This window comes from Methylobacillus caricis (assembly GCF_020532705.1).
In the GTDB taxonomy this organism is placed as follows: Bacteria; Pseudomonadota; Gammaproteobacteria; order Burkholderiales; family Methylophilaceae; genus Methylobacillus; species Methylobacillus caricis.
This window is the reverse complement of record NZ_JAJAVD010000001.1, coordinates 745,149-802,114: the sequence shown is the minus strand read 5'-3', so window position 1 is coordinate 802,114 and position 56,966 is coordinate 745,149. Positions and strand designations below refer to the sequence as shown.

The following is a 56,966-nucleotide window of genomic DNA, read 5'->3' as shown; positions in this document are numbered from 1 at the left end:
TTCTGTACTGCCAGCTCAGTCCCATGCGCCATCCCATGGAACATGGCAAACAAGGCAACCAGCCCGATCTGGAGCCCGCGAGACAAAGGCAGGCTGATCACCAGCAGCACGCCCAATGCCATCACGCTGGCAGCAATGGCAGTTTCCACGCCGCTGATGACATAGCCACCCATACCCGACACTGCCCCCGCTGCCATCACCAGGACAAAAGTCAGGGGCAACTGCCAGCGAGCGTTACCACCGATCTTGCCAGCCCACAACCCTACTGCCAGCATCACCAGCAAGTGGTCAAGACCGGTGAGGGGATGCATGAATCCGGCATAGGTACTTTGTACCTCGTGTCCGGGATGCGCCATGGCAAGAGAAGAAAATGCCAGCAGGCCCAAGGCTGAGAAATAGGAGGTTTTCATGGTGGTGATTCCTTTTGGGTTGTTCCAGATATTCAATATGATCGGCATTCAAGCAACTACCCTGCTGAATGCATTACAGCATAAGCCCCTGTTTTTCTATAAAACTGACAATCTCTTCCAGGCCCTGTCCGGTTTTCAGGTTGGTAAAAATGAAAGGCCGCTCTCCCCGCATCTTGCGCGCATCCCTGTCCATCACCTCCAAAGAGGCGCCAACCATGGGCGCCAGGTCGATCTTGTTGATCACCAGCAGGTCGGATTTGGTAATGCCCGGCCCGCCCTTGCGCGGAATCTTCTCGCCCGCCGCGACGTCGATCACATAGATCGTCAGGTCGGACAACTCCGGGCTAAATGTTGCCGCCAGGTTATCGCCACCGCTTTCGACAAACACGATGTCCAGCGGGTTGAAGCGCTCGCTCAATTGCGCCACCGCCTCGAGGTTCATCGAGGCATCCTCGCGGATCGCCGTGTGCGGGCAGCCGCCCGTCTCCACCCCGATGATGCGCTCGGGCGCCAATGCCTCATTGCGCGTGAGGAACTCGGCGTCCTCCCGCGTATAGATGTCGTTCGTCACCACCGCGATGTTGTACACATCGCGCAAGCGCTGGCACAAGGCCAATGTGAGCGCCGTCTTGCCCGACCCGACAGGGCCGCCGATACCGACACGTAAAGGTTCTTTAATCTGCATTACTTTGGTCCAATATCAAAAATTACTTCACCACAACAGTTCAACACTGTCACTCACTACAAGCAAAAGGCTGGCCACGCACCCAATCCTCCCCCTCTGGCTGCGCCGAGTAGCGCAAGTGACGGATGGATCAGGGCTTGCGTCTGTCTGAGCGCAGCGAGTTCAGCAAGCACCCATCCGGCACGAGCAACGCAGGTTGCCCGGAGCCAAGCTCCGGGACGCAGACAATCGGGGTCGCCTTTTGTTTGGTTCCTTTATTTTGGCGAAGCAAAATAAAGGAACTCGCTGGCAAGCGAAAGGCGACATCTCATTACCAACAATATTGCTGAGTCACCTAAGACCTGAACAACCGGCTGTATTGCGTCTCATGCCTACACCCCGCAATGGTCAACGCCGGACAAAAATTACTGATCATAAAATCCGGCATACGCATCGCCTCCTCCACCAATGCAGGAATCCTGTCCGCCACACCCAGCAATATCTTCTGTCCCGCCACCTGTCCCAGCGGCACCGCCTTCATCGCCGCGCTGGCCTGGTTCTCCAGCCACGACCAGGCATACGCCTGCAAGGCATCCTGTTCCTCTATATCCCATGCCTGGCTGATGCCGGCATACAATGCAGGGAATGAGGCCGTTGGCAAAGCCTCCATCATGACCGTCCAGGCATCAGGCAAATCATCAAATTCCAGCAACAAGCGCTTGAGCGAATACCCCATCTGCCTGCTCTCGGCCAAGGCCTCGGCGTTGTCGCGTCCGGCCAGGTAAAATGCATTCCATTCGTTCAATGCCTCGCCGTCGCCACGCTGCCACGCACGGTAAAACCGGCTCAGCACAGGCAGCTCGAAACTGCCCTGGTAAACCTGCAATACATCGCCTATCCAGGCCTGTGCGCTTGCCAGGTCATGCACTTCGCCGGACTCGATACCCCACTCCAGCCCCTGCGAATAGCTATAGGCCCCCACCGGCAGCATCGGGCTCGCCAATTGCAGCAGGCGTACCAGCGACTTGGACTTATTCATGCGTCCTCAAGCGCGCCGGCTGGCGGATCGAAGGCGCATGCCCGTCATCGTCGTGGTGTCGGTGTCCGCCGCCATATGCGCCGGCCTCTGGCTCGAACGGGGCCATCTGCCCTTCTACCTGTACGCCCAGCCCGAGCAGCATTTCCTGCAATACATGGTCCTGCTCCAGGCGCAGCCAGCCATCGCCGACTTCAAGCGGCACATGGCGGTTGCCCAGGTGGTATGCCGCCCGTGCCAGCTCGCGCGGCGTCGCTGCCGTCACCCGCAATACCGGCTCATCCGCCGCTATCACCTGCACCACGCGCCCGTCCTCGGCCTGCAGCAAATCGCCGCCGCGTAACACCGTGCCGCGCTCCAGCAGCAAGGCTGCCTCGGTGCCCGAAGCCAGCTCCACGCGCAAACGGCTCTTCTGCCTGCGGTCGAACGGCAGCACCAGTTGATCGTCCACCTGGCTGGCGCTTTCTATTTTCTTGCTGATTCCTAACATGCTCAGTCTTCAAACTCTCCAAAATGGTCACACCACAAGCGCTCAAGAAAGCGATTCTGACTAGGCGCTTTGCCGCAGACGTACACTTCAATACCCTCAACTCTTACTTGAGCGTGCAGACTGGCGTTCCTGGCAAGGCGCTTTAGCGCAGACAGTACGCTTAGTACGGCAAGCTAAAGCAACGCCGCCAGGGACGCTAGTCTGTGCGCATCAAAAAAGGAAGTAGCGTTGGGCTAGGGGGAGTATTTCCGCCGGCTCACAGCTCAGCACCATGCCATCGGCACGCACTTCATAAGTTTCCGGATCCACGTCGATCTCCGGCATCCAGCCGTTATGCACCATATCCGGCTTCCTGACGCCACGTGTCCCCTTGACCGCCACCAGTGGCTTCTTGAGGTTGAGCGCCGCGACTTCAGGGTTATTCAATGCTGCTTGCGAAACGAAAGTCACCGAAGTCTGCAATGCCCCGCCATATGAACCGAACATCGGGCGATAATGCACGGGCTGCGGCGTCGGAATCGAGGCATTGGCATCGCCCATCACGGCAGCCGCGATCATGCCGCCCTTGAGGATGGTGGAAGGCTTGACCCCGAAAAATGCCGGACGCCAGAGCACGAGGTCGGCCAGCTTGCCGATTTCAATCGAACCGACGACGTGGGCAATGCCATGCGTCAATGCAGGGTTGATCGTGTATTTGGCGATATAACGCTTGATGCGGAAATTGTCGTTGCGCTCGCTATCCTGTTCCAGCGGGCCGCGCTGCACCTTCATCTTGTGCGCGGTCTGCCAAGTACGGATCACCACCTCGCCCACGCGCCCCATGGCCTGCGAGTCCGAGGACATCATCGCAAATGCGCCCAGGTCGTGCAGGATGTCTTCCGCGGCGATAGTCTCGCGGCGTATACGGCTTTCGGCAAAAGCCACATCCTCTGCAATGGCAGGATCCAGGTGATGGCAGACCATGAGCATATCCAGGTGTTCATCAATGGTATTGATGGTAAATGGGCGGGTCGGATTGGTGGAAGACGGCAGAACATTGGCATAGCCTGCGGCCTTGATGATGTCGGGCGCATGCCCGCCGCCTGCACCTTCGGTATGGAAGGTGTGGATGGTCCTGCCCTTGAAGGCATCTATCGTGGTTTCGACAAAGCCGGACTCATTGAGCGTGTCGGAGTGGATGGCCACCTGTACGTCCATTTCCTCGGCAATGCTTAGGCAATTATCAATCGCTGCTGGCGTTGTGCCCCAGTCTTCATGCAACTTGAGGCCGACCACGCCTGCATTCACCTGCTCGCGCAACGGCTGCGGCAGGCTGGCGTTGCCCTTGCCGAGGAAGCCCAGGTTCATTGGGAAGGCATCCGCCGATTGCAGCATACGGTGGATATGCCATGGACCGGGCGTACAGGTAGTGGCAAAAGTGCCAGTCGCGGGACCAGTGCCGCCCCCTATCATGGTGGTGACGCCTGACATGAGCGCTTCTTCTATCTGCTGAGGGCAAATAAAGTGGATGTGCGTATCGATACCGCCAGCCGTCACAATCATGCCTTCACCGGCAATCACTTCAGTCCCGGCACCCACGGGGATATCCACCCCGGGTTGTATATCAGGGTTACCCGCCTTGCCAATGGCTGAAATATAGCCACCCTTGATGCCGATGTCGGCCTTGACGATGCCCCAGTGGTCAATGATCAGGGCATTGGTGATCACGGTATCAGCTACCTCGCTCGCCAGCCCTTGTCCTTGCCCCATGCCATCACGGATCACCTTGCCGCCGCCGAATTTCACTTCCTCACCATAGAGGGTGTAGTCTTTTTCCACCTCAGCCCAAAGCTCAGTGTCTGCCAGACGGATGCGATCTCCCACGGTGGGGCCGAACATTTCGGCATAGGCCTGCTTGTCTATCTTGACGCTCATTCCAATGCTCCCATCACCTTGCCAGCAAACCCATACACCCTGCGTAGCCCCGCCAGCGCCACCAGTTGCACCGTGCGGGTCTGGCCTGGCTCAAAACGCACAGCCGTGCCAGCCGCAATATCCAGCCGGAAACCATAGGCCATTTGCCGATCAAAGGACAAAGCCTCATTGGTTTCATAAAAATGATAATGCGAGCCCACTTGAATCGGCCGGTCACCTGTATTGGCCACTTCCAGCGTCACCGTCTCGCGCCCGTCGTTGAGCAGGATGTCGCCTGCGTCTATCTTCATTTCACCTGGGATCATGTTGGTTATTCCAATACGTATTCAGTTTGTAATGTCATTCCCATTAGCATTACTCGAGTGGTTCACAAGCCATTGATAGCAAGGCGCGCCGACGCAGACAGTACAGATGAGTACGGCAAGGAGGCGCAACGCAGCTAGCGATGGATTGTGGGCCACGTTTAAGGAATCGGTTGGTGGACGGTGACCAACTTAGTCCCATCCGGAAAAGTCGCCTCCACCTGTATCTCGGGAATCATCTCCGGCACGCCTTCCATCACATCATCGCGCGTCAGCAAGGTAGCGCCATATCCCATCAGCTCAGCCACGGTCTGGCCGTCGCGCGCGCCTTCCATAATGGCGGCGGAGATATAGGCAATCGATTCAGGATAATTGAGCTTGAGGCCACGCGCCTTGCGCCGCTCCGCCACTAGTGCCGCAGTAAAAATCAGCAGCTTGTCTTTTTCTCTTGGGGTTAATTCCATGGCTACATTCTTAAATGGGTTATCTCAATCTTGGACGAAAACTCAGGTGTTCCAGATACGCGGCCTGACTGCGGCACGCCCGGCATACCAAGGCCTCAGCAATTGCCATAGACGCTCGAAATACTGCTTGGCAGCCTCTGAAGAGTTGCCTATATACCGCGCTGAAAATATCTCAGGCAAGGCAGTAACGCCATATTGTGCCCCTTGGTCTGCCTCGACCATGCGACAAGCCTCCAGCACATCGGCTGGCATTGCCCCTGCAGCCACCACTAGGCTAGCACTCACAGGAAAACCTCGCAAACCGGCTACCGATTTTAAAACGCGACTTTCAGGATGCAGAAACATGCGTTCATTCCAGATCAGGCGCTGATCACGCCTGATGCTCAACCCTTGCTGCAACTCACCTTCAGTCCATGTTTCACCACGCGCCTGACGGCCAAAACACAGGATATCCCAACCACAGAACACCGCATTACCCTGCAATGCGATCTCCGCAGAAAACCCAACACTGGAACCATCAAACAGGATGTTCTCCTGTGGCAACCATTCCAGACTGGCACTCGGCTCCAAGTCGAACTTGAGCTGCTGGCTGGCCGCCTGGCCGTTGGCCTTGTACCACTTGCCTGCGCCAGGTGTTGTCAGCAAAGCATGTGCGCCCTGTTCCAGGCTGGTTTGCAGCAACAACTGATCACCGCCAGCTACACCGCCCGGCGGGTGGATAATGATGCCATGGCAGACTTCATCCCCTTCCGGGTAGAGCATTTTTTGCACGACCAATGGACCTTTATGTCGCTTGCCCACCAAGGTCGTTCTATCCTGCCGCAGCGAAAAATCCAGCGCCAGCGAGGCAAACCAGCGTTTGTCCAACCTTGTCATCGTGCTTGATTCAACATCATCCATGGGCAGCATCCTGCCATAAAAACACCTGCATCTAGCACTCAATCATGGATTATCTGGTTTTCCCCACCTTAAAAACAATCTAACGGCCAGTGAAATTGGTGCTGGCAAGGCGCGCGACACGCAGACAGTATATTAAGTGAGCGCAACGCCGCCAGCAGGCTCTTTTGTTTGTTTTTTATACGGACAAATAGCCTTTGATCTTGGCCGCATCCACCTCGCTACGCTTGTTTTCATGGATGAAATTACCCTTGTCGATCACGATAATACGATCGGCAATTTCCATGGTGAAGCTCAACACCTGTTCAGACACGATGATGGTGATTTCACGCATTTTGCGGATTTCATTCAGCACCTTGGCGATATCCTTGATGATGGACGGCTGGATACCTTCAGTCGGCTCATCCAGTAACAGCACCTTGGGATCGGTCACCAGTGCACGGGCAATCGCCAATTGCTGCTGCTGACCGCCCGAGAGGTTGCCGCCCTTGCGGTTGCGCATGTCGTAAAGCACCGGGAACAAGGCGTAGATATCTTCTGGAATCTGGCGCGACTTGGATTTCTCCAGGCCGGTCTCGATGTTTTCCTGCACGGTCATGGTCGGGAAGATCATACGCCCCTGCGGCACGTAGGCCAGGCCTTTCTGCACGCGCTGGAAAGTTTCGTTACCACCAAAATCCACCCCATCCACAGCCGCTTTCTTACTCTTGCTCGGCAGGATGCCCATCAGGGACTTGAACAGGGTGGTCTTGCCCATGCCGTTGCGGCCCATGATGGCAAGTGTTTCGTTTTTTTCCGCCTTGAAACTGATGCCGTGAATAACTTCACTCTGGCCGTAGCTCACTGTCAGGTCTTCAATCTCTATCATTTTGCTATCCTTTCTATGAGTGGTTCTGGGCTGGCGGTGCTTTTAAACACCGCACGTCTTAATGGCCCAGATAAACCTCAATGACCTTTTCGTTGGCTTGTACTTTATCCATGGCGCCTTCCGCCAGAATCTTGCCCTGGTGCAGCACGGTGACCTTGTGCGCAATCTTCTTGACGAACTCCATATCATGCTCGATCACGATCACGGAACGGTTCTGGCAGATACGGTTCAACAGTTCGGCCGTCTGGTCGCGCTCCTTCGCGCTCATGCCTGCTACAGGTTCGTCCAGCATCAACAGCTCGGGCTCCTGCATCAGCAGCATGCCGATTTCCAGCCATTGCTTCTGGCCGTGGCTCAACAATGCCGCCTCGGTATGCAGGATGTCCTCCATCATGATCTCCTTGGCAATCTTGTATACCTGCGCCATGACTTCATCGCTGCGCTTGAAGAACAGGCTGCCGAAGACGCCGCGCCCCTTGGGGTAGGAAACTTCAAGGTTCTGGTAGACCGAGAGGTTCTCGTAGATCGATGGCGTCTGGAACTTGCGTCCCACCCCGGCCCGCACGATTTCGTGTTCCGAGAGCTTGGTGAGCTCGCGGTTCTTGAACTTGATGGAGCCGGCCGTAGACTTGGTCTTGCCGCAGATCAGGTCCAGCACCGTCGTCTTGCCAGCCCCGTTAGGACCAATCACAACGCGAAGCTCGTTCTTGTCGATGTACATATTGAGCTTGTCCACCGCCTTGAAGCCATCGAACGAAACAGTCAGGTCTTCCACTGCCAGTACAAAATCGGTGTTACTCATGCTTTTACCCCCGCTTCCTTGGTTTCAACCGGTGCTGCTGGTATGGCTTCAGCTTTTTTGGCCTTTGGTGTTTCTTCAGACAACTTGCGCAGGAAAGGTACTTTCTTGGCGTATTTGTCGTAGATTCCAGCGATACCGTTAGGGAAGAACATCACCACTGCAATGAACAAGCCACCCATGAGGAACAGCCACAACTCAGGATAGGTCTCGGAGAACATGGTCTTGCCGAAATTGACCAACAAGGTGCCATATACCGCGCCGATCAGCGACATACGCCCGCCGACTGCCGCGAAGATCACCATCTCGATCGAAGGTACGATACCGATGAAGGTAGGCGACATGAAGCCAACCTGCAGGGTGAACATCGCACCGCCAATGGCCGAGATCATGGCAGCCAGGCAGAAGATGAATATCTTGAAGTTGGACACGTCGTAGCCAGAGAAGCGCACGCGCTCTTCCTTGTCGCGCATCGCCAGCAGCAGCATGCCGAACTTGCTGCTCAAGACATAACGAGAGAGCAGGATGCAGGCGATCAGCAGACCGGCATTGACGTAATACAGCACATACTTGGCGCTATCGCTGCGGATATCCCAGCCCAACAACGTCTTGAGGTCGGTAATGCCGTTCACGCCGCCGGTATAGCCTTGCTGGCCGACAATCAGAATGCTCAGGATCAGCGCGATCGCCTGGGTGATGATGGCGAAATATACCCCGCCCACCCTGCGCTTGAACATGGCATAGCCGATCAGGAAGGCGAAGATGGTCGGTACCACCAAGATCGCCAGAATCGTCAGGGGCAAGCTCTTGAACGGCTCCCAGAACCATGGGAGCGCGGTCAGCTGGTTCCAGTCCATGAAGTCCGGGATGCCGGGTGTGGATTGGATGGCGGTACTGACAGGGTCAGAGGCTTCCAGCTTGAGGAACATCGCCATGCCGTAGCCGCCAAGCCCGAAGAAGATGCCTTGGCCCAGGCTCAGGATGCCGCCGTTACCCCACAACAGCACCAGACTGACAGCGACAAAGGCGTAAGTGAGGTACTTGCCGATCAGGCCCAGGCGGAAAGGATCCAGGCCCAGCGGCAGCACGATCATGATAAAGGCGGCGAGGATGGCAAGGCCGATGGCCCCCTGCTTTCCGCCCAGTATTTTGCTTAATGTTTCATTCATGTCCGATTCCCCTTACTTACGTACTTTGGATGCAAACAGGCCTTCAGGACGCATCATGAGGATGCCGACGATCACCATCAGTGTCGCGACCTTGCCCATGGAGCTGGTCATGAAGAATTGCAGGATGGATTGCGCCTGGGCAATGCCGAATGCGGAGGCAATGGTACCCAATATGCTGGCTGCGCCACCGAACACGACGACCATGAAGCTGTCGACGATGTAGAGCGAACCCGTGGTCGGGCCAGTCGAGGCAATCGTGGTGAAAGCAGCACCAGCCACGCCGGCGATACCGCAGCCCAGCGCGAAAGTGACACGGTCAACCTTCTTGGTATTGATGCCAACAGCACCAGCCATCACACGGTTCTGCACCGTGGCACGCACACGCAGGCCCCAGCGGGAGCGGAACATGAATATATAGACACCGACAGTCACCACCAATGCAAGCGCCAGCACAAACACCCCGTTGATCGGGATATCGATGTCCGGCGTCGGCTGGAAAGAGCCCATGAGCCATTCTGGCAACACGGCGCTGACTTCCTTGGCGCCAAAGGTGGAACGGAAAATCTGCTGCATCACCAAGCTCAACCCCCAGGTGGCAAGCAAGGTATCAAGCGGCCGCTTGTAGAGATGCCGTATCAGGGCAAACTCGATGATATAGCCAATGATGAATGCGATGATGAATGCGATCACAATCGCAAACAGGAAGTAGTAGTTAACAATTCCGTAAGTTTCGGCAACCTTGGAAAGAAACACCGTGGTGTAGGCGCCTATGGCCATGAATTCGCCATGGGCCATATTGATCACGCCCATTTGCCCGAAGATGATCGCTAGGCCAAGTGCCATCAGGAGAAGAACGCTGAACAGGCTTAACCCCGAGAAAGCCTGCATGACAACGATATTGCCTATCTCTGCCATTGAATAATCAAACATAATCGGCCTCCAGCCTTTTTTCTTACTTACGAAGATGAATCCATGCTTCTATGAATCTTCTGTTACTCGCCACAACAACCCCTTGCGGGGCTGCTGTGGGATTTCACTTAATGAACTGCTAAACGCTTATTGATAACCCTTTGGGAATGGATCAGGCTTGATCAGGTCAGACTCGTAGACCACCTCAGCCTGGCCGTTAGCCAGCCATTTACCTACACGCAGCTTGCTTTCCAGGTGATGGTTAGGATCAACCTTCACATACCCTTCAGGCGCTGTTTTCAACTCGTAGCCAGGCAATGCTGCAGCTGCCTTATCTACATCAAAGCTCCCTGCGCGCTCAACCGCAGCTTTCCACAGCCATGGGCCGAGGTAGGCAGCTTGCGTCACGTCGCCAATGACAGACTTGGGTCCCCACATTTTCTTGAACTCGGCAACGAACTTCTCGTTGTTTGGGTTCTTCAATGATTGGAAGTACTTCATCGCAGAGTAGAAGCCTTCCAGGTTTTCACCGCCGATACCCAGCACTTCATCCTCGGTCACGGAAATGGTCAGCATGTTCTGCTTCTTGGAGTTGAGACCAGCTGCATTGAGTTGCTTGAACCAGGCCACGTTACTGCCACCTACCACTGCCGCATAAATCACATCAGGCTTCTTCAGCTTGATCTTGTTGATGACGGAACCAAACTGGGTATCACCAAGTGCGATGTACTCTTCACCCACTACCTTGCCGCCAAGCTTCTGCTCGATGTGCTTACGGGCAATCTTCATGGAAGTGCGTGGCCAGATATAGTCGGAACCAATCAGGTAGAAAGTTTTTGCCTTCTTTTCCTTGGCTATCCAGTCCAGGCCTGCAAGAATCTGCTGGGTCGCTTCCTGGCCGGTGTAAAACACGTTCTTGGATTGCTCCAAGCCTTCATAGAAAGTCGGGTAGAACAGCAGGCCATTTTCTTTCTCGAATACGGGCAATACCGCCTTGCGTGAAGCAGATGTCCAGCAGCCGAATACCGTGGCTACCTTGTCGTTCACCAGCAATTTCTTGGATTTTTCAGCGAAAGTCGGCCAGTCACTGGCGCCGTCTTCCTGGATGACCTCGATCTTGCGGCCCAGCACGCCACCCATGGCATTGATCTGGGCAATCGCCAGTTTCTCGGCCTGGATGGAACCGGTTTCACTGATCGCCATGGTGCCGGTGGATGAGTGCAGGATACCGACCTTGACTGTCGTGTCAGTCACTGCCAGCTTGGTGGTGTTGACCTTGGCAGTGGGGAAATCAGCCGCAAAAGCGCTGCCGGAAATCATGCCTGCGGCAAGCAAGGCTCCCATAAGGGCGCCGGTTTTCGTGATGAAATGGCGTCTAGTATTGTTACTCATCAGATTTCTCCTGAAATTAAAAACTGCAAAAAATTAAGGTATTCAAAAACTCTTGGGAATATGCATCATCATGTGAGAGCAAGGCGCGCCGACGAAGACAGTACAACCCAGTACGGCAAGGAGGCGCAACGCCGCTATCGCATGATGCTGTGCATTCTCAATGTCCCAACATCCAGGGACGGGCCGTTTTCTTCGTCTGCATCTGCAATAGGCTTCCTTTCTCTTTTGCATTGGCTCCCTGAGCGGAACTGGATTTGGCGCTGGACGAACTACACGTATGAGTCCCGGCACATCCGCAACTGGAGCGGCGGGTGGACCTGGGCTCATTGGCAGATTTCTCGTTGCGTTCGTGCGCGCTTCGCTGAGCCTTGCCAAGAATGGCCAGACGCGGCACAGAGAGAATGCGCTCGCTCAACTCCCCACAATCCGGACAGATTGTCGGTGAGCTCGACTCGCTCATTTTTCCCATGGCGGCAAACACACCGCATTCATCACATCTGTATTCATACATTGGCATGGCTAACTCCCCTTGCTTAAGAACCTGGTTTAAGAAGTCTTGGCTACATCAATCTCGCCGGTAACGACCTTGATCGGTCCATTCGCATTTGGCTTCAGGTCGAAATCAAAGATCTCTGTCGGCAACCACAAGGTGGCGCAGGCATTCGGGATATCGACAATGCCGCTGATATGCCCTTCCACCGGTGCCGTACCCAGAATGGATACGGCTTGCTCGCCGCTGTACCCAAACTTCTTGAGGTACTCAATGGCATTCAGGCAAGCCTGGCGATAAGCCACATGTACATCGAGGTAATGCTGCTTGCCTTGTTCATCTACAGAGATGCCTTCAAAGATCAGGTAATCACGGTAGTTAGGGGTCAATGGACTAGGCTGGAACAATGGGTTCTTGATGCCGTACTTCTTGACACCATCCTTGATCAACGCCACCTTGATATCCAGGTAGCCCGCCATCTCGATCGCGCCGCAGAAAGTGATTTCACCGTCTCCTTGCGAGAAGTGCAGGTCGCCCATGGAAAGACCGCCGTCCTTGACATAGACCGGGAAGAAAATACGGGAGCCCTTGGTCAGGTTCTTGATATCGCAGTTACCGCCATGGTCACGTGGGGGTACGGTACGGGCGCCTTCCTTGGCAGCAGCTGTTGCTGCATCACCCTGCAGGCGGCCCATTACTGCAGCTTTCTCATTGGGCGGCAGGGCCAACGCAGGAACACGGTCAGGATCCGTGGCAATCAGGTCTGCTTCACGCTTGTTCCACTTTTCCAGCAAGTCGCGGGAAGGCAGGCAGCCAATCAAACCTGGGTGCATGATGCCGGCGAATTTCACATTGGGTACATGGCGGGAAGTAGTATAGATGCCATGGAAATCCCAGATGGTCTTGGATGCCTCAGGATAATGGTCGGTCAGGAAACCGCCGCCATTGTTCTTGTCGAACAGGCCATTGAAGCCCCACTGCTGATCCTGCATGGTGCCTACATCCAGGATATCCACCACCATCAGATCACCCGGCTCTGCCCCTTCAACCCCGATAGGGCCGCTCAGGTAATGCACCTGCAATAAATCCACATCCCGGATATCGTTGGCGCTATCGTTATTGCCGATCTGTCCACCAGTCCAGTCCATACACTCGACACGGAACTCATCGCCAGGCTTCACCATCGCCACCATCGGCAGATCAGGGTGCCAGCGATTATGAATCTGACCATCCTGCTCCCAGGCAGGCTTTTCAAAATCCAGCTTAATCAAGGTTTTCATCTATATGTCTCCTTACCCTTAAACACAACTTTCAACAGCCGCCACCGCCAGGTGACGGCTGTCACCCAACTAGAATTGCAACTGCAAGCCAACGGTGAATCTGTCGATATCGCTGATGCCCTGCGTCTTGGTCTTGGTGTAAACGGTGCTGATACGCGCATTGTGGCCATCGATGATGTAGTTCAGGCCAATGTCATATTCCTTCTGGTCGGCGCCGATGTTGCCGTCGACGTCAAACTTCTGGTAGCGAGCGTAAGGCTGGAACTTGCCCCAGCCCACGGTATCGCCGAACATCCAGGAAGCCACGCCCAGGTAAGCCTTGCCCGGCACTGCACCAGCAAAGCTGCCGCCACCGGCCACCACGGCTGCAGCATCGGCTGCCACGGCGGAATCACTGAAGTTGTACTTGTAGGCGGCACCCTCGAGGTTCAGCACACCGGCAGAGAATTTCTTCTCGAAAACGGCATCGATGTTGTAAGCCTTGTAGTCATCGCTGGCACCGGCGACACCCACTGCATCCTTCTGGAACATACCGACGAGGGCAACGGAGAGGACATCCTTGCCGTAGTAGACGCTGCTGGTGTAGTAGGCAGGGTCATTGCCTGCATCAAGGAAGTCATATTGCAGACGACCGCTGAACATCAGGTTGTCGGAGCGGTTGGGATTGAGCGCGCTGTTGCTGTTGAAGCTGGAAACCCGGTTACCCTCGAATGCACCCACGGAATACACCAAACGCTTGTCGAACAGCTTGCCCCAGACAGTCACACCGATATCACGGCCAACAAACTTGTTCTGGTAGCGCGAAGCCACACCGGGATAGGACCAGGCATTGAGGTAGAACGGGCCATCCAGGTTGGCACGGTCTGTTGGAGGCAACAGTTGGCCCATCCAGATATTGAATTCATCCATGAACTCGAACTGGACGTAAGCATCCAGGGTACGAATGCTGTCCTGGCCATCAGTAGCATTGGTGGTGGTGAAGGTATTGAAAGTACCCTTGATGTACTTGTTTAAAGATGCGTTGATATAGATACGGGCATCATCCACATCAAAGTCCTTGGAACGCGAGTTACCGTTCGGTGCTGCATCCTCAGTACTGGTAAACGCAGTACGGAGACCCAGGCCGATGCTGATGGACTTGTCTTCACCAAAAGTAATAGTGCCTGCCGCTTGCGAGCTCATCGATGGCAGTGCGGCAGAAGTTGCCAGTGCCACCAACAGCGCACACTTCTTTATCTTGAATTTCATTTCCAGACCCCTTTATTTAAGTTTCACTAAACACTGCAAACCCGAACGGAGGAAATACCCGTCAAATCTTTCGTGTTGCTAGATTAGCCAGAGAGGGACTTTGCTTAAATACGTCATATTGCGTACATGACGTTTGGAGGGGTCGTGTTAATTTGGCCGTGTCTTATCAACAGGCAGGCAGAAGCCTGGAGGCTGAACATCATGAAAAAAACGGTAATTAAAGCCCTATATATAGTGCTCGCCAGCAGCGTGTTAATAGCGGGATGCGGTGGTGAATTCGCCTATAAGCGCGGCGCGGGCGTCAATGACCTGGATCAGGCAAGAAAGGCCTGTCAGGCAAGTGGCAATGAGGGACAAGCGTTTGCCAAATGTATGGAAGACAGCGGCTGGGTATTCCAGAATTATGCGGGCGATAGCGAGGATGCAGACCCAGTGATCAAGGCATCTTTCAAGAATGATTACCGTGATACCGGAACAGCGGCAGAAGAAGCTGTGCCAGTCGCTTTAACCGCAGGAAAACCTGAGGTGGCGAAAGTACCCAAGAAAACCGCCGACCCCATGGATATATTCATTGTCAGTTCCTGGTGGAAAACCGGCAGAGGGGCAGATGCGTTGAAAGCTGATATTAACGAATGTGTGACCAGACTGGGCCCAGAACATCAGCCTGATATGTCAGGCAAAACCGCCAAGGCAACGCGCGGCCTGCTGCTTTGCATGAAGGACCTGGGCTGGAAGGCGCTGCAGGCCCAAGGCGAATAAAAACAAGAAAAGACCAATCATAATGCCCACAAAATCTGTGGGTAAGTATGTGGGCAGTCTGGGGATTGGATAGCTAAGCGTTTGACTATGCTTGGTGAAAGCAAAAGTGCTTATGAATCGCGCACAAACGCTTTTGTGCGCGATCAGGCATTATTCGTATTTACGGAACTGCCCTACCACCACGCCGAATATCTCAAAATCATCCTTGGGCTTGATGACCGGGAACTCCTTGTTGGCAGGAATCAGGATGAAACGGCCATCTTCCTTACCCAGGGTTTTCAGGGTGAATTCATTATTGAGTATGGCCACGACGATATCGCCAAGGTTGGCAAAAGCACGCTTCTCCACGATGACCACATCGCCATTGAAGATACCCGCATCCTTCATGGAGTCGCCACGCACCGTGATCAAAACGGTTTGTGAAGGCTTCTCAATCAAGTAGTCATCGATGCCCAAGGTATCCAGGCTATCGCCATAAGCAGGCGTGGCAAACCCTGCCTGCACTGTGCTCTCGGCAATGATGCGCTCAAAGAAACGCCTGCCAGGCTTGAGCCGCTTGTCCGGCGCGTAATCGATGAAGCCTTGCAGCTTCAAGCGCGCCACGAACGAAGTCACGGCATTCTTTGACTTGAAGCCGAGCAGTTGTGCCACATGGCTGAACGTAGGCAATGTCCTGTGTTCTGCGAAATAGTCCTGGATCTTGCCCAGGTACTCAAAGTCTTTGTCTTGTCCCATAACCATGAATTTACTGTACGAATGTACAAAAAGTCAATGCCTGTCTTCTAAAACTCAACATCAATGGAATTCCGAAGAGGCAGTCGGTATGAATCTGGATTCCAGAATATATTCCTGAAAGGCAGGTCAATCAGAGTTTGTCATGTTCCAGATCGACAACCGGAGCTCTGTAATCCGCAGCGTTGACACTCCGTCGAACAAAAGAACCTAAGAGAAGAAAAATGCTCTACCGGCCAGGTATTGGCAGCTCATGCACTCATGAGCTGCACGAAAGCATCGAGCACCCTGCCTTGTGCCTGGCCCAGTCAGGACGCAGGGCAGCAAAGCGTTCCCTGCCCAGTTGCTCGTCATAAGGTTTGCGCAACACGTCCAGCAGCTCTTCTATCATGCTGACATCGCCTTGGTCTGCCAGGTCAATTGCCTGCTGGGCAAGATAGTTGCGCAATACATAGCGAGGATTGACGCTATTCATGGCCTTTCGGCGCTCTGCTGGAACACGGCCCTCTGTCTGGCAGACATGGGCGTATTGTTTGAGCCATTCGGCCAATCTTGGCTTGAAGGTATCCCACAATGCAGGGCTGTAGGCCGCGCTTTCAAGCAGCGCCAAATCAGGCTGAGCGGCATCCACCAAGGCAAGCTTGCGGAAAAACTCAGTCATGTCGATCTCGGCATGGTACATCAGGTCGAATATTTCATTGATGAGCGGCTCATACTCATCGCGCCAAACAGCAAACCCGAACTTGGCGGTCAATACCGCCCCCCACTCCTTGTTGTAGGCCTGGTCATAGAGCATCAGGCCTTCATCGTAAATTTCACGTTCTGGGCGCAGGCTATAGAGCGCTTGCGCGAGGCGTTCCAAGTTCCAGCGTGCAATATCAGGCTGGCGACCAAAACAATAGCGTCGTCCGGCTGCATCCGTGGTATTGGGTGTCCAGCCTGGGTCGAAATTGTCCACCCAGCCATAAGGACCATAGTCGATGGTGAGGCCTAATATCGACATATTGTCGGTATTCATCACGCCGTGCACAAACCCGACGCGCATCCATTGCGCCATCAGGCGCGCAGTACGCACACAGACAATCGCAAACCACTCGGCAAACCGCTCTTCCTCCGGATAACTTGCCAGCTCCGGGAAATCACGGTTGATGGTAAAGTCCACAAGGGTCTGCAAAGTCTCCCTGTCCTCACGCATCGCATAAATTTCGAAATTCCCGAACCGGATGAATGAAGGCGACACGCGACAGACAATCGCCCCTTTCTCTGCCTGTGGATTACCGTTGTAGAACATATCCCGGATTACAACATCGCCAGTCTGCACCAAGCTCAAGGCCCGTGTGGTGGGAATACCCAGATGATGCATGGCCTCGCTGCACAGGAACTCACGCACCGAGGAACGCAACACCGCGCGGCCATCAGCCATGCGGGAATAAGGTGTCACGCCAGCCCCCTTTAATTGCAGCTCCCAGCGCTCACCCTTGCTATTGACGACCTCCCCCAGGCTGATGGCCCGGCCATCTCCCAGTTGTCCAGCCCAATTGCCAAACTGGTGTCCGCCATAGCACATGGCATAGGGTTGCATGCCAGGAATGAGGCCATTGCCCGACAGGGCATTCACCCATTCAGAAGACTGGATAGCTGCATCACTCAAACCCAGCGTCTCCATCATTTCGCGGGAGTAAGCCAGCAGTGTCGGGGCAGAAACAGGGGTGGGCGCCACGTGCGACCAACAGGCACGGAACACCTGGCGTAATTGGTTGCCGGTTTCCGGATCGCCCGGCAACTCCTGTAAGAAACGATTATCAAATGTAAGCATAGTCTTCAGCGGTGAGTCCTGGAATTAAGTTCAATTTTCAAGGGATATTAAGTAATGACAGTTCTATTGATTGTATGTTCTCTGTGTATCATTGTGTTTTTTAACCGCGCACTTCCCGCACCTGCCAATGGTCAGATAATGAGCACTTTTCATCCATGCATAACAAAACAGCCACTTAGCCCAACAATACGCATCATGCCCACAAGGTTACCCACAGAAATTGTGCAATCCAGCCATGAATAGCGAATGATGAACGTGCACACACTTTTCCTGTCCCAAAATCACTCCTTGATATGAATATGCCATGATCCCTTTCTCAATTCTCGACCTCTGTCCTATCGTTCGTGGAGCAAGCCCGGCCGATGCCTTTCGCAATTCACTGCAGCTGGCGCAGCTTGGTGAAAAACTGGGATTCAATCGCTTCTGGCTGGCGGAGCATCACAATATGCCTGGCATCGCCAGTGCAGCAACCTCTGTCGTGATTGCTCACGTAGCAGCCGGCACCAGCCACATTCGCATAGGAGCAGGCGGCATCATGCTGCCCAACCATGCGCCATTAGCCATCGCAGAGCAATTCGGCACACTGGAGTCATTGCATCCAGGCCGTATAGACTTGGGGCTGGGGCGTGCTCCCGGCAGCGATATCTCAACTGCGCGCGCATTGCGCCGGGGCATGGGATTGAACGGGGATGATTTCCCTGACCAGGTGGCAGAACTCAGGCATTATTTTGATGAGGTCAAACCTGGCCAGAATATCCGTGCCGTCCCAGGTGCGGGACTCAATATCCCGCTCTGGATATTGGGATCAAGCCTGTTTGGGGCGCAATTTGCAGCAGCCAATGGCTTGCCATTTGCGTTTGCCGCCCACTTTGCGCCCACCTTCCTGATACAGGCACTTGACACCTACAGGCGCAACTTCATGCCTTCTGCGCAACTGGACAAGCCTTACGCCATGCTGACCGTCAATGTGCTGGTAGCAGACACCGATGAAGAGGCGCGTTATTGGTTCAGCTCACAACAACAGGCATTTACCAACCTGCATCGGGGTACACCTGGGCAATTGCCGCCGCCAATTGATGACATTGAGAGTTACTGGACACCGAGTGAAAAACTGGGCGTAGAGCGTATGTTGGCATGTTCATATATCGGCTCGGCTGACCGGGTAGCCACTGGGTTGGAAAACCTGATTAATGATCTGCAACCAGATGAGTTGATGATTACCGGGCATATCCATGACCAATCAGTGAGGTTGCGCTCATATGAGGCCGTCATGGAAATTCATCGCACACTCTCTGACTTGATGAAGTAAAAAAGCCAAGCATGATGCCTGGCTCTCCCCTTTAGACCCATATCCCTGCTAGCTCAAAAGATGTTGGCGATCACGCCTGCTGATGAATCCAACGATGGCAATCCCCAGTGCCAACATGCCATAAGTACTTGGTTCCGGCACGGCAGTGACCACAACCGCATCAAGATAAGAGCCATAAGATGGCGCACCTTGAGGATCCGTTGAAGTGAATTTCAGCGTGGTGAGGTTGCTTTCTGCCAATAGGTTGGTGAAGTTGTACACTACCCAACCACTGTGATTGGTCACTGAAGTGGCAACCACTTGACTTGTACCCCAGTAGACTTCCAGCGCACTATTAAGCTGATTGGGCGTATCCAGGCGGCCAGAATAGGCAAAGCTCAAGTTGTAGAGTTCACCCGCAGTGGTGCTCAGGTCCTGCCAGACAGAAGTCAGCTGCGTGGAGTTGATTTCAAGATATTGCTGACCTTCATATGTAGTATTGAATTGGGGCCAACCTCCCGTATCGCTTCCTTTTTGAATCTCGAAGATGCCGTCAGAACTCCAGCCAGTCACTGCCACCAGTTGCTCATAGGCACCAGAAATAGCGTCTGCTTCAAACCCACCATTCACAACGATATTAGGTGCTGCACTCACCCCATTGCTTGCAGCTAGCAATACTCCACAAAATGCTAAAGATAGTTTATTCATCATCGTTTCCTTTATTAAAGTACTCCTAGAAACATCTCCTCTCCCGGCTATAAACACCAGGCAAAAGGAGGATGCGCGCTTCAATCCCGCCCCACTGTGCGCTATCCCACATAAGATACTGATTGATAGAGGAATTAGCCCAAACGGACTAATGATTAAGGAAACAAATATCAAGCGATCGCAATGAGAATATACTGAAGCACATTAAATACCGCATGAAGGCGACATGGACATTCCGTATAGCCCGAGAAAAAATGCGTTGATTGGTGCATTACCTATGGAGGAGTGGCTCAGGTTGATATCCCATCTTGAGCCTGTTGCCATGCCTTTGGGCGATGTTTTGTATGAGCCTGGGCAAGTTCTGCGATACGCGTATTTTCCTGTAAACGCGATCGTGTCATTGCTATATGTCATGGCAAATGGCGCATCTGCAGAAATTGCGGTCGTCGGCAATGAAGGCATGGTTGGCACCCCTATCATCATGGGTAGTGAGACATCTTCGTGCCGCGCCGTGACTCAAAGCGCTGGCTATGGCTTTCGCATCCGGGCCAGCCTGCTGAAACAGGAATTCAAGACCCGCCCCAGCATTGCATCCCTTCTGCTGCGCTATACCCAGGCCCTGATCACCCAAATTACCCAGACAGCTGTCTGCAACCGCCACTGCGTGCTGGAGCAACAACTTTGCCGCTGGCTACTGTTGAGCCTGGACAGGTTGGAATGTACAGAGCTGACCATGACCCAGGAACTGATTGCCAATATGCTGGGGGTGCGTCGAGAAGGCGTCACCGAGGCAGCGGGGAAACTGCAAAAGCAAGGGCTGATACGCTACAGCCGGGGACATATCAAGATACTGGACAGGGCTGGCCTGGAACTCAAAAGCTGCGAGTGTTATCAAGTAGTACGCAGGGAATATGAAAAACTCTTCCCCCCTCGTGCTTTCTGAATCGTTATCTCGCTAAAAAATAGCTTCTGCCGTATTGGTGCGATCAATGATCTCGCGCATGGTATTACCCTTTTCATGGCTGGCAAACCTGCACTCGCTTTCCGCCATATCCTTGCTGCAACCACCCAGCAATGGGCAATTGCCAAACAGCTCAGCAATCCAGTCCACAAAGGCACGCACCTTGGGGGACAAGTGGCGGTTATGCAGATACACCACTGAAATCGGATGGGTAGATGGGCTCCATTGCGGCAAAACCTCCCGCAACTCACCCGATTCCAAATGCGGCAACACCATGTATCTGGCAGCCTGGATCAGGCCGAACCCTTGCAGCGCACAAGCCACATAGGCTTCAGCGTCGTTGACCGCCACCTTGCCTGCCACCTGCACTTCCCTCACCTCGCCGTCCACCACAAAATCCCAATCCATATTGCGGCCAGTACGGCTGGAAAAATAATGTACGGCTTGGTGATGCTGCAAGTCCTCTATGGTCCCGGGCTCGCCATGCTGCTGCAGGTATAGTGGTGCCGCACAAGTCACAATCTGGAAAGCGCCTATTCGGCGCGCCACCATGCTGGAATCCTGCAACTCTCCAACACGCACGACACAGTCCACCGCTTCCTGCACCATGTCCACCGGTCGGTCGCTCATGCCGATCACCAGTTCCACATCCGGATAGCGGGAATAAAAATCACAGAGCTTGGGGATAATGATCAGGCGGCCGATAGATGGTGGTACATCTATCCTCAAGCGCCCTTTAGGGCCACGCGTCACGTGGCGGAACAATGCCTCGGTTTCATCCACTTCGGCCAGGATGCGCATGCAGCGTTCGTAATAGGCAGCACCATCGGGCGTGACACTCAGCCTGCGTGTGGTGCGGTTCAGCAACCTCACCTGCAACAGGCTTTCCAGCCCCTGTATTGTCGTCGTCACCGTGGTACGAGGCAATCCCAGGCTGTCCGCTGCCCGTGTAAAACTGTTGGCATCCACCACCCGGGTAAACACCTGCATTGCCTGGAATCTGTCCATCATTTCATCCTGTCTTGTGAAGCTATACCCATTAAAAAAATCGATTGTTCGTTAAATCGGAATAGTGTTGCTGAAATATAGGTGATTATCTATTTCACTGCAAGCATCACAATAGGCAACGTTAACTTAACCCTGCCATAGCATTTTGGACACCATATTAAACAAGGCTCCAGCATTTTCCGCCGAAGAATTCATTATTCCCGGCCCCACGGGCGCGATACCCGTGCGCCTTTACCGGCCAGGAACAAACAGTCAAAAATTGCCTTTGGTGCTTTACTTCCATGGTGGAGGATTCAGCGGTGGCTGTCTGGATGATGCCGAATATCCTGCCCGTTTCATAGCCAGTCATTGCCCGGCCCTGGTGCTTGCCGTCGGCTATTCGCTGGCTCCTTTGCATCCTTTCCCTGCTGCTCCAGAAGAAGCTTATGCGGCTGCCACCTGGGCTGCCCGCAATGCCAAACGCCTTAGAGCGCTTCCTGAATTATTAATGGTAGCTGGGGATGATGCCGGCGGCAATATTGCTGCCAGCTTGGCCTTGATGGCACGTGACCGCGCAGAGGTAGCAATTACAGCCCAAGTGCTGATCGGCCCCATGCTGGACCCAAGCATGACACGCCTTGGTGATGCAGCAAAACTCAAGTCCGACCTCACTGCGGAACAATGCGCAAAACGCTATCAGCAATACCTGCCAAAAAGCATGCAGCGCATGCATCCTTACGCCGCCCCATTGGAATGCCTGCGCCTGGCAGGATTGCCTGCCGCCATGATCGCCACGGCGGAATGCGATGTACTGCATATAGAAGCCGAGAAATACGCCGCTGCCCTGATCAGCGCTGGCGTACCCACCCAAGTTTCACGCTTTGCAGGCGTGAAGCATGCCGAATTGCATACCCATGCGCCGGTGCTGCGCGAAATTGTCGACTTCCTGCGCAGGCAAACCCAACACCCAGATTTCAATTTCAATATTCAAGACGAGGATCATCATGCCTAATTCAATACGCCAGAAAAAAATAGCTGCCATGATCGCTGCTGCCCTGTTGATCGGGAGCGGCGGCGTGCTTTTGTCGCAATCCGGCAACCAGGCCCACGCCGACCAGCCCGCCGCAGTACAGGCGGCAAGTGTAGACGTGGCCGTGGTGGAAAGCCGTCAGGTCACAGACTGGCAGGATTACTCCGGCCGCCTGGAAGCGGTGGAGCGGGTAGAAATCCGCCCGCTGGTTTCCGGCACGCTGACCAAGATCCATTTCAAGGATGGCGACCTGGTGAAAAAAGGCGATACGCTATTCACCATAGACCCACGCCCGTTTGAAGCTGAAGTTGCCAGAGCCCAGGCGCAGGTGAGCAGTTCAGAAGCCAGGCTGGACTATACCAGCCACGACCTGGAACGCGCCGAACGCCTGATCGGCGATAACGCGATCGCGCGCCGCGATTATGAAGAGAAGCGCAACGCTGCGCTGGAGGCCAAGGCCGCCCTGCTTGCCGCCCAGGCCTCGCTGCAGACCGCGCGTCTCAACCTGGAATATAGCCACATTACTGCCCCAGTCACCGGCAGGATCTCCCGCGCGGAAGTCACCCTGGGCAATATCGTTTCCGCGGGCGCCAACTCGGTGCCGCTCACCACTCTGGTTTCCACCGCCAATATCTACGCTGCCATCGAAGTCGATGAACAGAGCTACCTCAAGTTCATCAGCCCCGAGCAATCAAGCAACTCCAAAGCGATCAAGGTGCTGCTGGGACTGGCCAATGAAGAAGGATTCAGCCGACAGGGCCATATAGGCTCGGTGGACAACCGCCTGGATCCGGCATCGGGCACTATCCGCGTCCGCGCCGTATTTGAAAACGGCAATGGCCAGCTATTGCCAGGCCTCTATGCCCGGGTGCGCATCGGCAGCGGCTCACAACGCGAAGCCTTGTTGATTGACGAGAAGGCTGTCGGTACCGATCAGGACAAGCGCTTTGTCCTGGTGGTGGATGACAAGGGGCAAGCCAATTACCGCGAGGTCCAAATGGGTGCGCCGCAAGGCAATCTGCGCATCGTGGAAAACGGGCTCAAGGCCGGCGAGCGCATTGTCGTCAACGGACTGCAACGCGTACGTCCAGGCAGCCAGGTCAGTCCGCACATTGTTGTCATGCCTGGCAGCGAGCAAACTGCCGCCCGGCTTACAACACCCGCCGCTGGCCAACCCAGCGGTATCACGGCCGCTGCCCGTACTCTGCCGTCCAAGGGTGGCAAGGCCGTGAACGCTTGAACCCAGTCAGGGAGAACTTAAAATGAATATCTCAAAATTTTTCATAGACCGCCCGATCTTTGCGGGTGTGCTATCCATGTTGATCCTGCTGGGTGGCGCTTTGGCCATGTTCCAGCTGCCCATCTCGGAATATCCCGAAGTAGTGCCGCCCTCAGTGGTGGTCCGTGCGCAATACCCCGGCGCCAACCCCAAGGTGATTGCAGAAACCGTGGCCTCGCCGCTGGAGGAATCCATCAACGGCGTGGAAGACATGATCTACATGCAGTCGCAAGCCAACAGTGACGGCAACCTCACCATCACTGTCAACTTCAAGCTGGGCGTGGACCCGGACAAGGCGCAGCAACTGGTGCAGAACCGCGTCAACCAGGCCCTGCCACGGCTGCCGCCAGACGTGCAGCGCCTGGGGCTGACCACGCTGAAAAGCTCGCCGACGCTGACCATGGTGGTCCACCTGGCATCGCCGGACAACCGCTATGACATGACTTATCTGCGCAACTATGCCGTGATCAACGTCAAGGATAGGCTGGCGCGCATACAAGGGGTGGGCGAAGTCGGCCTGTTCGGTTCTGGCAACTACGCCATGCGCGTCTGGCTCGATCCGCAGAAAGTGGCGCAACGCGGCATGACCGCATCTGATGTGGTACAGGCCATTCGCGAGCAGAACGTGCAAGTTGCTGCTGGCGTGATCGGCGCCTCGCCCAATGCCAAGAGCGTGCCGCTGCAACTTTCAGTCAATGCGCAAGGCCGTCTTAAAACTGAGGAAGAATTTGCCTCCATTATTCTCAAAACCTCGTCCGATGGTGCTATCACTCACCTCTCAGACGTCGCCCGTATCGAACTGGCAGCCTCTGAATACGGCCTGCGTTCATTGCTGGATAACAAACCCGCTGTGGCCATCCCAATCTTTCAGGCACCAGGTGCCAATGCGCTGGCAATTTCAGATGCAGTACGTGCAGCCATGGAAGAGCTGGCTACCGATTTCCCCGAGTCTATTGAATATCATATTGTCTACGACCCCACGCAGTTTGTACGTTCCAGCATCCATGCTGTGGTCACCACATTGCTGGAAGCGATTGCGCTGGTCGTGCTGGTCGTTATTCTGTTCCTGCAAACCTGGCGCGCTTCCATCATCCCCTTGCTGGCAGTGCCTGTGTCCATCATCGGCACTTTCTCCTTGATGCTGGCATTTGGCTACTCGATCAATGCCCTGTCTCTGTTCGGCATGGTGCTGGCGATTGGGATCGTGGTGGATGATGCCATTGTGGTGGTGGAAAACGTAGAACGTAACATTGCCGCTGGCCTCAGCCCGCGCGATGCCACCTACCAGGCCATGCGTGAAGTCAGTGGCCCGATCATCGCCATTGCGCTGACCCTGATTGCCGTGTTTGTACCTCTGGCCTTCATGACCGGCCTCACCGGCCAGTTCTACAAGCAGTTTGCCATGACCATCGCCATTTCCACCGTGATCTCGGCTTTCAACTCACTCACCTTGTCGCCAGCGCTATCCGCTTTGCTGCTCAAGGGTCATCATGACAAGAAGGACTGGCTGACACGTTTCATGGATCGCTGGTTAGGTGGCTTCTTTGCCGGGTTCAACAAGCTGTTCAGCAGGGCCTCCGACAAATACGGCCAGGGCGTCAAAGGCATCATCAACCGCAAGGCTTCGGCCATGGGGGTGTATGCAGTATTGCTGGGATTGACCGTGGGTATTTCGCTCATCGTACCCGGTGGCTTTGTACCGGCGCAAGATAAGCAGTACCTGGTGGGCTTTGCCCAACTGCCTAGTGGCGCATCACTGGAGCGTACGGAAGAAGTCATCCGCCGCATGAGCGAAATCGCGCTGCAGCAGCCAGGCGTGGAAAACGCGGTAGCCTTCCCCGGCCTTTCCATCAACGGCTTTACCAACAGCTCCAGTGCAGGCATCGTATTCACCCCGCTGAAGCCGTTCAATGAACGCAAAGGCAAGGAACTATCCGCCGCCGCGATTGCGCAATCCCTGAATGAGAAATTCGGCCAGATACAGGATGCCTATATCGCCGTGTTCCCGCCACCTCCCGTCATGGGCCTGGGCACCATAGGTGGCTTCAAGTTGCAGATTGAAGATAGGGGCGCACTGGGTTATGCCGAGCTGGACAGTGCAGTGAATGCCTTTATCGCCGAGGCTTCCAAGGCACCGGAACTTGGCCCCATGTTCACCAATTACCAGATCAATGTGCCTCAGCTGAATGTGGACCTGGACCGTGCCAAGGCAAAACAGCTAGGGGTACCGGTGACGGAAGTGTTCGACACCATGCAGATCTATCTGGGCTCCCTGTATGTCAATGACTTCAACCGTTTTGGTCGTGTATTCCAGGTGCGTGCACAAGCCGATGCGCCTTACCGTGCCAGGGCGGAGGACATCCTGCAACTGAAAACCCGAAACAATGCGGGCGACATGGTGCCGCTGTCCTCCCTGGTCAAGGTGACGCCAACTTACGGCCCGGAAATGGTCGTGCGTTACAACGGCTATACCGCAGCTGACATCAATGGCGGGCCTGCACCCGGTTATTCGTCAGGACAAGCCCAGGCCGTGGTAGAAAAGATTGCCGCCAAGACTTTGCCGCCTGGCATCAAGTTTGAGTGGACAGATCTGACCTACCAGCAAATCATCGCAGGCAATGCAGGCATCTGGGTATTCCCGATCAGCGTGCTGCTGGTGTTCCTGGTGCTGGCGGCGCTGTATGAGAGCCTGACCCTGCCGCTGGCCGTGATCCTGATCGTGCCCATGAGCATATTGGCGGCACTCACGGGCGTATGGCTGACCAAGGGCGACAACAACATCTTCACCCAGATCGGCCTCATGGTGCTGGTCGGCCTGTCGGCGAAGAATGCCATCCTGATCGTGGAGTTTGCCCGTGAGCTGGAGCTGCAAGGCAGCAGCATCGTCAAGGCGGCCATCGAAGCCAGCCGCTTGCGTTTGCGCCCTATCCTCATGACCTCCATCGCCTTCATCATGGGTGTGGTGCCGCTGGTTACCTCCAGCGGTGCGGGGTCAGAGATGCGTTATGCCATGGGTATCGCCGTCTTCTTCGGCATGTTGGGCGTGACCCTGTTCGGCCTGTTCCTGACCCCTGTGTTCTATGTACTGCTGCGCACACTGAGTGGTGGCCACCCATTGCATTCAGCCACCGAGCATAAGCCTCATGTATCCGGCTCGACTGCCAGCCATTTGATATAGGAATAACATCATGAAACCAATCAAGACATTGTCCCTGCTCACCGCTACGCTACTGCTGGCAGCGTGCTCGGTAGCGCCGGTATATGATAAACCCAGCGTGGCAGTGCCCACGCAATTCAAGGAGGCCAGCGCCCCCCAGGCCGGCGAGCAGGCCAGCCAGTGGAAAACGGCAGAACCGGCCGAAACAGACCACCGCGGCCAATGGTGGCAGGTATTCAACGATGCCACATTGGACAACCTGGAGGACCAGGCGCTAACCGCCAACCAGAACCTGCAGGCTGCGGCAGCAAGGCTTGCGCAATCACGTGCGTTGTTCAAGGATGAGCGTTCCGCACGCTATCCGCAGATCAGCGGCGGAATAAGCCCTGGCCACCAGCGTGTATCGCCGGATGCCCAGCGCACCGAGAACGGCAGCGAACAAACCCTGTGGCGCGCCCAGGCCCAGGTAGCCTATGAGGCTGACCTGTTCGGCCGTGTCTCCTCGTTGGTGAACGCTGCCCAGGCTGATGCCGAGCAGAGCGCCGCGCTGCTGCGCTCGGTGCAGCTCTCATTGCAGGCCGACGTGGCACAGCAATACTTCACGATCCGCGAACTGGATGCCGAGCGGGAGATCTACCAGAACACGGTAAAGCTGCGCGAGCAGACTGTGCAATTGACGCAGCACCGCTATGATGCAGGCGACATTAGCGAACTGGAACTGGCCCGCGCCAAGACCGAGCTGGCGGCCGCGCAGTCTGAGGAACTGGGCGTGTCCCGCCGTCGTGCCATGGCTGAACATGCACTGGCTATCCTGCTGGGCAAATCACCCTCGGAATTCAGCCTGGCGGCCAACCCGCTGCAGCGTATCAGCATCAGCGTGGCGCCTGGATTGCCGTCATCCCTGCTGGAACGCAGGCCGGACATTGCGGCAGCCGAACGTGCCATGGCTGCGGCCAACGCACGCATTGGCGTAGCCAAGGCAGCTTACTTTCCGCGCCTCAACATCACCGGCGCGCTTGGCTATGAATCCTCCGAACTGGGCAGCCTGTTCGAGTGGTCCAACCGCACATTCCTGCTCGGCCCCTTGATCGGCACCATGCTCTCCATGCCCATCTTTGACGGCGGCCGCCGTGAAGCCGGCCTGGAACGCGCACGGGCAGCCTATGAAGAAGATGTGGCCAGATACCGCCAGACCGTGCTCAATGCGTTCGGCGAGGTCGAGGACAATCTTGCCAGCCTGCGCATCCTGGATAACCAATCCGAAGTGCAGGATAGCGCCGTCACATCTTCATTACGGGCCAGCAACCTTGCCCAAAGCCGTTACCGCGAGGGCTTGGTGAGTTACCTGGAAGTGATAGATGCAGACCGCACTTTGCTTCTTCAAAAACGCGTGACCCTGCAACTGGATGGAGAACGTGCGCGCGCCACGGTCAACCTGATTCGTGCCCTGGGCGGCAGCTGGCAACAGCCCGTTGGAGCAGGAACACCGGTCGCCCTGCAGCAATAGGCAACAGCCAAAACAAAACAGGCCATGCATTTTGCATGGCCTGTTTTTTTATAAGGTGTTAGTGCGCCCAATCCATATCGGCAGAGTCACACTGGGTCAATGACGGCTCATCGGCCTGCAAGCAGGCTTACTACCTTATTCACTGCACTAACGACTTCATTATATCCCACCCGGAGCCTGTACCAGCACCGCTTTAAAGGTAAGGAATATCACCTGGTTTTAACCGAATCCGATACATCAACCACGATATCATTTTGTACGGAAACCACCCCACTTACGCTTTTTGCCACTATCCCTGCCTGGCTGACTTCAGCCTGCGATCTGGCAGTACCGCTCAGATGCACTGCTCCCAGATCATCCGACTTCACCTTGATATCCAGCGCGCTCAGCGTCGTATCCTTAGCCAAAGCTGCCTTCACCTTGCCAGTGGTCGCCGAGTCATCTGCATAATTCATCAAGGACTCAGTGTCTTCCGCCCAGACCGGTACTGGAAGGATAAGAACTAGCAATAGCAGAATCCGATTGATCAATTGCATGAAGACCTCCTATTATCTATCGTCAATACAATCGATAAAATAATAATCGCCAATACAGATCGCTAACAGCAGGGCCTCTCTGACTGTCATGTCAGAATTGACCGACAATTTGTCAGGGATCGTGGGTTCGAATCTCACCGCTTCCGTCATATCCAGTTCTCTGCACGGTAAAGTATGACAAAAGTCCTAGCGCGGGCTGAGCAAGGCCATGTAAGATAAATAGGGATGCTTGGCAATATAGATAGGAAGGAATGGTAATGCCCTCGTTATACCTGAGCCGCGAAGACCGTGTGAAAGATGTAGTCAGAGCTTATATGAACGAGAATGCCTCTGTGCGGCATTCCCTGACTTTTGGCGGCCAGTTTCTGCCCTATACCGAGCATGAAAAAGCCCTCATGCGTGAAGAACGTGCATGGGCACTTGCCAGGCTGGCAATAGACAAGATCATGAGATTGCCGCACATCGTGATCAAGCCATTATCTGCGACATAACACCTATCCTTGCCATTTCTCCTTGGCCAGCTCACAATTCCCCGAACTCCCATGAATAGTGCAGGAATCACTTTCTCCAGCCTCCGGTTTCCAGCGCTATAAATACCAGGCTTTTCCACGCCAACTAGCTATTCAAGCTATTCAGTTGCTACATCATATAAACCATTTACTGTTCATGCGTTATTAGTCAATAATGTCCTTAAATAATAACGCTGCAAATAAATAAAAATCATAAATGCGAGTATTGATGGGGATCAGAATGGCATGGAATGCGGAATTCTTGAATAACCTGCGCCGGAGCTTTTCCATTGAAACGGACAAGCCCCAGCTACTCAAGGCGCAATATAAAGCCTTCTCCAAACAACTGCCATTGATGTATGTCATCTTGTTGATCAACAGCTGGATATTAAGTGCCACACACATATCCAGTGCTCCTCGCTGGCTTACCCTGGATTACCCAATCGCCCTGACAGTGGTTTGCGCCATACGCTTTTCGTTCTGGTTACGCACCCGCAATATTGAACCCAGTATTGAATCCACCAGGCGGGCACTTAATCGCACCAACCTGATTGCAGGCCCTATATCACTGAGTTTTACCATCTGGGCCATCATGCTGTTTCCTTACGGCGATGCTTATGCCCAATCCCATGTTGCCTTCTATATGGGAATCACCGTCATTGGCTGTATTTTCTGCCTGATGCACCTGCGGCCCGCGGCACTCACCACGGCGGCCGTTGTGAATATCAGTTTCGTCATCTTCTTTGCGTCCACCGGAAAACCAACATTTATTGCAACCGCGCTGAATGTCGGGCTGGTCTCATCCATTATGCTGATGATCCTGCATGTCTATTATCGCGACTTCACACGGCTTGTAGACGCTCAGGTGCATGCCGAGACGCTCAGTAACGAAAACCTGCGTCTGGCCAATATTGATAGCCTGACCATGCTGCCCAATCGGCGTAAATTCTTTACCCAACTCCATGCATGCTGCCAGAAGGCACAAAATGAAGGCAGTCGTTTTGCCGTAGGGATACTGGATCTGGATGGCTTCAAGCCGGTTAATGACCTCTATGGCCATAGCGTGGGGGATAAATTACTGTTTGCGGCAGGCCAGCGCCTGCAGAACTTGTGCGATGAAGATACGCACCTGGCACGGCTTGGAGGCGACGAGTTTGCGCTGATTATCATGCATGCAAGGGATGACAAGCAATTATTGGCCTTCGGTACCATCCTGTGCGAGGCTTTGCGCCAGCCCTTCCTGATTGGAGACACCACTATCCAGATTGCAGCTTCCATGGGCTTGGTCACCTACCCCGACATGGCTGCCAATGCCACCGATTTGTTTGAGCATGCCGACTATGCGCTTTATCACGGAAAACGTACCAACCGCAGCATGGTCAGCGTGTTTTCCACCAGTCATAGCAACAAGATCCATCTTGATGCCAAGATTGAACAGGCATTGCGAAAAGCAGATTTTGATCAGGAGCTGGAGGTGTATTTTCAGCCTATCATCAATATCAAAACTCAACAGATCGTGGCTTTTGAAGCCCTCGCACGCTGGAAAAGTCCAGTACTCGGATCAGTATCTCCTGCACAGTTCATTCCGGTGGCAGAACGCACCGGCATCATCAACCAGCAAACCCGCATACTGCTGGCAAAAGCACTCGCTGCTGCTGCAAAATGGCCTGACCATATCCGCTTATCCTTTAACCTATCGACGCATGATCTCAGCTCGCCCGACATCGTACAGCGCATCGTAAAAATCATAGCCCAGGCCGGCTTTGATTCTCGCCGCCTGGATCTGGAAATTACCGAGACTGCCGTAATGCACGATATAGAGCAAGTAAGATGGGCCACAGACCAGATCAGGCAGCTAGGCTGCGGTATTACGCTGGATGACTTCGGCACAGGCTACTCAAGCCTCAGCCAACTGCATGCCTTATCCCTGAGCAAGATCAAGATAGACCGCAGCTTTGTCACCAACATTGAGAGAAATCCGGCCAGCCTCAAGATTGTCAAATCCCTGCTGGCGCTCAGTCGGGACATGGAGCTGGATTGCATCATTGAAGGTGTCGAAACCCCGGAGGAAATGGCGGTCATCAGGGAAATTGGCGGGACTATGGTGCAAGGCTATATATACTCAACACCGATCCCGGAAGCCGCAACACGGCAATGGATTGAGCATCGCCTGTCAATCACTGAATAAAGCGGGCTGGAACCGGTCGGGTTCAGGATTTGGCAAATGCTTCAAACCAGACCGCCATCCCTCCAGCGACAATAACTGCTGCTTGACCTGCAATCCGCCGGCAAAACCAGTTAAGGCTCCAGAAGCGCCAATCACGCGATGGCATGGCGCTATGATGGAGATAGGGTTACGCCCGTTCGCAGCCCCTACTGCACGCATTGCGGCAGGATGACCAATCTGGATTGCAATATCCCGATACGTCCGCGTTTCACCGTAAGGAATGGTGAGTAAGGCATGCCAGACCATTTTCTGGAAAGGGGTGCCATTAAACTCCAGGCTCAACTCAAAACCGGTGCGCTTACCTGCGAAGTAGGCTTGCAACTGCCCCTGGGCGTCAATCAATACAGGATTGTCCCTATCCTCCCTGAGGGGATCCAACCTAACCCTGCCTGCCTTGTCAGGCACCCACAGGACGCCTGCCAAGCCTGATGTACCAGCGACCAGCTTTAACTGGCCCACAGGCGTATCAATCAGCTTGAAGGAGTAGGACATTCCAATTCCTTTATGACTTGAAGACACACCATTATGAAAGACTTTGCCTAAAGCGGGAAATCAAAAAAACAGGTGGGCCAATGCAGGCAATCGCATGAGGACAGGCAACAAAAAAGGGAAAGCAATGATGCTTTCCCTTTTTAAATCTGGAGCGGGAAACGAGTCTCGAACTCGCGACCTCAACCTTGGCAAGGTTGCGCTCTACCAACTGAGCTATTCCCGCACTGCTTTACAGCAAACCATTTTACCTGGAGGCGCGAGCCGGAGTCGAACCGGCCTAAACGGCTTTGCAGGCCGCGGCATAACCGCTTTGCTATCGCGCCATAACCAATATCAGACCACGTATGTGCCTGATAAAAAAAGGAAAGCCTTAGCTATGCTTTCCTTTTTTAAATCTGGAGCGGGAAACGAGTCTCGAACTCGCGACCTCAACCTTGGCAAGGTTGCGCTCTACCAACTGAGCTATTCCCGCATCGAAAGAAGGCGCCATTTTAAGGATTTTCAGACCCGTGTCAAGCCTAATTCAGGCGCCTCAACCGGCTTTCATGCGCGGCCATGCAGCCTTGAGATAATAAGCCATTGACAGCAATGTCAAAAATGCCGCGATATAAATTAACACATCCCCCAAAAATCTTACATCCATGGGGCCAAGCGGATCGTTATACAGCAGAAAGAGAATGGCAGCCATCTGTGCAGCCGTCTTGATCTTGCCGATATAGGCGACGGCAACGCTGCCCTTTTCCCCGACACCGGCCATCCACTCACGCAATGCGCTAATGGCAATCTCGCGACCGATGATGATGAGGGCGACAACGGCACCGACACGATCCAGTTCAATCAACAGGATCAATGCCGCCGCCACCATCAACTTGTCAGCCACGGGATCAAGAAAGGCACCGAATGCAGAAGTCTGGTTCAGCACACGTGCCAGGTAGCCGTCAAACCAGTCGGTAATCGCCGCAAAGGCGAAAATGAAAGTCGCCAGCACATTCTTGTCATGCAGGGGCAAGGTGCTTTCCGGAAAGTAGAATATCCCGACAAACACCGGGATAGATAAGATACGCATCACGGTGAGCGTATTGGGAACATTCCAGAACATCAGTGCAACTCCTCGTAAATTTTCTGTGCCAATGCCAGGCTGATGCCATCAACCTGGGCAATTTCATCAATACTGGCATTCTTGACGCCATCAAGCCCACCAAAACGCACCAGCAGGCTTTTGCGGCGCTTGGCACCTATACCACTGATATCTTCCAGGCTGGAATGCATGCGCGCCTTGCCTCGCTTGGCACGATGGCCGGTAATGGCAAAGCGGTGTGCCTCATCGCGGATCTGCTGCAACAAATGCAATCCGGGATGATCCTTGGGCAAACCGATCGGGGTTTCCCGTTCGGGAAAGAACATCTGCTCCAATCCCGCTTTACGTTCCTCGCCTTTGGCAATGCCTACCAGCTGGATATCTGGCAAACCAACTTCATGCATCACTTCCACTGCCACGCCAAGCTGGCCTTTACCGCCATCGATAAAAACCAGGTCTGGCCGCTTGCCTTCTCCCGCCGCCACTTTCTTGTAGCGCCTGGTCAGGACATCCCGCATCGCAGCATAGTCATCCCCGGGGGTAATGCCGGTGATATTGTAACGGCGATACTCGGAGTTCTGCATATTACCCTTATCAAACACCACACAGGAAGCCACGGTTGCCTCGCCCATGGTATGGCTGATATCAAAACATTCTATGCGCTCAGTAGTATCCGCAAGCATCAAGGCTTCACGCAGGGAAACCAGCCGCGCCTGCTGATTGGCCTGCTGCGCAGAGCGTTGCTGCAGGGCAAGGTCGGCATTGGTCTGGGCCATTTTCAGCCAGACCCGCTTATCCCCTATGGGATTGGTATTGATGCGGACCTTTCTGCCTGCCTGTTCGCTGAACACTTCCTCCAGGGCCTCGGTCTCAATCGCCACCCCAATAATCAAAAGCGGTGGAATGGCACTTGCCATGTAATGCTGCTCAAGAAAAGCCTCCACCATCGTTTCCATATCGGCCCCGTCGGCATTCTTTGGGAAAAAGCTCTTATCCCCCAGGTGATGGCCGCCTCGTATCATCACCAGGTTGACACACCAATGGCCCTGCAATTCTGCACAGGCAATCACGTCAGCATCTGACACATTGAAATCATTGACGAATTGCCGGGCTTGTACCTGGCGCAAGCTCTGGATGCGATCGCGGTAAACAGCCGCCTGCTCGTATTCCTGCTTTTCTGCTGCCTCACCCATTTTCATACCCAGCTCATCCATGACCTGCTGTTCCTTGCCTTGCAGGAACAGGCTCGCATGCATGACATCACGCCGATAATCCTCTTCCGTGATAAAGCCAACACAGGGTGCCGTGCAGCGTTCGATCTGGTGCAACAGGCAGGGACGGGAACGATTGGCAAAGACCGTATTCTCGCAAGTACGCAGGCGGAAGACCTTCTGCAATAACTGTATGCTTTCACGCACCGCCACCGCATTGGGGAATGGCCCAAAATAGCTGTTGCCCTTGCGCTGCGCTCCACGATGAAAGGCCAGGCGCGGAAACTCGTCACCCGTCAGGGTAATGTAGGGATAGGACTTGTCATCCCGGAACAACACGTTATACCTCGGCATGAAGCTCTTGATCAGGTTGTTCTCAAGCAACAGTGCTTCGGCCTCTGAACGGGTCACTGTGGTTTCTATACGCACAATGTTGGAGACCATCATGCGCGTGCGCGGCGAAGGCAGGTTCTTCTGGAAATAGGAGGACACCCGCTTCTTGAGGTCGCGTGCCTTGCCCACATATATCACCTCATCCTGGGCATTGATCATGCGATAAACACCAGGCAGGTTAGGCAGGTTTTTCAGTATCGGCTTGGGGTCGAACATAGACATCATTGACCGCATCCACGGTCAAAAAATAAACAATCAGGCATCAACAGACAGGCTGGGAATCAATCACTATCCAGCAACTCACCCGCCACGGCCCAGTTTTCCCCTGACACTTCATCAAAGGTAATGTAGGTATAAGACTTGGGCTTCTTGGCAATGCGCTCCAGGGTATCGGTAATTTCCTCGGCAATCTTGGCTTTCTGCTCGCGGGTCAAGGCGCCAGCCACTTTGATATTCACGTATGGCATATCGTTCTCCTTAAGTTTCAGTCATGCTTGCTGCCTGTGCAGCAAGGCCTCATCAATGCGTGTGATGATCGTGATCATGATGGTCATGATCCTGTGCTGGTCTCTGGGTCAGCCAGCAATTGGCTGAACCGCTATGCAATGCCTCGGTGGTTTCCGGCTGCAGGGTCACATGCTCAATATTGAAGCGCTCGTGCAGCATATGCTTGAGATTGCTGAGCAGAGGATGCCAGTCCTGCATGTCATCAAGCACCACGTGAGCCGAAAGTGCCGTTTTTTCGGAAGACAGGGACCAGATATGCAGGTGATGTATTTCACGGACATTCTGTGTCGCCGTCAATGCCTGCTGCACCGCATTCATATCAATATGATGAGGCACCCCCTCCATCAGTACATGTAGCACTTCCCGCAGTAACCTGACCGTGGAAACCAGGATCAGCAGCGAAATAAATATCGAGAGCAATGGGTCAATTGGCATCCAGCCAGTGAAGTAGATCACAGCACCTGCTGCGATCGCCGCCACCGACCCCAGCAGGTCGCCCAACACATGCAGCAATGCAGCCCTGCTATTGAGGCTGCTATGACCCTTGTGCAGCATCCAGGCCACCGCTATATTCACCAGCATGCCAATAAAGGCAATCAACATCACTTCAGCACCCTGCACTGGCTGTGGTGTATGCAGGCGCTGCGCTGCCTCGTAAACGATGCCTGCAATCACTGCCAGCATGAGCAAAGCATTGACCAAGGCCACAATCACCTCTGCCCTGACCAAGCCAAAGTTATGCCTATGCGTGGCTGGCTTGCGTGCAACCCAACTGCCTATCCAGGCAAGTGACAATGCCAGGGCATCCGACACCATATGCCCAGCATCCCCCAATAGCGCCAGCGAGCCGGTCCACCAGCCCCCCACTGCCTCAACAATGGCAAATCCGGCAACAAGCAGCAAGGGCAGCAGCAATGAACTTGACTTGCCGTGAGAATGATTATGATCGTGATGATGGGTTCCCATAGGGTTGTAATGCTAGCAGGCCTACATACAATTAAAAAGCTGGATACCTAAATATCAGTCAATCTTGTGCGAAAAGTCTCATAACCCAGCCAAGTATTGGTAATTTCAAGTGAAAATTCATAAATTCAACTGTCCAGGCATTTATAATGTCGGCACTTATTGTCAGTTGGTCCACATGCTCAGTTATCGCCACGCCTTTCATGCCGGCAACCATGCCGATGTCCTCAAGCATTTTGTGCTGTCCCAGGTGCTTTCCTATGCTAGCCAGAAAGATAAGCCATACTGGTATATCGATACCCATGCTGGTGCTGGCATGTATGCATTGGATAAAGGCTATGCCACGCAAAATGCCGAATTTTCAGAAGGGATAGCCCGGCTTTGGGATGAACCAAACCTGCCATCAGCGCTGGCTGAATTTGTCGCACAAATCAAGCAGCACAACCGCAGTCCAGACCTACGGTATTACCCTGGTTCCCCTAGCGTGGCGCAAGATTTGCTGCGGTCTGATGATCGTATGCGCCTGTTTGAGCTGCATCCCAACGATGCAAAGCTACTGCGTCAACATTTCAAATCCGCGGGGCGCAAAGTCATGGTAGAACAGGAAGATGGCTTCGCTGGCCTCAAGGCCATGCTACCGCCCCCACCACGCCGCGCCGTGGTGCTGATTGATCCGCCTTATGAAGAAAAACGTGATTACCAGCGTGTTGTAGATGCGCTCAAGGACAGCCTGGTAAGGTTTGCAACCGGCACCTACATAATCTGGTATCCGCTGCTGCAACGCCCTGAGGCGCAACAAATGCAGGATAAATTAGCCAAACTGCAACTCAAAAGCTGGCTAAACGTCAGCCTTACCGTGCATACACCCTCTCCTGAAGGGTTCGGCATGCACGGTAGTGGCCTCTTTATTGTCAATCCTCCCTGGAATCTTCCTGCCACCCTGAAAGAAACTTTGCCTGTTCTCGTGGCAAAACTTGGGCAGGATCAGGGAGCAAGTTTTCGTATGGAACACCAAATTCCCTGACTAGCCACCAGCGAATATCATCAACTGAATTTAAATTTGATCGTTTAGCAAGAAAGGAAGTACACATGCAACAACAACCCAGCAGCAAAATGGGCCCTCTCAGCGCCATCTTGTTTGGTAGCCGCTGGCTACAACTCCCGCTTTACCTGGGGCTGATCATTGCCCAAATCGTTTATGTCATTCACTTCATGAAAGAACTCTTTCATCTGATTGAAAGACTGCCACAATTGCATGAAGCAGACATCATGCTGATGGTGCTGGGCCTGATTGACGTAGTGATGATTTCCAACTTGCTGATCATGGTCATTATTGGCGGTTATGAAACCTTCGTTTCCCGCCTCAACCTGAATGGCCATCCCGATGAACCAGACTGGCTTTCACATGTAAATGCCAACCTGCTCAAGGTCAAGCTGGCAATGTCCATCATCGGCATCTCTTCAATTCACCTGTTGAAAACATTCATCAATGTGGAAAACCTTGATGACAAGACACTGATCTGGCAAACGGTCATCCATATGGCCTTCATTGCCTCTGCGGTTTCCATTGCCTGGATAGACCGCATCATGGCACATTCCGGCAACAACCAGCATTAAGCCAATCCATCCAGGCGTGACAGGCCTGGATGAGTGTTACGAGATTGCACACTCCATAGCACCACCACCGCGAAGCTTTTCTTCAGTGATGATGCAGACAGGCGTTTGGTGAAATGCCGCCCATATAGCATTCCGCTGCCGCAGCTGCGATAAAAGGCGATGCGAGCCCAATACCAAAAGGATTACCATCCATGGCCATCAGTCCATAAAGCGGGACAATAGCCTATAGAGCAGCATGCCGGCCACCATCGCCAGCGAGAATACAACAGGACTGCCATGCCCAGTCAATAGGCTTGCCAACGCTGGACCAGGACAATAGCCGACCAGCCCCCAGCCTATGCCAAATATGACCGCACCTGCTACCAACTTTGCATCAAGCTGCCGGTTGGATGGAATATGTATTTCCTGCTGCAAGCAAGTGTGACGACGTGTTCCCATCAGCCTGTAAGCCAATGCCATGACCGGGATGGCACCCAGCATGACAAATGCCAGGGAAGGATCCCATTGGTCTGTTATATCCAGAAAGGCGAGTACCTTCTGTGGATTGGTCATCCCGGAGACGATCAGTCCCAGTCCAAACAAGAGGCCTGCTAGCAATGCTGTAATGAAGTGCATGCGTGCCTCCTCATAACCGGTGACGGATATAGACCGTCGCCATCGCTGCAAGCATAAAGATCAACGTTGCCACGATAGACCGTGGCGAAAGCCTGGCGATACCGCAAACCCCATGACCGCTGGTACATCCCGATCCCAGGCGTGTTCCCAGACCCACCAAGAGGCCAGCTACTACTAACAGGTTTATATCGCTAGTGGCTACCATCCCTGGCAAGGGCGCCCAGAACGAATACAGCCATGGAGAAGCAACCAGGCCGGTCAGAAAGCAGATGCGCCAGGCGCTGTCCGACCATGACGCCTTGAGCAGGCCTCCCAGAATGCCGCTGATGCCAGCAATTCGCCCGTTCATAACCAACAGCAGCGCTGCAGCCAAGCCAATCAACACCCCACCTGCCAGCGAACTCAACGGGGTTGCATGTGTCCAGTCGACCATCATTTCACCCTGCTATTGCAAGTCCGCACACCCAGCAGGGTATATGCTGAGCACCGGCACAACAAGCCGGTTAACGGTGGCAATGCCCTGATATATGCCCACACTGGCCTTTGGAAAAAGACCGCCCATCCAGCGCGCAGTACACGATCCAAACCACCTACATTTGCCTTCATGTGACCTCTTCATTTATATAGAACTGACTCATTCAGCGATCTTGGTCGGCCTTGCAGGGCCAGCCAACCTGTCACAAGCCGCACAGGCCCTCAACCTCGTGGTGAAAATTCAAAACCCCCTGATCATTTTTTTACAGCCTGGCCATCTGCAAACAACTTGGCCAGCCAATCATCCATCAAGGCTTTTTCGTGGCGCATGGTATCAGTGCTGGCAGGTAGCATATTAAGCTGATAATTAAGGTTGATCAGGCGTTCTTTACCCTCTTTCAGCAGCTCGCCGCCAGCATCGTACAACTGGTAAGCAAGCTCGATACGCGGCGGGTAAATATGGCGAATCATGCGAATATCATTACCAGGGGTCCTCCACGGTTCAAAGCCGCCTGCCATATCAATATCCGTGATAGAGATTGTCAGCTGCTCGCCTTGTGATAGGTAAGTCGCTGCCTTTTTCATTACATGCTTGCTGAGCTGGTCGAGATAACTGCTATTGGGCGGGCCGTGATCAATGCTGGAAACATCCGTGAATTTTTCCGGCGAGATATACTCGACCGTGACAGGCGGTTTCGGCAACTCTGTCGCTGATGCTGGCAGCAATACTAACGACATAAGCAAGAAAACCACGTATTTCATTTTCAGCCTCCTTGACGTGCTTTTTATAGAGAGACATGACGCGAATAAAGTGAATTGACAACAGCTTTCCACTTTCATTCAGAGATGTCATACAAAATGGAAACATACATATCTTTAAACAACATGTTCATCATGTTCGCAGGTGCAATGCCCGTTGGTTATTACGCCGTACATAATGATCTATGCCAGACCAAAAATCAGTTTTCAAATCATTCTGTTATCAATATCACAATCAGCATTTTTTGCTATTTCATTCGTCCCGGATTTAGTCAATAATCCAGGCAGTTGCACCAGACTTTCATCCAACGCCATGACTACTATAAAAGGAGAGGATCATGTTGTTCAAAGATGCTGGTAATACCCCTGCCAAGCCATATCGCCGGCTATATTATCTACCCATGATGGCCATGCTCGCCGCAGTCGGCCTGGCGGAAAACGCCCATGCCGCCGTGTCTGGAACCAACATAGAAGTTTTTACAGCGCAGCTAGGAGGGGACTACTATAGTGATGGCGGCATCGGCATCAGTGCCAGCGCCGTCAATGAAGGTAGCTTTACCCCTAACAGTAGCGGCACTGCAGCATCCGCTGCGCTCAGTGGACCCAGCAGCCTGCCCACGCTCAAGGTCAAGACAGCTGCCAATGACGATGCTTACAGATGGGTCTGGATACATGCATTCCAGGCGTTCGATGTCTTGTCCCACGGCAGCAACATCCTGAATATCTCGTTTTCCGGTGAGGCGGATGGCCGTGTTGAGGCAGACATTCTCGTCTTCAAGGACAGCCTCCCCTCCGGTTCCGACGATGAATTATCCCGCGTTGCCTTTCTGAGTGCGGGGACCGTAGGAGAACTGGCGTTTTCAGAGCAGACCGGCCGTTATACGATACTCGACTATTGGCATGGCGGCATCGGCAAGGACTATTACGACGATGGCACATACCAGACCGTGTCGGGCAGCTTGAACCTGGGCGGCTATGCCCCGGGCGAGGTCGTATATGTATGGGTGGCGGTGGAAGCCACGGCCATCAATGGCACATCGGTCGATGCCTCGCACACGCTGACCATGAGCTGGGATAATCCCTCGCAGTTCTCGGCGATTGCCGCCGTGCCTGAACCAACGGCCTATGCCATGTTCCTGGCTGGGCTGGGGTTGCTGGGATTCATGCGCAGGCGTACCGCTGCATAACCCGCCTTTTCCGCTTTATTCACAGTTCGCAGCCAACACAGGTCCGGATACATTCCGGACTTTTTTCTATCTGCCATTCCATGATCCGGTAGCCACCGAAAATTAACCCAGGGGCGGTCTCATAAATTGTTGTCCGTCCAAAAACAAATAAGCCGCATGAAGCGGCTTATTTGTTTCATACCCTCGGCAACGCCAGGTCAGCTTGCCACCTCGGCGATCGGGATGACCTTCCTGGCATACTCTGGCATCTGGTCAAAATTCAGGTATTTGTAGATATTTTCTGAATTCTTGGTGAGTTTGTCTCCTACCGTATCCAGGTACTCAGCTGGGCTAGGCATACGCCCCAAACGGGCACACACGGCTGCCAGCTCGGCAGAACCGAGGTAGACACGAGCATCCTTGCCCATGCGGTTGTCAAAGTTACGTGTACTGGTAGAGAACACGGTCGCCTTGTCTGCCACCCGCGCTTGGTTGCCCATGCACAAGGAGCAGCCCGGTATTTCGGTACGTGCTCCCGCAACCCCGAACACGGAATAAACACCTTCGTCACGCAATTGGCTTTCATCCATGCGGGTTGGTGGGGCAATCCACAGGCGTGTAGGGATACCGCCAGCACCTTCCAGCACCTTGGCCGCAGCACGATAATGACCGATATTGGTCATGCAGCTACCAATGAAAACTTCATCTATCTTGTCACCCACCACGGCTGACAATGGCTTGATGTCGTCAGGATCATTGGGGCAAGCCACCAATGGTTCCTTCACTTCATTCAGGTCAATTTCCAGCACATAGGCATATTCGGCATCAGCATCCGGCTGCAGCAACTGGGGATCAGCCAGCCAAGCTTCCATGGATTCGATGCGGCGTTGCAAGGTGCGTGCATCCTCATAGCCATTGTCTATCATGTTCTGCATCAACACGATATTGGACTTGAGGAATTCAATCACCGGTTCCTTGTTGAGGTGCACGGTACATCCATTGGCGGAACGCTCGGCAGAAGCATCGGCAAACTCAAATGCCTGTTCTACCTTGAGGTCAGGCAAACCTTCAATTTCGAGAATGCGGCCATTGAAGATATTCTTCTTGCCCTGCTTGCCTACAGTCAGCTCACCCTTCTGAATGGCTGCGTAAGGAATGGCGTTAACCAGGTCACGCAAGGTAATCCCGGGCTGCATTTCGCCCTTGAAGCGCACCAGTACGGACTCAGGCATATCCAGCGGCATCGCGCCCATCGCGGCGGCAAACGCCACCAGGCCGGAACCGGCCGGGAAGGAAATGCCGATCGGGAAACGTGTATGCGAATCGCCACCGGTACCCACGGTATCCGGCAGGATCAGGCGGTTGAGCCAGGAGTGGATCACACCATCACCAGGACGCAGGCTGACGCCGCCGCGGCTGGAAATGAATTCTGGCAACGAGTGCTGAAGCTTGATATCCACTGGCTTGGGATAGGCTGCGGTATGACAGAAACTCTGCATGACCAGGTCTGATGAGAATCCGAGACATGCCAATTCTTTTAATTCATCGCGTGTCATGGCGCCAGTAGTGTCTTGTGAACCCACGGTGGTGATCTTGGGTTCGCAATAAGTACCGGGACGCACGCCCTTGCCTTCTGGCAAGCCACAGGCACGGCCCACCATTTTTTGCGCCAAGGTGTAACCCTTGCCAGTATCTTCAGGAGCAATCGGATGTATGAACAGGCTGGAAGGCTCAAGTCCCAGCAACTGGCGGGCATTGGTTGTCAGCCCGCGCCCTACGATCAGCGGAATACGGCCCCCGGCACGGACTTCATCCGGCATGGTCAAAGGTGCCAGCGTAAAGCTGGAAATCTCGATTCCCTGCTCGTTCAGCACCTTGCCTTCATAAGGACGCACAATGATTACGTCACCAGTATTCATGGCACTCACATCACACTGGATAGGTAAGGCACCAGAGTCTTCCGCAGTATTGAAGAAAATCGGCGCAATCTTGCCCCCCAGGACTACACCGCCAGTACGCTTGTTGGGGATAAAAGGAATATCGCTACCCATGTGCCATTGCACGGAATTGATCGCAGACTTGCGCGAAGAGCCGGTACCAACTACATCACCTACGTAGGCCAATGGCAGACCCTTTTGTTTCAGGATTTCTATCATGGCAAGGCCATCAGGCATCTTGTTGACCAGCATGGCCTTGGCGTGCAGCGGAATATCGGGGCGTGACCAGGCTTCCTGTGCAGGAGACAAGTCATCAGTATTGGTTTCACCTTCCACCTTGAACACTACCAGGCGCATTTCCTCTGGCAACACAGGGCGGTTGGTAAACCACTCGCCCTCTGCCCATGATTCAATCAACTGCCGGGCGTAGGCATTGCCTGCCCTCATCTTCTCGGCAACATCATGGAACGCGTCAAACATAAGGATGGTGTGAGACAGTGCCTTGACCACATGCTCGGCCAGCGGCGTATCAAGCAAGGCTACCAGGGCCTGTACGTTATAGCCGCCCAGCATGGTGCCCAGCAATTCAACAGCCCTTTGTGAAGAGACTAATGGGGAAACAGCCACGCCCTTGGCAACGTCAGAAAGAAAAGCTGCCTTGACATAGGCTGCCTGGTCCACGCCGGCAGGAATGCGGTTTTCCAGTAAATTCACCAAATAGGCCTCTTCCCCAGCAGGTGGATTTTTCAAGAGTTCAATCAGGGAGGCAGTTTGTTCTGCATCAAGTGGGAGTGGGGGCAGACCTTGCGCAGCGCGCTCGTCTACATGATTTCGGTAAGCAGTTAGCATGGTTTTCCATCAGTTCTTGATTACGGTAGGTGGGCAAAAAGCCGCTGTGGTCAATTTATGGCTGAGCATAGTGGATATGCATTCACCGCCATGTTTCAACACCACCTTAAGATTGAATTATACAGCTTTGCAGCAGGCTTATAAAACGCCAGACACAGGAGCCATGCAATGAATATGCCTGTCATTACAGGCATTTATGAGAATGAATCTTGTTACCATAGTTAATAGAATGATCTGGCAAATGGAGTGCCGCAACTTTTACCCTTGGCTGAAGCCTCCAGGCTATCCATGACTTCTTGCTGATAATCCTTGCCATGCCTGGCTTCAAGGTAAGCCCGCAACTCATACACTGTCACTTGGCCATCATGGTCCGTATCCATTGCTTGCAGATTCTGCTCCACGGTCGGGTAAGCTGGTGCATCGGCTGCATTCGCGAGCGACGGCGCGCAAAACATCATGATCACCGCCCACAAGCGGGGTATTGAGCAACTCAAACTGAACCTTGTACCTAGAGGCTTGGTCATGATCTCTGCACTTAATAAATACCCAGACCCGGCTGCTACCGGCAACTACCGCACAAAACTGCAGTCCATTATGCGCCAAATGGTGGCTTGAGGCGCACATGTTTGGCGCGTATGCACAAGATTTTGTGCAAATCATAAATCCTTGATTTTGCCAATTGCAGATGTCAGGTAAAATTACGTTTTTTTGACGCCTTGAGTCCCGGATTTACTCCATGGAAATTAAGCCCGGGATCGCCAGCACTCTTACCACGCAAAAAGGTTTATTGATGGAGCTTACCCCTCTTAACGCACTTTCCCCCCTTGATGGCCGTTATCAATCCAAGCTTGATCCCCTGCGCCCTTATTTCAGCGAATATGCGCTCATTCGTTTCCGTGCCCTGGTAGAAGTCGAGTGGCTGAAAGCCTTGTCTGCCGAGGCAGCATTACAGGAAATTGCCCCATTCAGTGCAGAAACAATCAATGAACTGGACAAGGTGATTGCCGCCTTTGGTGAAGCTGAAGCCGTACAGGTAAAGGCCATCGAAGCCAGGACCAACCATGACGTCAAGGCGCTTGAGTACTGGCTGAAGGAGCATTTTGACGGCAACCATGAAATCCGTGCGGTCAGCGAGTTTATCCACTTTGCCTGCACCTCGGAGGACATCAACAACCTCTCACACGGCCTGATGCTGAAAAATGCGCGCGACAATGTAATCCTGCCTGCCGTGGACACCATCATTGCACGCCTGGCAGATCTGGCTCATGAGCTGGCAGATGTGCCCATGCTCTCCCGTACCCATGGTCAAACAGCTTCTCCCACCACCGTGGGCAAAGAGCTGGCCAATGTAGTCTATCGCTTGCGCCGCCAACGTGAACAACTCGCCAAGAACGAAATCCTGGGCAAGATCAACGGTGCAGTGGGCAACTTCAACGCCCATCTCTCGGCTTATCCTGATTTCGACTGGGAAAACTTTGCGCAGAAGTTTGTCACCAGCCTGGGCCTGGCTTACAACCCCTACACCATCCAGATCGAACCGCATGACTACATGGCCGAGATCTACGATGCGATTGCCCGTATCAACACCATCCTGATCGATATAGACCGCGATATCTGGGGTTATATCTCCCAGGGCTATTTCAAGCAGAAGGTAAAGGAAGGCGAAGTCGGTTCTTCCACCATGCCGCACAAGGTCAACCCGATCGACTTCGAGAATTCCGAAGGCAACCTGGGCCTGGCCAATGCTGTGCTGCGTCACTTGGCCGAAAAACTGCCAATTTCACGCTGGCAGCGTGACCTGACCGACTCCACCGTATTGCGCAATATGGGCGTGGCACTGGGTTATGCCTTGCTCGGTTATGACTCCTGCCTCAAGGGCCTGGGCAAGCTGGAAGTCAATCCTGCCCGTCTGCTGGAAGACCTGGACAATAACTGGGAGGTACTGGCAGAGCCAATCCAGACCGTGATGCGTCGCTATGGAATTGCCAATCCATATGAGCAACTGAAGGCGCTGACACGTGGCAAGGGTGGAATCAACAAGGAATCACTGCACGCCTTTGTTCAGGACCTCAAAATTCCTGCAGAAGCCAAGCAAGCCCTGCTGGAGCTGACACCCGCCACTTATATCGGCAAAGCAACGGCACTTGCGAAATCGATCTAGAGAACCTAGTACAGCAAGACTGCATTTTTTCTTGGGCATACTGAGAGGCTTGTGCCTCTCAGCCATGCTGATGCCTGCCCTGCATGCCAGCGCCGCAGAAACCCGCTATAACGTTGAGATAGAAGCCCCTTCCTCGGTCGATGACCTGCTGGAGCAGCATCTTGAAATCATGCGCTGGCTCAACAGCCCGCGCATGAATAATGCTGAATGGCATCGCTTGCTGCAATCCACCCCGCGCAATATCGAAGACCTGCTGGCTACCGAAGGCTATTTCTCTCCCAACATCCAGCAAACCATCAATAGCAATACGGACAACCAACCTGCCGATGGACAGGCTGGCAACCAAGATATCCGCCATACGGCCAAGTTCACGGTAGACCCGGGAGCAGCGGCCACCATACAAGGCATCGACATCAAATTCAGTGGCCCGGTAACCCAGCAGCCTGTGGGTGAAAACCCCGACCCTGCGCAACTCAAGGATAATTGGCCGCTCAAGCTCGGCATGCGTTTCAGCCAGGATCGCTGGGCCAATGCCAAGCGCAACCTGCTCACGGGATTGATGCTGCAGCGTTACCCCAATGCCAGGATTACCAACAGCAAGGCGGTGATTGATGCACAAGCCAACAGCGTCATCCTGCAAGTGGAGATAAATAGCGGGCCGCCTTTTCGCTTTGGCCATGTCGAGGTCAATGGCCTGCAGCGCTATCCGCGCAGCGTAGTGGACAACATCAACCCGATCAAGCCGGGTACGCCCTATAGCCAGTCCAGCCTGCTTTTTTTCCAGTCTGAGCTGCAAGCCACTGGCTACTTCAGCAATGTAGAGGTCACCTCCCGCACCGATGATGCTGATCCTGAAGCCGCGCCCATCGTGGTCAACGTCACCGAGAATCAATCTGTACAGGTTGGCATCGGTGTCGGTGCCAGCACCAACACCGGGGCACGCACACAGCTCACTTATCAGGACCTCAACCTCTTCAACCGGGGCTGGCGCTTTACCAACTCATTCAAGCTGGAACAAAAAGCCCAGTCCCTGAACTCATTGATCCGCCTGCCGACCGACAAAAACGGTTATCGCGACAGCCTCAATGCAGACCTCAACCGTATCGATGTTGAAGGCCAGACAACTTCCACTCTGGGCACTGGCGTCAAACGCTCATGGGGACCTCGCACTTTTGAGCAGACCATAGGCGCAGCCTACCTGTTGGAACATGTGGCGGTGGATGGCAGCGAATCCCAGAACAATTATGCCGCCACGGTTTCCTACGGACTGACCTTGCGCCGAATTGATAGTGAGCTCAATCCCACCCGTGGTTATCTCTTTAACACTCAATTCACCAGTGCGCCACTCGATGTCATGGCCAACGGCAAGTTCCTGCAAAGCTATGCCAAGATTCAGGCTTACTACCCGATTACTCGCAGCACGCAACTGATTACCCGTCTGGAAGGCGGTATCGTCAGTGGCGCCAATAATGCGCCTGCCACCTATCTGTTCCGTGCCGGTGGCGACCAATCCGTACGTGGTTATGCCTATCAGAGCCTGGGGGTTGCCGATGGGGATGCCGTCATTGGCGGGCGATATATGGTGACAGGCAGCGTAGAGGTCATACAATGGCTGACCGAGCAATGGGGCGCTGCGGCATTTGTCGATTTTGGCAATGCCGCCAACACGACCAGAGACCTCAAGCCTGTTTATGGTTATGGGCTGGGTGCCCGTTTCAAGAGTCCGGCAGGACCTATAGGCGTGGATATCGCACATGGCCAGGAAACTGGAGAATACCGTTTGCATTTCAACCTGGGAGTCACATTCTGATGTTGCGGCGGCTCATCCTTATCGTGCTGTTTTGGCTGGTCATGCCGGCATGGGCCGATGTCCAGGTGGATTCCAGCCTGCAGGACCTGAGCTACGACACAGGCAGCATGCAGTTGAATCTGGAGCAATTCGACTCCAGGGTACGCATGCTGCCCACGCTGGATGGGCGTGTGCTGGTAGAACGCCTGCACGCACAGCGACTGGTGATTACGATGAAGTCCGATACGACACCCCAGGACGTCTCTCCCCTTCCTGCCACAGACACAGAAAAAAACCTTGCTGGTGCAGGCCTGCCGGATAAAATCAGCCTGCCTTTTCCGATCCGGGTCGAGCAGGCCTCCATTGACGAGATCATCATTGTCTCGGGTAATACACGGCATGTATTGAATCACGTCACGCTGAACCTGGAAGCCGACTCGAAAAACATCAACCTGGAACTGTCCCGTGCAGAAACCCCTTGGGGCAATATCCACGCCATGTTATCCATGGTCAATAGCAAACCCTACCCTTTGGCAGGCCATATCCATGTCAAACAGGCGCAGGGCAGCATGCCTTATGACCTCACTACGCTACTGTCCGGCGATTTGCAGACACTCAGGTTTGACATGACCAACCTGTTTGCCATGGAGCAAGGCTTGCCTGCCATGGTAGCGCTCGATAGCGGTCTGAAGGCTGCGGGCCGTCTGGATATTCATGGCGAGCTGGGGTTGGAGGGCGACTTTCCCCTCAAGCTGCGTGTGGCCTTGAGAGACCTCAACCCGGAACAACTGGGCCAGTCCATCAAGGCCAATCTGGGATTTGACCTGGCCCTGGATGGAAAACTCATGCCTGAGCCTGACCTCCAACTCCAGTTCAATACGCACGACAGCAGCTGGCGCGGACAATCATTGACCGCCAATGCAAGCATTCATGTGCTGGGGAATTTGCTGAGCGAGCTCAAGCTCAAGGCTGACCTGGATGGCAACACAATTTCCGCCGATGGAAGCCTTGGAAAGCCTGACAGCAAACTCAACTGGCAAGCCAACCTTGCAAACCTTGGCATATTAGGCCCGGCATTTGCTGGCAATGCCACGGCAAACGGTACCATCAATGGCAGTCTTGATGCGCTTTCCACCCAATTCCAGTTGCTGGCGGAAAACCTGCGCTTGCCCGGCAACATCAGTGCGCGCAAGCTGGAAGGTAACGGCGTTCTGCAAGCTGAGGATGCTGGCACCATGCAGGCTGTCATTACTGCCCAGGGGTTACGTTTGCAACAAGGCAGTTTCATAGATGGCGTCTTGCGGTTGAGTGGCAACCGGCAGCAACACCAATTATCCATTCAGGCCAACGGTACAGGGCTTGAATTGCAAAGTCTGCTGACTGGTGGCTTTGATGCCAACGGCAACTGGTCTGGGCAATTGAACCAGCTGGATTACAAGGCAGACGCCCCCGTCAGTCTTCAAGCTCCTGCGCCTATTGCTTACAGCACTGACAACGGGCTGCTGGTTGAAAATCTTGGCCTGCAATTCAAGCAAGGCCGCATCACGCTGGACATCTTGCACAGTGACGCACAAGGACTGAGTACTCGTGGCCGCATTGAACAACTGGCCCTCGATGACATTCCCCCTGCCATGTTCTCCCTGCCCGCCAACCTCAAGGGTAATCCTGTATTTTCCGGTCACTGGGATATCCGTGCCGAGGATGCCATCAATGGTGAAATCTCCCTCTGGCGAGAATCAGGTGACCTGGCAGTGGTCTCTGATGGCCAGCCAGACAAGCCGCTGGGCTTGCAAACAGTAAAACTGGGATTGACCATGCAGCAAAACCAGCTGCGCCTGCAGGCTGACCTCGCTGGCAGCCAGCTGGGCACGCTTAGTGTCAACGCCAGTACCAACCTGAACAAGACAGACCAGGGGTTTGAACTGGCCGCCACCGCACCCCTGCAAGCTGATATCAAGGCTCAACTGTCTACACTGTCATGGCTGCCCCTGCCAGACGTCCAGGCCAACGGACAATTGGACATTGCAATCCAGGCCACAGGCAGCGTGGGCAATCCGGACCTCAATGGCTACATCCGTGGCAACAACCTCACCCTCAGCCTACCCGCTGAAGGCGTTAACCTGGCCCAAGGCCGCCTTAATGCCAGCCTGAGTGGAGACAAACTGCAACTGAGCGAACTACGCTTTACCGGTGGCGAAGGCAGCCTCAGTGCCAGTGGAGAAATCAAACTCAATCAGGGCAAACCCAATGTCAATATTGCCTGGGTGCTGGACAACTTTACCGCAGCCCAGCGTACTGACCGCCTGCTTGTGCTCAGGGGCACAGCCAACACCACTATGCAGGACAATGTACTGGATATTTCCGGGGATTTACGCGTGGTGCGTGGCCTGATAGAACTGGCCGGAGAAGGGGCACCGCAACTGGGGGATGATGTGGTGGTGATTGGACGTGAACGCGAAGAACAAGACTCTCCCTTGCAATTCAACATCTCCCGCCTCAAGATCAACCTGGGAGATGAAGTCATCGGCATCGTGGACCCCAGCAAGCAATTTCTCCTTCGCGGACGCGGCCTGGATGGCTACCTCACCGGCATACTCACGCTTTCTGGCAACGTACCCAACAACTTGCGTGCAGAAGGCTCCATCGTGGTCGGCGGCACTTACATGGCCTATGGGCAATTACTCAACATTACCAAGGGCATCATCAACTTCAGCGGCCCGGTAGACAACCCTGGCCTCAACATCATCGCCATGCGCCAGAACCAGACTGTGCAGGCTGGGGTTGAAATCACCGGCAATGTACAGATCCCCACTGTCAAACTGGTATCAATCCCCACTGTCCCGGATAGCGACAAACTCTCCTGGCTGGTGCTCGGCCATGGCATGGACCAGGCGGGCAAGAACGAGTTTGCCATGTTGTCCCTGGCTGCGGGCGCCCTGCTCTCCCAAGGGCAATCTGTCCCCTTGCAGACCAGAATGGCGCGCGCCGCCGGCCTCGACAGCTTCAGCATAGGCGGCAGTGATGTACAAAGCTCCAGCGTCAACTTCGGTAAGCGGCTTTCCTCCAAGCTTTATCTGAGCTATGAGAAAAGCCTGACCGGCCTGCTCAATGTAGCAAAACTCACTTATACCCTCACACAGCGCTGGTCTATCGTTTCTCAGGCCGGCTCTGAAAGCGCGGTAGATGTGTTATATACATTCAGATTCAAATAATTTACCGAGAAGGAGCCCAGCATGGCCCACCCCGAACTCAACAACCCGCGCTTGGCGGTATTGATCGACGCGGACAATACCTTCAGGATCATCGAGGTCATCAACGCACTGTTTGAAGAAATTTCCAAATTTGGCGATGTCAGTGTGCGCCGCATCTACGGGGACTGGACAGAAACCAAGATGAATAAATGGAAAGAAGTGCTGCCCAAGCACGCAATCCAGCCCATTCAGCAATACGCCAACACCAAGGGCAAGAACTCGACCGATAGCGCCTTGATTATTGACGCGATGGATTTGCTTTATACTGCGCCGCTGGATGGTTTCTGCATTGTCTCCAGCGATAGCGACTTTACAAGGCTTGCCACCCGCCTGCGTGAATCCGGCAAGCAGGTTTATGGGTTCGGTGAGGAAAAAACCCCTGAATCGCTGATTGCCGCCTGCAATAAATTTGTCTACGTGGAAATCCTGGCGCAGGAAAAACCCGGTAGCGACCTTGAACCACCGGAGCTAGCGCAAAGCAAGACCAAGTCGGTTGCAAAGCAAAAATCCACGGCGGTCAAAACCGCGTCCCCTTCCACTGTCCCACTCACGCCAGGCACCCGCAAGAACGACAGGGAACTTGCGATGGATACCAAACTGGTCACGCTTATACGTTCAGCGATCGAGGCACTTTCAGACGATGATGGCTATGCGCATATTGGTGAAACGAAAAAGCATATCGTGAAGAATTTTCCGGCATTCGACTCACGCAATTATGGCTACGCCAAGTTCAGTGACCTGATCAGCGCCATCAACCTGTTTGAAATCGACAAACTCAAACAACGGCTCAAGGATAAAAGAAAAAAATGACGGATATTCTGGTTGTCTACTACTCGCAAGGTGGCTCTGTCCGCGAAATGGCAAAGCTGATTGCTCGCGGTGTTGAATCCGTACCAAGTGCCAATGCACGTATTCGCACGGTACCTAGGATATCCGCCAACCACGAAGCGACCGAGCCGCAAGTGCCTGAAAGTGGTGCGCCCTATGTGGAACTGTCCGACCTGGAAGAGTGTGCCGGGCTGGCCTTGGGCAGCCCGACGCGCTTCGGCAATATGGCAGCGCCCATGAAGTATTTCCTTGATGGCACCACCAGCCTTTGGCTCAAGGGAGCACTCATAGGCAAACCTGCCTCAGTATTCACCTCCACAGGCTCCATGCATGGCGGGCAGGAAAGTACCTTGCTGACCATGATGATGCCATTGTTGCACCATGGCATGCTGCTAGTCGGGCTGCCCTACTCAGAACCTGCACTGGCAAGTACCAGCTCAGGTGGCACACCGTATGGAGCGAGCCATGTAGCAGGCGCCATGGATGACCGGCCTATTACCGAGGAAGAGAAAAAACTCTGTATCGCCCTGGGGAAACGTCTGGCACAAACCGCATTGAAGCTGGATCAAAAACTTTGAACACACTCTAGGCTCTTGATAAATATTTTTTACACCATTGTTGCAACACAGGCATGAAAAGCGCGTTGTGACTCGGTTATAATAAAAAAATGCGTATCTTACTTTCCAATGACGATGGCTATTTTGCCCCTGGCCTGAATATCCTGGCCGAGCATCTGGCAAAAATCGCGGATATCGTTGTTGTTGCGCCTGAGCGCGACCGCAGCGGTGCCAGCAATTCCCTCACGCTAGATAGGCCATTATCGGTCCACAAAGCCAGCAATGGCTTTTATTATGTCAATGGCACTCCCACCGACTGTGTGCACTTGGCTGTCACCGGTTTGCTGGATCAGCTGCCGGACATGATCATTTCCGGCATCAATGATGGCGCCAACATGGGCGATGACACTATTTACTCCGGCACGGTAGCGGCTGCCACGGAGGGTTTCCTGCTTGGCATCCCATCGTTTGCCGTCTCCATGTCGCGTCATGGTGTCAAGTATTTCGAAACTGCGGCCAAGTTCATGGTAAGTATTGTGCAACGCTATGAAAAAGACCGTTTTCCGCCGCCCGTATTGCTCAACATCAATGTACCTGATGTTCCCTATGAGGCATTGCAGGGTACGGAAGTCACCCGCCTTGGAAAGCGCCACAAGGCTGAACCCGTCATCAAGTCCACCACTCCCCGCGGCCAGACTGTCTACTGGATAGGACCGGCAGGCAGTGCACAGGACTCCGGCGAAGGCACTGACTTCAATGCTGTCAACAACAATCGCATCTCGATTACCCCATTACAGATAGACCTCACGCAGTATGCACAGCGCGAACAGGTCAAGAACTGGCTTGCGCAATAAATGAGCACGGTATTACGCGGCATAGGCATGACCTCACAGCGTACGCGCGAACGCATGCTGTCGCGCTTGAGCGAACAGGGTATCAAGGATGAAGTGACACTTGCGGCACTGGGCTCGATCGCACGCCATATATTTGTAGATGAAGCACTTTCATCCCGGGCTTATGAAGATGTTTCGCTGCCCATAGGCTTTGGCCAGACCATCTCCCAGCCCTATATCGTGGCGCGAATGACCGAAATCCTGCGCAATGGCCACCCACTGGAGAAAGTGCTAGAAATCGGCACCGGCTGCGGCTATCAAACCGCCGTCCTCTCCAAAGTGGCCAAGGAAGTCTATTCAGTTGAGCGCATACGCCCGTTGCTGATGAAGGCACGCAGCCATTTGCGTGAACTACGCTTGGCCAACATCAAGCTCAAGCATGCTGACGGCACCATGGGCTTACCGGAAATTGCACCTTTTGACGGCATTATTGTCACAGCTGCTGCGCGCCATATCCCGGAAGAGCTGTTGGCCCAGCTTGCTGTTGGCGGCCGCATGGTGATTCCGGTAGGCACCGATGAACAGACGTTGTACCTCATTGAGCATGTCAAAACGGCAATGGGGTCTGAATATAGAAAAACCAAGCTGGAAGCGGTCAAGTTTGTACCGCTGTTGGGTGGAACTAATTAATGCACGTTATCAAGCAAGTTAAAAAATCATGGTTGATCAGCCTGTTGCTGATCGGCTGTAGTACCACCGATCACGCTCCGGTGATAGACCGTGCCCCGGCAGCAAAAAAACCTGCGAGCAGCCAGGTCAAGCCTGCATCTCCCGGCGCGGACTGGCGCCCCAATACCCATACGGTAAAAAAAGGCGATACGCTCTATAGCATCGGCCTTGAATACGGCTACGATTACAAGGAAATCGCCCAGGCCAATAATATCGCAGGCCCTGCATTTACCATTCACATCGGTCAGCAGCTTACACTGCCGGCACGTGCTACAGACACTACTACGGCTGCAGCAACGCCTATCCCAGGCCAGCCCGCCAGTATCGCCGATGGCGATGTGATCATTACCCCGCTCAACCTGGATGGCAGCACACCGCCAGTGGCACAGCCCGGGCAGCCAGACACCGGGCAAAGTCCAGCTCCCGGCCAGCCGCTGCTGGTTGTTGAACCCAAGGCCGTACGTGAGCCATACAGCCTGGCAGCAATGAACGCACCAGTCGCTTCACCAAAACCACAGGTTGCAGCTCCTACTGTTCCTGTCACGCCTGTTGCCACAGGCAGCCAGCCTGATGCGCCACTGACGGCCAGTCCTGCTGCCAGCAACACAGAAGACGGCATACAATGGGCATGGCCTACCAATGGCAAAGTCATAGGCAATTTTAACGACAGCGCCAGCGCCAAAGGACTGGATATCTCTGGCACCCAGGGACAAGCGATCAATGCCGCCGCTCCCGGCAAAGTGATCTACAGCGGCTCAGACCTGCGCGGTTACGGCAAACTGGTCATCATCAAGCACAACAACACTTATCTCTCCGTATATGCCCATAACAGCAATATCCTGGTCAAGGAAGGCCAGCAAGTAAGCCGCGGACAGAAAATCGCGGAAATGGGCAATACCGATGCAGACAAGGTTAAACTGCATTTTGAGATTCGCCGCCAGGGCAAGTCGGTAGACCCTGCTAAATATTTGCCCGGCAGTCCCGGCTGATCCAGCCCCGCTACCGACTGAGGAGTTAAACAGTGAGTAAGCCTAAAACCAAGCCTTACGACAAGCCAGACTCCCTGTCAGCCACCCTGCTTGCCATTAGCCGCTTTGGGTTGATGATGCTTGGCATCATAGGGATAGCGGTAGAACTGTTCCGTGACGATGGCTGGCTCAAACAGGCATTCTCAAAACTCCTGTCTTCCCCTGCCGGCATGATCGCCATCCCGGTGATTATCCTGCTGATGTACCTTGCCAATCGCTGGTTCACAGCCCCCAGGCGTGGAGAATTGACCAGGCGCGGCGATATCCCGCTTTACATCATGATGGGGATAGGCGGGTTTTTCCTGTATCGGCTGCTGACCACAGGCAGTTTCTAATTACGCACCGGCATAGGCTTGACCCGCTGAAGCCACGACTCTCAGCAATAAAAAAGGATGACCAAGTCATCCTTTTTATTGAAATCTACTTCTGGTTTACTTGGCTGCCTGGGCATCCTGTTGGGCATAATATTCATGCACCTGGGACATATCATAGGCGCGCGCCCACTCAATAATCTTTTCCAGCGCCGGTGCGCCAATCTCGCCCACCTGTGCATGGATGCCGGCTTGTTCGCGAATCACAAGGACACCGGGAATCTTGCTCACTTCAAAATATTCACCGATTTCTGGGTCCTCTTCCGTGTTCACCATACCAAACACAATATCAGGATTTTTTTCGGCAGCGGCTTCGAATATCGGAGTAAATGCAACACAGGGTTGACACCATGGTGCCCAGAAATCAACGATGACAAAATCATTGTTGACGATGGTGTCCTTGAAATTAGCTTTGTTGAGTTGCAAGACCGGCATGATCAAATCCCAGTGAATGAATGGAATTTTTCATTATATCAGACCACAGGTTTACCCCAAGCACCGCTAAAGAACAACTCGCCAAGTTCGCGGCGGGCACGGGGTGCGGTTTCACGCTCCAGCACTTCGCCACTCAAGGTGGACACATCAGCGGCATAACCGACAGAAATCATGGCAATGATCTCGATCTGCTCAGGGATGGCAAATGCCTGGCGTACCTTGTCTGCATCAAAACCAGCCATCTGGTGCGCCATCAGGCCAAGTGCCGTTGCCTGTAAACACAAGTTTTCGGCAGCAGCGCCAGTATCATAGGCGGCCCAGCGATTAGGTTTACCGTTGTGATGGAACTGGGTATCCGCAGCGATCAGGAACAACAGCGGCGAATCCTTGACCCAGCCCTGGTTGAATTCAACCAATGTCTCAAACGCTTTCTGCCACGATGCAACATCCTTGTTCTTGTCCCACACAATGAAACGCCATGGCTGGTCGCCATAACAGGATGGCGCCCAGCGGGCAGCTTCAAGCAAGGCGATGGTCTGCTCTTCGCTCACGCTCTTGTTGGTGTCATAGGCACGGCCGCTCCAGCGAGCTGCAATGGTATTTTCAACAGGCACTCGGGTAATGGCGGGTTTCTTCATATTGTTATCCTTGTAGGGTGGGATAGTCGGTGTAGCCTTTTTCGCTGCCACCATAAAAAGTTGACTGGTCTGGGTTGTTTAATGGTGCATCCTGCCTGAAGCGCTCCACAAGATCAGGATTGGCAATGTAAAGTGCCCCATAGGCAATGGCATCGGCATGACCGGATGCAATGGCGGCATTGCCTTTAGCCTTGTCATAGGCAAGGTTGGCAATATAGCCACCGGTAAAATGCTGGCGCAATTGATTGAAATCAAAGTCCGGTGTTGCAGTGCCATCCCCCATGCCGCCTTCCACCACATGCAAATAAGCCAGCTTGAATGGATTCAATGCGTCAGCCACGTAATTGAACAGGGCCTGGGGATCGGAATCACTGATATCGTTGAACGGGTTGAGCGGCGAAATACGTACGCCCACACGGTCCGCCCCGGCAACGGCAACAACAGCCTTGGTCACTTC

Annotated in this window: 58 protein-coding genes and 3 tRNA genes (2 of these 61 cut by a window edge); 23 read left to right on the top strand and 38 right to left on the bottom strand. The window is 54.0% G+C overall.

Translation table 11 applies throughout. The features are described from left to right. The 4 genes from LG200_RS03885 to ureE all read right to left on the bottom strand — a co-directional run. On the bottom strand, positions 1-410 hold the 5' portion of the coding sequence (locus LG200_RS03885) for a HupE/UreJ family protein (protein WP_226756274.1). It extends 151 nt beyond the left edge of the window; only the first 410 of its 561 coding nucleotides appear in the window; it begins with the start codon at positions 408-410; the stop codon falls past the left edge of the window. A gap of 73 nt (positions 411-483) precedes the next feature. Beyond that, positions 484-1,095: an urease accessory protein UreG gene (ureG, locus tag LG200_RS03880; RefSeq protein ID WP_226756273.1), complete on the bottom strand. Its 612-nt coding sequence runs from the start codon at positions 1,093-1,095 to the stop codon at positions 484-486. A gap of 334 nt (positions 1,096-1,429) precedes the next feature. Continuing rightward, positions 1,430-2,113 carry an urease accessory protein UreF gene (locus LG200_RS03875; protein WP_226756272.1) on the bottom strand — a complete coding sequence of 228 codons (684 nt, stop codon included), beginning with the start codon at positions 2,111-2,113 and terminating at the stop codon, positions 1,430-1,432. Then, a complete protein-coding gene (gene ureE, locus LG200_RS03870) occupies positions 2,106-2,600 on the bottom strand; it encodes an urease accessory protein UreE (RefSeq protein WP_226756271.1) in 495 nt (164 codons plus the stop codon). The genes LG200_RS03875 and ureE overlap by 8 nt, the downstream gene beginning before the upstream one ends. A 23-nt stretch (positions 2,601-2,623) precedes the next feature. Here ureE and LG200_RS14020 point away from each other — a divergent pair, with 23 nt between their 5' ends. After that, complete coding sequence (locus LG200_RS14020; protein ID WP_264193803.1) at positions 2,624-2,746, top strand: hypothetical protein; 123 nt, start codon at positions 2,624-2,626, stop codon at positions 2,744-2,746. Between the two features lie 64 nt (positions 2,747-2,810). On the opposite strand, the gene ureC is transcribed toward LG200_RS14020, so the two are convergent. The 12 genes from ureC to LG200_RS03810 form a co-directional block, all read right to left on the bottom strand. Next, on the bottom strand, positions 2,811-4,514 hold the full coding sequence (gene ureC / locus LG200_RS03865; protein WP_226756270.1) for an urease subunit alpha: 1,704 nt from the start codon (positions 4,512-4,514) through the stop codon (positions 2,811-2,813). Then, the gene (locus LG200_RS03860) at positions 4,511-4,819 is read right to left on the bottom strand and encodes an urease subunit beta (protein ID WP_226756269.1); all 309 of its coding nucleotides are present in this window, start codon (positions 4,817-4,819) and stop codon (positions 4,511-4,513) included. Before LG200_RS03860 ends, ureC begins: the two co-directional genes overlap by 4 nt. Before the next feature lie 158 nt (positions 4,820-4,977). Beyond that, the gene (gene ureA, locus LG200_RS03855; protein ID WP_226756268.1) at positions 4,978-5,280 is read right to left on the bottom strand and encodes an urease subunit gamma; all 303 of its coding nucleotides are present in this window, start codon (positions 5,278-5,280) and stop codon (positions 4,978-4,980) included. A 42-nt stretch (positions 5,281-5,322) separates the two neighbouring features. Further along, positions 5,323-6,180 (bottom strand): urease accessory protein UreD, encoded by an 858-nt coding sequence (locus tag LG200_RS03850; protein ID WP_226756267.1) that lies wholly within the window; start codon positions 6,178-6,180, stop codon positions 5,323-5,325. A 175-nt stretch (positions 6,181-6,355) separates the two neighbouring features. Beyond that, positions 6,356-7,045: an urea ABC transporter ATP-binding subunit UrtE gene (gene urtE, locus LG200_RS03845; protein WP_226756266.1), complete on the bottom strand. Its 690-nt coding sequence runs from the start codon at positions 7,043-7,045 to the stop codon at positions 6,356-6,358. Positions 7,046-7,103: 58 nt separating this feature from the next. Then, complete coding sequence (gene urtD, locus LG200_RS03840; RefSeq protein WP_226756265.1) at positions 7,104-7,847, bottom strand: urea ABC transporter ATP-binding protein UrtD; 744 nt, start codon at positions 7,845-7,847, stop codon at positions 7,104-7,106. Next, positions 7,844-9,013: an urea ABC transporter permease subunit UrtC gene (urtC, locus tag LG200_RS03835; RefSeq protein WP_226756264.1), complete on the bottom strand. Its 1,170-nt coding sequence runs from the start codon at positions 9,011-9,013 to the stop codon at positions 7,844-7,846. The genes urtD and urtC overlap by 4 nt, the downstream gene beginning before the upstream one ends. 12 nt (positions 9,014-9,025) lie before the next feature. After that, on the bottom strand, positions 9,026-9,943 hold the full coding sequence (gene urtB / locus LG200_RS03830; RefSeq protein ID WP_226756263.1) for an urea ABC transporter permease subunit UrtB: 918 nt from the start codon (positions 9,941-9,943) through the stop codon (positions 9,026-9,028). A gap of 126 nt (positions 9,944-10,069) precedes the next feature. Beyond that, a complete protein-coding gene (urtA, locus tag LG200_RS03825) occupies positions 10,070-11,314 on the bottom strand; it encodes an urea ABC transporter substrate-binding protein (protein ID WP_226756262.1) in 1,245 nt (414 codons plus the stop codon). Positions 11,315-11,471: 157 nt separating this feature from the next. Beyond that, positions 11,472-11,831 carry an FmdB family zinc ribbon protein gene (locus tag LG200_RS03820; protein ID WP_226756261.1) on the bottom strand — a complete coding sequence of 120 codons (360 nt, stop codon included), beginning with the start codon at positions 11,829-11,831 and terminating at the stop codon, positions 11,472-11,474. 29 nt (positions 11,832-11,860) lie between these two features. Next, positions 11,861-13,084 carry a formamidase gene (fmdA, locus tag LG200_RS03815; RefSeq protein ID WP_226756260.1) on the bottom strand — a complete coding sequence of 408 codons (1,224 nt, stop codon included), beginning with the start codon at positions 13,082-13,084 and terminating at the stop codon, positions 11,861-11,863. A gap of 69 nt (positions 13,085-13,153) precedes the next feature. Continuing rightward, a complete protein-coding gene (locus LG200_RS03810) occupies positions 13,154-14,332 on the bottom strand; it encodes a porin (protein ID WP_226756259.1) in 1,179 nt (392 codons plus the stop codon). A gap of 201 nt (positions 14,333-14,533) precedes the next feature. On the opposite strand from LG200_RS03810, the gene LG200_RS03805 reads away from it, so the two are divergent. Continuing rightward, entirely contained in the window at positions 14,534-15,091 is a 558-nt protein-coding gene (locus tag LG200_RS03805; protein ID WP_226756258.1) for a hypothetical protein, read from the top strand. 150 nt (positions 15,092-15,241) lie between these two features. Here LG200_RS03805 and LG200_RS03800 read toward each other — a convergent pair whose 3' ends face one another. Both LG200_RS03800 and LG200_RS03795 read right to left on the bottom strand, forming a co-directional pair. After that, positions 15,242-15,826, bottom strand: coding sequence for a LexA family protein (locus LG200_RS03800; RefSeq protein ID WP_226757297.1), 585 nt, complete (start codon positions 15,824-15,826; stop codon positions 15,242-15,244). A gap of 256 nt (positions 15,827-16,082) precedes the next feature. Beyond that, positions 16,083-17,639: a protein adenylyltransferase SelO gene (locus LG200_RS03795; protein WP_226756257.1), complete on the bottom strand. Its 1,557-nt coding sequence runs from the start codon at positions 17,637-17,639 to the stop codon at positions 16,083-16,085. 304 nt (positions 17,640-17,943) lie between these two features. On the opposite strand from LG200_RS03795, the gene LG200_RS03790 reads away from it, so the two are divergent. Beyond that, the gene (locus tag LG200_RS03790) at positions 17,944-18,948 is read left to right on the top strand and encodes an LLM class flavin-dependent oxidoreductase (protein WP_226756256.1); all 1,005 of its coding nucleotides are present in this window, start codon (positions 17,944-17,946) and stop codon (positions 18,946-18,948) included. A 48-nt stretch (positions 18,949-18,996) separates the two neighbouring features. Here LG200_RS03790 and LG200_RS03785 read toward each other — a convergent pair whose 3' ends face one another. Then, the gene (locus LG200_RS03785) at positions 18,997-19,635 is read right to left on the bottom strand and encodes a DUF642 domain-containing protein (protein WP_226756255.1); all 639 of its coding nucleotides are present in this window, start codon (positions 19,633-19,635) and stop codon (positions 18,997-18,999) included. Positions 19,636-19,861: 226 nt separating this feature from the next. Here LG200_RS03785 and LG200_RS03780 point away from each other — a divergent pair, with 226 nt between their 5' ends. Beyond that, entirely contained in the window at positions 19,862-20,578 is a 717-nt protein-coding gene (locus LG200_RS03780; RefSeq protein WP_226756254.1) for a Crp/Fnr family transcriptional regulator, read from the top strand. Between the two features lie 12 nt (positions 20,579-20,590). Here the strand turns inward: LG200_RS03780 and LG200_RS03775 are convergent, their stop codons facing one another. Further along, positions 20,591-21,604: a LysR family transcriptional regulator gene (locus LG200_RS03775; RefSeq protein ID WP_226757296.1), complete on the bottom strand. Its 1,014-nt coding sequence runs from the start codon at positions 21,602-21,604 to the stop codon at positions 20,591-20,593. Positions 21,605-21,749: 145 nt separating this feature from the next. On the opposite strand from LG200_RS03775, the gene LG200_RS03770 reads away from it, so the two are divergent. The 4 genes from LG200_RS03770 to LG200_RS03755 are packed head-to-tail and all read left to right on the top strand — an operon-like array spanning position 21,750 to position 28,556. Next, positions 21,750-22,595, top strand: coding sequence for an alpha/beta hydrolase (locus LG200_RS03770; protein ID WP_226756253.1), 846 nt, complete (start codon positions 21,750-21,752; stop codon positions 22,593-22,595). Next, positions 22,588-23,853, top strand: coding sequence for an efflux RND transporter periplasmic adaptor subunit (locus LG200_RS03765; protein WP_226756252.1), 1,266 nt, complete (start codon positions 22,588-22,590; stop codon positions 23,851-23,853). The genes LG200_RS03770 and LG200_RS03765 overlap by 8 nt, the downstream gene beginning before the upstream one ends. Before the next feature lie 22 nt (positions 23,854-23,875). Beyond that, positions 23,876-27,070 carry an efflux RND transporter permease subunit gene (locus tag LG200_RS03760; protein ID WP_226756251.1) on the top strand — a complete coding sequence of 1,065 codons (3,195 nt, stop codon included), beginning with the start codon at positions 23,876-23,878 and terminating at the stop codon, positions 27,068-27,070. A gap of 10 nt (positions 27,071-27,080) precedes the next feature. Continuing rightward, a complete protein-coding gene (locus LG200_RS03755) occupies positions 27,081-28,556 on the top strand; it encodes an efflux transporter outer membrane subunit (protein ID WP_226756250.1) in 1,476 nt (491 codons plus the stop codon). 209 nt (positions 28,557-28,765) lie between these two features. On the opposite strand, the gene LG200_RS03750 is transcribed toward LG200_RS03755, so the two are convergent. Continuing rightward, positions 28,766-29,092 carry a BON domain-containing protein gene (locus LG200_RS03750; RefSeq protein WP_226756249.1) on the bottom strand — a complete coding sequence of 109 codons (327 nt, stop codon included), beginning with the start codon at positions 29,090-29,092 and terminating at the stop codon, positions 28,766-28,768. Positions 29,093-29,349: 257 nt separating this feature from the next. On the opposite strand from LG200_RS03750, the gene LG200_RS03745 reads away from it, so the two are divergent. Next, the gene (locus LG200_RS03745) at positions 29,350-29,583 is read left to right on the top strand and encodes a hypothetical protein (protein WP_226756248.1); all 234 of its coding nucleotides are present in this window, start codon (positions 29,350-29,352) and stop codon (positions 29,581-29,583) included. Positions 29,584-29,842: 259 nt separating this feature from the next. Then, the gene (locus tag LG200_RS03740; protein WP_226756247.1) at positions 29,843-31,789 is read left to right on the top strand and encodes a putative bifunctional diguanylate cyclase/phosphodiesterase; all 1,947 of its coding nucleotides are present in this window, start codon (positions 29,843-29,845) and stop codon (positions 31,787-31,789) included. On the opposite strand, the gene LG200_RS03735 is transcribed toward LG200_RS03740, so the two are convergent. The 8 genes from LG200_RS03735 to LG200_RS03695 all read right to left on the bottom strand — a co-directional run bounded on the left by LG200_RS03735 (position 31,775) and on the right by LG200_RS03695 (position 36,475). Beyond that, positions 31,775-32,320: a methylated-DNA--[protein]-cysteine S-methyltransferase gene (locus tag LG200_RS03735; protein ID WP_264193802.1), complete on the bottom strand. Its 546-nt coding sequence runs from the start codon at positions 32,318-32,320 to the stop codon at positions 31,775-31,777. The two genes, LG200_RS03740 and LG200_RS03735, sit on opposite strands and share 15 nt — an antisense overlap. A gap of 147 nt (positions 32,321-32,467) precedes the next feature. Beyond that, positions 32,468-32,543 (bottom strand) — tRNA-Gly (locus LG200_RS03725). 26 nt (positions 32,544-32,569) lie between these two features. Next, positions 32,570-32,643, bottom strand: a tRNA-Cys gene (locus LG200_RS03720). Positions 32,644-32,716: 73 nt separating this feature from the next. Further along, a tRNA-Gly gene (locus LG200_RS03715) sits at positions 32,717-32,792 on the bottom strand. 60 nt (positions 32,793-32,852) lie between these two features. After that, on the bottom strand, positions 32,853-33,419 hold the full coding sequence (pgsA, locus tag LG200_RS03710) for a CDP-diacylglycerol--glycerol-3-phosphate 3-phosphatidyltransferase (RefSeq protein WP_226756246.1): 567 nt from the start codon (positions 33,417-33,419) through the stop codon (positions 32,853-32,855). Continuing rightward, complete coding sequence (gene uvrC / locus LG200_RS03705) at positions 33,419-35,218, bottom strand: excinuclease ABC subunit UvrC (RefSeq protein ID WP_226757295.1); 1,800 nt, start codon at positions 35,216-35,218, stop codon at positions 33,419-33,421. The genes pgsA and uvrC overlap by 1 nt, the downstream gene beginning before the upstream one ends. A gap of 65 nt (positions 35,219-35,283) precedes the next feature. Continuing rightward, entirely contained in the window at positions 35,284-35,469 is a 186-nt protein-coding gene (locus LG200_RS03700; RefSeq protein WP_226756245.1) for a tautomerase family protein, read from the bottom strand. Positions 35,470-35,521: 52 nt separating this feature from the next. Beyond that, on the bottom strand, positions 35,522-36,475 hold the full coding sequence (locus LG200_RS03695; protein ID WP_226756244.1) for a cation diffusion facilitator family transporter: 954 nt from the start codon (positions 36,473-36,475) through the stop codon (positions 35,522-35,524). A gap of 175 nt (positions 36,476-36,650) precedes the next feature. Here LG200_RS03695 and LG200_RS03690 point away from each other — a divergent pair, with 175 nt between their 5' ends. Beyond that, entirely contained in the window at positions 36,651-37,496 is an 846-nt protein-coding gene (locus LG200_RS03690; RefSeq protein ID WP_226757294.1) for a 23S rRNA (adenine(2030)-N(6))-methyltransferase RlmJ, read from the top strand. 65 nt (positions 37,497-37,561) lie between these two features. Further along, positions 37,562-38,089 (top strand): TIGR00645 family protein, encoded by a 528-nt coding sequence (locus LG200_RS03685; protein ID WP_226756243.1) that lies wholly within the window; start codon positions 37,562-37,564, stop codon positions 38,087-38,089. A gap of 198 nt (positions 38,090-38,287) precedes the next feature. On the opposite strand, the gene LG200_RS03680 is transcribed toward LG200_RS03685, so the two are convergent. The 4 genes from LG200_RS03680 to LG200_RS03665 all read right to left on the bottom strand — a co-directional run bounded on the left by LG200_RS03680 (position 38,288) and on the right by LG200_RS03665 (position 39,940). Beyond that, positions 38,288-38,704 (bottom strand): YeeE/YedE family protein, encoded by a 417-nt coding sequence (locus LG200_RS03680; RefSeq protein WP_226756242.1) that lies wholly within the window; start codon positions 38,702-38,704, stop codon positions 38,288-38,290. A 10-nt stretch (positions 38,705-38,714) separates the two neighbouring features. After that, complete coding sequence (locus LG200_RS03675) at positions 38,715-39,137, bottom strand: YeeE/YedE family protein (RefSeq protein WP_226757293.1); 423 nt, start codon at positions 39,135-39,137, stop codon at positions 38,715-38,717. After that, positions 39,137-39,310 carry a YgaP family membrane protein gene (locus LG200_RS03670; protein WP_226756241.1) on the bottom strand — a complete coding sequence of 58 codons (174 nt, stop codon included), beginning with the start codon at positions 39,308-39,310 and terminating at the stop codon, positions 39,137-39,139. The genes LG200_RS03675 and LG200_RS03670 overlap by 1 nt, the downstream gene beginning before the upstream one ends. Before the next feature lie 123 nt (positions 39,311-39,433). Further along, on the bottom strand, positions 39,434-39,940 hold the full coding sequence (locus LG200_RS03665) for a DUF3016 domain-containing protein (protein WP_226756240.1): 507 nt from the start codon (positions 39,938-39,940) through the stop codon (positions 39,434-39,436). 335 nt (positions 39,941-40,275) lie between these two features. On the opposite strand from LG200_RS03665, the gene LG200_RS03660 reads away from it, so the two are divergent. Further along, positions 40,276-41,124, top strand: a complete 849-nt coding sequence (locus tag LG200_RS03660) for a PEP-CTERM sorting domain-containing protein (protein ID WP_226756239.1) — start codon at positions 40,276-40,278, stop codon at positions 41,122-41,124. Positions 41,125-41,321: 197 nt separating this feature from the next. On the opposite strand, the gene acnB is transcribed toward LG200_RS03660, so the two are convergent. Together acnB and LG200_RS03650 are read right to left on the bottom strand one after the other, a co-directional pair. Beyond that, positions 41,322-43,889 carry a bifunctional aconitate hydratase 2/2-methylisocitrate dehydratase gene (gene acnB / locus LG200_RS03655; protein WP_226756238.1) on the bottom strand — a complete coding sequence of 856 codons (2,568 nt, stop codon included), beginning with the start codon at positions 43,887-43,889 and terminating at the stop codon, positions 41,322-41,324. A gap of 221 nt (positions 43,890-44,110) precedes the next feature. Continuing rightward, positions 44,111-44,347, bottom strand: coding sequence for an EF-hand domain-containing protein (locus tag LG200_RS03650; RefSeq protein WP_226756237.1), 237 nt, complete (start codon positions 44,345-44,347; stop codon positions 44,111-44,113). On the opposite strand from LG200_RS03650, the gene LG200_RS03645 reads away from it, so the two are divergent. The 10 genes from LG200_RS03645 to LG200_RS03600 all read left to right on the top strand — a co-directional run bounded on the left by LG200_RS03645 (position 44,346) and on the right by LG200_RS03600 (position 55,400). Next, positions 44,346-44,504: a hypothetical protein gene (locus LG200_RS03645; RefSeq protein WP_226756236.1), complete on the top strand. Its 159-nt coding sequence runs from the start codon at positions 44,346-44,348 to the stop codon at positions 44,502-44,504. The two genes, LG200_RS03650 and LG200_RS03645, sit on opposite strands and share 2 nt — an antisense overlap. A 175-nt stretch (positions 44,505-44,679) precedes the next feature. Beyond that, positions 44,680-46,050, top strand: coding sequence for an adenylosuccinate lyase (gene purB, locus LG200_RS03640; RefSeq protein WP_226757292.1), 1,371 nt, complete (start codon positions 44,680-44,682; stop codon positions 46,048-46,050). A gap of 31 nt (positions 46,051-46,081) precedes the next feature. Next, complete coding sequence (locus LG200_RS03635; protein ID WP_226756235.1) at positions 46,082-47,860, top strand: autotransporter assembly complex protein TamA; 1,779 nt, start codon at positions 46,082-46,084, stop codon at positions 47,858-47,860. Next, positions 47,860-51,051, top strand: a complete 3,192-nt coding sequence (locus tag LG200_RS03630; protein WP_226756234.1) for a translocation/assembly module TamB domain-containing protein — start codon at positions 47,860-47,862, stop codon at positions 51,049-51,051. Before LG200_RS03635 ends, LG200_RS03630 begins: the two co-directional genes overlap by 1 nt. Positions 51,052-51,072: 21 nt before the next feature. Next, entirely contained in the window at positions 51,073-51,900 is an 828-nt protein-coding gene (locus LG200_RS03625; RefSeq protein WP_226756233.1) for an NYN domain-containing protein, read from the top strand. Further along, on the top strand, positions 51,897-52,496 hold the full coding sequence (gene wrbA / locus LG200_RS03620) for an NAD(P)H:quinone oxidoreductase (RefSeq protein WP_226756232.1): 600 nt from the start codon (positions 51,897-51,899) through the stop codon (positions 52,494-52,496). The genes LG200_RS03625 and wrbA overlap by 4 nt, the downstream gene beginning before the upstream one ends. Positions 52,497-52,585: 89 nt before the next feature. After that, on the top strand, positions 52,586-53,329 hold the full coding sequence (gene surE, locus LG200_RS03615) for a 5'/3'-nucleotidase SurE (protein ID WP_226756231.1): 744 nt from the start codon (positions 52,586-52,588) through the stop codon (positions 53,327-53,329). After that, positions 53,330-53,998, top strand: coding sequence for a protein-L-isoaspartate(D-aspartate) O-methyltransferase (locus LG200_RS03610; protein ID WP_226756230.1), 669 nt, complete (start codon positions 53,330-53,332; stop codon positions 53,996-53,998). After that, the gene (locus tag LG200_RS03605) at positions 53,998-55,026 is read left to right on the top strand and encodes a peptidoglycan DD-metalloendopeptidase family protein (RefSeq protein ID WP_226756229.1); all 1,029 of its coding nucleotides are present in this window, start codon (positions 53,998-54,000) and stop codon (positions 55,024-55,026) included. The genes LG200_RS03610 and LG200_RS03605 overlap by 1 nt, the downstream gene beginning before the upstream one ends. A gap of 32 nt (positions 55,027-55,058) precedes the next feature. Next, positions 55,059-55,400, top strand: coding sequence for a hypothetical protein (locus LG200_RS03600; RefSeq protein WP_226756228.1), 342 nt, complete (start codon positions 55,059-55,061; stop codon positions 55,398-55,400). Between the two features lie 96 nt (positions 55,401-55,496). Here the strand turns inward: LG200_RS03600 and LG200_RS03595 are convergent, their stop codons facing one another. The 3 genes in view from LG200_RS03595 to LG200_RS03585 are tightly spaced (at most 38 nt apart) and all read right to left on the bottom strand, a layout consistent with a single transcriptional unit that may run on beyond the window. Continuing rightward, entirely contained in the window at positions 55,497-55,871 is a 375-nt protein-coding gene (locus LG200_RS03595) for a thioredoxin family protein (protein ID WP_226756227.1), read from the bottom strand. A 38-nt stretch (positions 55,872-55,909) separates the two neighbouring features. After that, complete coding sequence (locus LG200_RS03590) at positions 55,910-56,509, bottom strand: nitroreductase family protein (RefSeq protein WP_226756226.1); 600 nt, start codon at positions 56,507-56,509, stop codon at positions 55,910-55,912. 4 nt (positions 56,510-56,513) lie between these two features. Then, positions 56,514-56,966: the 3' end of an alkene reductase gene (locus tag LG200_RS03585; protein ID WP_226756225.1), read on the bottom strand. Its footprint extends 627 nt past the window's final position; the window shows 453 of its 1,080 coding nt (coding positions 628-1,080); its start codon lies beyond the right edge, outside the window; it ends in the stop codon at positions 56,514-56,516.

Coding starts and splice junctions, on each gene's coding strand:
- LG200_RS03660 (WP_226756239.1), top strand. CDS start 40,276: ATGTTGTTCAAAGATGCTGGTAATACCCCTGCCAAGCCATATCGCCGG.
- LG200_RS03685 (WP_226756243.1), top strand. CDS start 37,562: ATGCAACAACAACCCAGCAGCAAAATGGGCCCTCTCAGCGCCATCTTG.
- LG200_RS14020 (WP_264193803.1), top strand. CDS start 2,624: ATGGTCACACCACAAGCGCTCAAGAAAGCGATTCTGACTAGGCGCTTT.
- LG200_RS03610 (WP_226756230.1), top strand. CDS start 53,330: ATGAGCACGGTATTACGCGGCATAGGCATGACCTCACAGCGTACGCGC.
- LG200_RS03625 (WP_226756233.1), top strand. CDS start 51,073: ATGGCCCACCCCGAACTCAACAACCCGCGCTTGGCGGTATTGATCGAC.
- LG200_RS03765 (WP_226756252.1), top strand. CDS start 22,588: ATGCCTAATTCAATACGCCAGAAAAAAATAGCTGCCATGATCGCTGCT.
- LG200_RS03760 (WP_226756251.1), top strand. CDS start 23,876: ATGAATATCTCAAAATTTTTCATAGACCGCCCGATCTTTGCGGGTGTG.
- purB (WP_226757292.1), top strand. CDS start 44,680: ATGGAGCTTACCCCTCTTAACGCACTTTCCCCCCTTGATGGCCGTTAT.
- LG200_RS03755 (WP_226756250.1), top strand. CDS start 27,081: ATGAAACCAATCAAGACATTGTCCCTGCTCACCGCTACGCTACTGCTG.
- LG200_RS03805 (WP_226756258.1), top strand. CDS start 14,534: ATGAAAAAAACGGTAATTAAAGCCCTATATATAGTGCTCGCCAGCAGC.
- LG200_RS03740 (WP_226756247.1), top strand. CDS start 29,843: ATGGCATGGAATGCGGAATTCTTGAATAACCTGCGCCGGAGCTTTTCC.
- LG200_RS03775 (WP_226757296.1), bottom strand. CDS start 21,604: ATGGACAGATTCCAGGCAATGCAGGTGTTTACCCGGGTGGTGGATGCC.
- LG200_RS03665 (WP_226756240.1), bottom strand. CDS start 39,940: ATGAAATACGTGGTTTTCTTGCTTATGTCGTTAGTATTGCTGCCAGCA.
- LG200_RS03675 (WP_226757293.1), bottom strand. CDS start 39,137: ATGGTCGACTGGACACATGCAACCCCGTTGAGTTCGCTGGCAGGTGGG.
- fmdA (WP_226756260.1), bottom strand. CDS start 13,084: ATGAAAACCTTGATTAAGCTGGATTTTGAAAAGCCTGCCTGGGAGCAG.
- LG200_RS03750 (WP_226756249.1), bottom strand. CDS start 29,092: ATGCAATTGATCAATCGGATTCTGCTATTGCTAGTTCTTATCCTTCCA.
- LG200_RS03735 (WP_264193802.1), bottom strand. CDS start 32,320: ATGTCCTACTCCTTCAAGCTGATTGATACGCCTGTGGGCCAGTTAAAG.
- LG200_RS03790 (WP_226756256.1), top strand. CDS start 17,944: ATGATCCCTTTCTCAATTCTCGACCTCTGTCCTATCGTTCGTGGAGCA.
- LG200_RS03695 (WP_226756244.1), bottom strand. CDS start 36,475: ATGGGAACCCATCATCACGATCATAATCATTCTCACGGCAAGTCAAGT.
- LG200_RS03745 (WP_226756248.1), top strand. CDS start 29,350: ATGCCCTCGTTATACCTGAGCCGCGAAGACCGTGTGAAAGATGTAGTC.
- LG200_RS03630 (WP_226756234.1), top strand. CDS start 47,860: ATGTTGCGGCGGCTCATCCTTATCGTGCTGTTTTGGCTGGTCATGCCG.
- LG200_RS03605 (WP_226756229.1), top strand. CDS start 53,998: ATGCACGTTATCAAGCAAGTTAAAAAATCATGGTTGATCAGCCTGTTG.
- LG200_RS03860 (WP_226756269.1), bottom strand. CDS start 4,819: ATGATCCCAGGTGAAATGAAGATAGACGCAGGCGACATCCTGCTCAAC.
- urtE (WP_226756266.1), bottom strand. CDS start 7,045: ATGATAGAGATTGAAGACCTGACAGTGAGCTACGGCCAGAGTGAAGTT.
- LG200_RS03595 (WP_226756227.1), bottom strand. CDS start 55,871: ATGCCGGTCTTGCAACTCAACAAAGCTAATTTCAAGGACACCATCGTC.
- LG200_RS03690 (WP_226757294.1), top strand. CDS start 36,651: ATGCTCAGTTATCGCCACGCCTTTCATGCCGGCAACCATGCCGATGTC.
- urtA (WP_226756262.1), bottom strand. CDS start 11,314: ATGAGTAACAATACTAGACGCCATTTCATCACGAAAACCGGCGCCCTT.
- ureG (WP_226756273.1), bottom strand. CDS start 1,095: ATGCAGATTAAAGAACCTTTACGTGTCGGTATCGGCGGCCCTGTCGGG.
- LG200_RS03590 (WP_226756226.1), bottom strand. CDS start 56,509: ATGAAGAAACCCGCCATTACCCGAGTGCCTGTTGAAAATACCATTGCA.
- LG200_RS03670 (WP_226756241.1), bottom strand. CDS start 39,310: ATGAAGGCAAATGTAGGTGGTTTGGATCGTGTACTGCGCGCTGGATGG.
- ureA (WP_226756268.1), bottom strand. CDS start 5,280: ATGGAATTAACCCCAAGAGAAAAAGACAAGCTGCTGATTTTTACTGCG.
- LG200_RS03650 (WP_226756237.1), bottom strand. CDS start 44,347: ATGATGTTTTGCGCGCCGTCGCTCGCGAATGCAGCCGATGCACCAGCT.
- LG200_RS03820 (WP_226756261.1), bottom strand. CDS start 11,831: ATGCCAATGTATGAATACAGATGTGATGAATGCGGTGTGTTTGCCGCC.
- urtD (WP_226756265.1), bottom strand. CDS start 7,847: ATGAGTAACACCGATTTTGTACTGGCAGTGGAAGACCTGACTGTTTCG.
- LG200_RS03810 (WP_226756259.1), bottom strand. CDS start 14,332: ATGAAATTCAAGATAAAGAAGTGTGCGCTGTTGGTGGCACTGGCAACT.
- ureE (WP_226756271.1), bottom strand. CDS start 2,600: ATGTTAGGAATCAGCAAGAAAATAGAAAGCGCCAGCCAGGTGGACGAT.
- ureC (WP_226756270.1), bottom strand. CDS start 4,514: ATGAGCGTCAAGATAGACAAGCAGGCCTATGCCGAAATGTTCGGCCCC.
- LG200_RS03700 (WP_226756245.1), bottom strand. CDS start 35,469: ATGCCATACGTGAATATCAAAGTGGCTGGCGCCTTGACCCGCGAGCAG.
- LG200_RS03780 (WP_226756254.1), top strand. CDS start 19,862: ATGGACATTCCGTATAGCCCGAGAAAAAATGCGTTGATTGGTGCATTA.
- LG200_RS03800 (WP_226757297.1), bottom strand. CDS start 15,826: ATGGGACAAGACAAAGACTTTGAGTACCTGGGCAAGATCCAGGACTAT.
- LG200_RS03795 (WP_226756257.1), bottom strand. CDS start 17,639: ATGCTTACATTTGATAATCGTTTCTTACAGGAGTTGCCGGGCGATCCG.
- urtC (WP_226756264.1), bottom strand. CDS start 9,013: ATGAATGAAACATTAAGCAAAATACTGGGCGGAAAGCAGGGGGCCATC.
- LG200_RS03680 (WP_226756242.1), bottom strand. CDS start 38,704: ATGCACTTCATTACAGCATTGCTAGCAGGCCTCTTGTTTGGACTGGGA.
- pgsA (WP_226756246.1), bottom strand. CDS start 33,419: ATGTTCTGGAATGTTCCCAATACGCTCACCGTGATGCGTATCTTATCT.
- surE (WP_226756231.1), top strand. CDS start 52,586: ATGCGTATCTTACTTTCCAATGACGATGGCTATTTTGCCCCTGGCCTG.
- LG200_RS03850 (WP_226756267.1), bottom strand. CDS start 6,180: ATGGATGATGTTGAATCAAGCACGATGACAAGGTTGGACAAACGCTGG.
- LG200_RS03645 (WP_226756236.1), top strand. CDS start 44,346: ATGATCACCGCCCACAAGCGGGGTATTGAGCAACTCAAACTGAACCTT.
- urtB (WP_226756263.1), bottom strand. CDS start 9,943: ATGTTTGATTATTCAATGGCAGAGATAGGCAATATCGTTGTCATGCAG.
- acnB (WP_226756238.1), bottom strand. CDS start 43,889: ATGCTAACTGCTTACCGAAATCATGTAGACGAGCGCGCTGCGCAAGGT.
- LG200_RS03875 (WP_226756272.1), bottom strand. CDS start 2,113: ATGAATAAGTCCAAGTCGCTGGTACGCCTGCTGCAATTGGCGAGCCCG.
- LG200_RS03785 (WP_226756255.1), bottom strand. CDS start 19,635: ATGAATAAACTATCTTTAGCATTTTGTGGAGTATTGCTAGCTGCAAGC.
- uvrC (WP_226757295.1), bottom strand. CDS start 35,218: ATGTTCGACCCCAAGCCGATACTGAAAAACCTGCCTAACCTGCCTGGT.
- wrbA (WP_226756232.1), top strand. CDS start 51,897: ATGACGGATATTCTGGTTGTCTACTACTCGCAAGGTGGCTCTGTCCGC.